This is a genomic window from Pseudomonas sp. NFPP02 (genome assembly GCF_900119355.1).
GTDB classification, from domain to species: Bacteria; Pseudomonadota; Gammaproteobacteria; order Pseudomonadales; family Pseudomonadaceae; genus Aquipseudomonas; species Aquipseudomonas paracarnis.
The window spans coordinates 1-57225 of the sequence record NZ_FPJI01000012.1; the positions used below are offsets into that span (position 1 = coordinate 1).

53 protein-coding genes and 4 tRNA genes (1 of these 57 only partly in view) are annotated in these 57225 nt (G+C 59.5%); 33 read left to right on the plus strand and 24 right to left on the minus strand.

The window, feature by feature from the left end:
• Window positions 1-593: 593 nt before the first annotated feature.
• The 4 genes from rhtA to BT204_RS20160 all read left to right on the plus strand — a co-directional run bounded on the left by rhtA (window position 594) and on the right by BT204_RS20160 (window position 3381).
• Window positions 594-1481, plus strand: a complete 888-nt coding sequence (rhtA, locus tag BT204_RS20145) for a threonine/homoserine exporter RhtA (RefSeq protein ID WP_038449645.1) — start codon at window positions 594-596, stop codon at window positions 1479-1481.
• A 163-nt stretch (window positions 1482-1644) separates the two neighbouring features.
• Entirely contained in the window at window positions 1645-1926 is a 282-nt protein-coding gene (locus tag BT204_RS20150; RefSeq protein ID WP_003190182.1) for a hypothetical protein, read from the plus strand.
• Window positions 1927-2024: 98 nt separating this feature from the next.
• Complete coding sequence (locus BT204_RS20155) at window positions 2025-2756, plus strand: SDR family oxidoreductase (protein WP_014717823.1); 732 nt, start codon at window positions 2025-2027, stop codon at window positions 2754-2756.
• A gap of 34 nt (window positions 2757-2790) precedes the next feature.
• Complete coding sequence (locus BT204_RS20160) at window positions 2791-3381, plus strand: 2-hydroxychromene-2-carboxylate isomerase (RefSeq protein ID WP_072448074.1); 591 nt, start codon at window positions 2791-2793, stop codon at window positions 3379-3381.
• 38 nt (window positions 3382-3419) lie between these two features.
• On the opposite strand, the gene BT204_RS20165 is transcribed toward BT204_RS20160, so the two are convergent.
• The 5 genes from BT204_RS20165 to BT204_RS20185 form a co-directional block, all read right to left on the minus strand.
• Entirely contained in the window at window positions 3420-5228 is a 1809-nt protein-coding gene (locus BT204_RS20165; RefSeq protein ID WP_072448076.1) for an aminopeptidase P family protein, read from the minus strand.
• Between the two features lie 49 nt (window positions 5229-5277).
• Window positions 5278-6438, minus strand: coding sequence for a cysteine desulfurase family protein (locus tag BT204_RS20170; RefSeq protein ID WP_072448078.1), 1161 nt, complete (start codon window positions 6436-6438; stop codon window positions 5278-5280).
• Window positions 6439-6674: 236 nt separating this feature from the next.
• Window positions 6675-8045, minus strand: a complete 1371-nt coding sequence (locus BT204_RS20175; protein WP_072448080.1) for a DUF1552 domain-containing protein — start codon at window positions 8043-8045, stop codon at window positions 6675-6677.
• Between the two features lie 2 nt (window positions 8046-8047).
• Entirely contained in the window at window positions 8048-12124 is a 4077-nt protein-coding gene (locus BT204_RS20180; protein WP_239695923.1) for a DUF1592 domain-containing protein, read from the minus strand.
• A 385-nt stretch (window positions 12125-12509) separates the two neighbouring features.
• Window positions 12510-12779, minus strand: coding sequence for a hypothetical protein (locus BT204_RS20185; RefSeq protein WP_072448082.1), 270 nt, complete (start codon window positions 12777-12779; stop codon window positions 12510-12512).
• Window positions 12780-13042: 263 nt separating this feature from the next.
• Here BT204_RS20185 and BT204_RS20190 point away from each other — a divergent pair, with 263 nt between their 5' ends.
• Entirely contained in the window at window positions 13043-14146 is a 1104-nt protein-coding gene (locus BT204_RS20190; RefSeq protein ID WP_072448084.1) for a sigma-54 interaction domain-containing protein, read from the plus strand.
• Here the strand turns inward: BT204_RS20190 and BT204_RS20195 are convergent.
• Entirely contained in the window at window positions 14135-14500 is a 366-nt protein-coding gene (locus BT204_RS20195; RefSeq protein WP_034127271.1) for an antibiotic biosynthesis monooxygenase, read from the minus strand. The genes BT204_RS20190 and BT204_RS20195 overlap by 12 nt on opposite strands.
• A 100-nt stretch (window positions 14501-14600) precedes the next feature.
• Between BT204_RS20195 and soxR the strand changes: the two genes are divergently transcribed.
• The 10 genes from soxR (at window position 14601) to BT204_RS20245 (ending at window position 22022) form a co-directional block, all read left to right on the plus strand.
• Complete coding sequence (soxR, locus tag BT204_RS20200; protein WP_034127251.1) at window positions 14601-15050, plus strand: redox-sensitive transcriptional activator SoxR; 450 nt, start codon at window positions 14601-14603, stop codon at window positions 15048-15050.
• A gap of 84 nt (window positions 15051-15134) precedes the next feature.
• Complete coding sequence (locus BT204_RS20205) at window positions 15135-15593, plus strand: VOC family protein (protein WP_054897881.1); 459 nt, start codon at window positions 15135-15137, stop codon at window positions 15591-15593.
• 284 nt (window positions 15594-15877) lie between these two features.
• Window positions 15878-17080, plus strand: coding sequence for a PepSY-associated TM helix domain-containing protein (locus tag BT204_RS20210; RefSeq protein WP_072448086.1), 1203 nt, complete (start codon window positions 15878-15880; stop codon window positions 17078-17080).
• Window positions 17077-17613: a hypothetical protein gene (locus tag BT204_RS20215; RefSeq protein WP_019817260.1), complete on the plus strand. Its 537-nt coding sequence runs from the start codon at window positions 17077-17079 to the stop codon at window positions 17611-17613. Before BT204_RS20210 ends, BT204_RS20215 begins: the two co-directional genes overlap by 4 nt.
• On the plus strand, window positions 17610-17933 hold the full coding sequence (locus tag BT204_RS20220) for a hypothetical protein (protein WP_014717808.1): 324 nt from the start codon (window positions 17610-17612) through the stop codon (window positions 17931-17933). The genes BT204_RS20215 and BT204_RS20220 overlap by 4 nt, the downstream gene beginning before the upstream one ends.
• On the plus strand, window positions 17930-18490 hold the full coding sequence (locus BT204_RS20225) for a DUF6162 family protein (RefSeq protein WP_014717807.1): 561 nt from the start codon (window positions 17930-17932) through the stop codon (window positions 18488-18490). Before BT204_RS20220 ends, BT204_RS20225 begins: the two co-directional genes overlap by 4 nt.
• A 19-nt stretch (window positions 18491-18509) precedes the next feature.
• Window positions 18510-19430 (plus strand): metal ABC transporter substrate-binding protein, encoded by a 921-nt coding sequence (locus tag BT204_RS20230; RefSeq protein ID WP_054897879.1) that lies wholly within the window; start codon window positions 18510-18512, stop codon window positions 19428-19430.
• Window positions 19427-20173, plus strand: coding sequence for a metal ABC transporter ATP-binding protein (locus BT204_RS20235; RefSeq protein WP_034127246.1), 747 nt, complete (start codon window positions 19427-19429; stop codon window positions 20171-20173). The genes BT204_RS20230 and BT204_RS20235 overlap by 4 nt, the downstream gene beginning before the upstream one ends.
• Window positions 20170-21069, plus strand: coding sequence for a metal ABC transporter permease (locus BT204_RS20240; protein WP_003190154.1), 900 nt, complete (start codon window positions 20170-20172; stop codon window positions 21067-21069). The genes BT204_RS20235 and BT204_RS20240 overlap by 4 nt, the downstream gene beginning before the upstream one ends.
• Window positions 21069-22022 carry a metal ABC transporter substrate-binding protein gene (locus BT204_RS20245; RefSeq protein WP_072448088.1) on the plus strand — a complete coding sequence of 318 codons (954 nt, stop codon included), beginning with the start codon at window positions 21069-21071 and terminating at the stop codon, window positions 22020-22022. The genes BT204_RS20240 and BT204_RS20245 overlap by 1 nt, the downstream gene beginning before the upstream one ends.
• Window positions 22023-22168: 146 nt before the next feature.
• On the opposite strand, the gene BT204_RS20250 is transcribed toward BT204_RS20245, so the two are convergent.
• A complete protein-coding gene (locus BT204_RS20250; RefSeq protein WP_054897875.1) occupies window positions 22169-22882 on the minus strand; it encodes a UTRA domain-containing protein in 714 nt (237 codons plus the stop codon).
• Between the two features lie 351 nt (window positions 22883-23233).
• Between BT204_RS20250 and BT204_RS20255 the strand changes: the two genes are divergently transcribed.
• The 9 genes from BT204_RS20255 (at window position 23234) to BT204_RS20300 (ending at window position 33953) form a co-directional block, all read left to right on the plus strand.
• Window positions 23234-24310 (plus strand): ABC transporter substrate-binding protein, encoded by a 1077-nt coding sequence (locus tag BT204_RS20255; protein WP_003190150.1) that lies wholly within the window; start codon window positions 23234-23236, stop codon window positions 24308-24310.
• A 216-nt stretch (window positions 24311-24526) separates the two neighbouring features.
• A complete protein-coding gene (locus BT204_RS20260; protein ID WP_072448090.1) occupies window positions 24527-25333 on the plus strand; it encodes an alkaline phosphatase family protein in 807 nt (268 codons plus the stop codon).
• Window positions 25330-26175 carry an ABC transporter permease gene (locus BT204_RS20265; protein ID WP_044267910.1) on the plus strand — a complete coding sequence of 282 codons (846 nt, stop codon included), beginning with the start codon at window positions 25330-25332 and terminating at the stop codon, window positions 26173-26175. The genes BT204_RS20260 and BT204_RS20265 overlap by 4 nt, the downstream gene beginning before the upstream one ends.
• Window positions 26162-26962 carry an ABC transporter permease gene (locus tag BT204_RS20270; RefSeq protein WP_032892564.1) on the plus strand — a complete coding sequence of 267 codons (801 nt, stop codon included), beginning with the start codon at window positions 26162-26164 and terminating at the stop codon, window positions 26960-26962. The genes BT204_RS20265 and BT204_RS20270 overlap by 14 nt, the downstream gene beginning before the upstream one ends.
• Entirely contained in the window at window positions 26959-27948 is a 990-nt protein-coding gene (locus BT204_RS20275; RefSeq protein WP_034127242.1) for an ABC transporter ATP-binding protein, read from the plus strand. The genes BT204_RS20270 and BT204_RS20275 overlap by 4 nt, the downstream gene beginning before the upstream one ends.
• A gap of 33 nt (window positions 27949-27981) precedes the next feature.
• Window positions 27982-28635 (plus strand): HAD family hydrolase, encoded by a 654-nt coding sequence (locus BT204_RS20280; protein WP_072448092.1) that lies wholly within the window; start codon window positions 27982-27984, stop codon window positions 28633-28635.
• 361 nt (window positions 28636-28996) lie between these two features.
• Entirely contained in the window at window positions 28997-31078 is a 2082-nt protein-coding gene (locus tag BT204_RS20285) for a carboxy terminal-processing peptidase (protein ID WP_239695924.1), read from the plus strand.
• 116 nt (window positions 31079-31194) lie between these two features.
• Window positions 31195-32964: a bifunctional diguanylate cyclase/phosphodiesterase gene (locus BT204_RS20290; RefSeq protein WP_034127240.1), complete on the plus strand. Its 1770-nt coding sequence runs from the start codon at window positions 31195-31197 to the stop codon at window positions 32962-32964.
• A 668-nt stretch (window positions 32965-33632) separates the two neighbouring features.
• The gene (locus tag BT204_RS20300; protein WP_034127239.1) at window positions 33633-33953 is read left to right on the plus strand and encodes a hypothetical protein; all 321 of its coding nucleotides are present in this window, start codon (window positions 33633-33635) and stop codon (window positions 33951-33953) included.
• 224 nt (window positions 33954-34177) lie between these two features.
• On the opposite strand, the gene BT204_RS20305 is transcribed toward BT204_RS20300, so the two are convergent.
• The 4 genes from BT204_RS20305 to BT204_RS20325 form a co-directional block, all read right to left on the minus strand.
• On the minus strand, window positions 34178-34549 hold the full coding sequence (locus BT204_RS20305; protein ID WP_005786715.1) for a hypothetical protein: 372 nt from the start codon (window positions 34547-34549) through the stop codon (window positions 34178-34180).
• The gene (locus BT204_RS20310) at window positions 34546-34884 is read right to left on the minus strand and encodes a helix-turn-helix domain-containing protein (protein WP_034127238.1); all 339 of its coding nucleotides are present in this window, start codon (window positions 34882-34884) and stop codon (window positions 34546-34548) included. Before BT204_RS20310 ends, BT204_RS20305 begins: the two co-directional genes overlap by 4 nt.
• Before the next feature lie 97 nt (window positions 34885-34981).
• The gene (locus BT204_RS20315) at window positions 34982-35437 is read right to left on the minus strand and encodes a YkvA family protein (RefSeq protein WP_054897871.1); all 456 of its coding nucleotides are present in this window, start codon (window positions 35435-35437) and stop codon (window positions 34982-34984) included.
• 898 nt (window positions 35438-36335) lie between these two features.
• Window positions 36336-37076, minus strand: a complete 741-nt coding sequence (locus BT204_RS20325) for a BamJ family beta-barrel-assembly machinery protein (protein WP_003190133.1) — start codon at window positions 37074-37076, stop codon at window positions 36336-36338.
• Window positions 37077-37323: 247 nt separating this feature from the next.
• Here BT204_RS20325 and BT204_RS20330 point away from each other — a divergent pair, with 247 nt between their 5' ends.
• Together BT204_RS20330 and BT204_RS20335 are read left to right on the plus strand one after the other, a co-directional pair.
• On the plus strand, window positions 37324-39132 hold the full coding sequence (locus tag BT204_RS20330; protein WP_072448100.1) for a di-heme-cytochrome C peroxidase: 1809 nt from the start codon (window positions 37324-37326) through the stop codon (window positions 39130-39132).
• A 29-nt stretch (window positions 39133-39161) separates the two neighbouring features.
• On the plus strand, window positions 39162-40295 hold the full coding sequence (locus BT204_RS20335) for a catalase family protein (RefSeq protein ID WP_072448194.1): 1134 nt from the start codon (window positions 39162-39164) through the stop codon (window positions 40293-40295).
• A gap of 89 nt (window positions 40296-40384) precedes the next feature.
• Here BT204_RS20335 and BT204_RS20340 read toward each other — a convergent pair.
• The 4 genes from BT204_RS20340 to BT204_RS20355 form a co-directional block, all read right to left on the minus strand.
• A tRNA-Asp gene (locus BT204_RS20340) sits at window positions 40385-40461 on the minus strand.
• Window positions 40462-40480: 19 nt separating this feature from the next.
• A tRNA-Val gene (locus BT204_RS20345) sits at window positions 40481-40556 on the minus strand.
• A gap of 177 nt (window positions 40557-40733) precedes the next feature.
• Window positions 40734-40810: transfer RNA gene (locus BT204_RS20350), tRNA-Asp, on the minus strand.
• 19 nt (window positions 40811-40829) lie between these two features.
• Window positions 40830-40905, minus strand: a tRNA-Val gene (locus BT204_RS20355).
• A 159-nt stretch (window positions 40906-41064) separates the two neighbouring features.
• Between BT204_RS20355 and rdgC the strand changes: the two genes are divergently transcribed.
• From rdgC to sugE, 3 genes are all read left to right on the plus strand, one after another.
• Complete coding sequence (gene rdgC, locus BT204_RS20360) at window positions 41065-41985, plus strand: recombination-associated protein RdgC (RefSeq protein WP_005786703.1); 921 nt, start codon at window positions 41065-41067, stop codon at window positions 41983-41985.
• Between the two features lie 166 nt (window positions 41986-42151).
• Window positions 42152-43111, plus strand: a complete 960-nt coding sequence (locus BT204_RS20365) for a bile acid:sodium symporter family protein (RefSeq protein ID WP_003190129.1) — start codon at window positions 42152-42154, stop codon at window positions 43109-43111.
• Between the two features lie 112 nt (window positions 43112-43223).
• On the plus strand, window positions 43224-43538 hold the full coding sequence (sugE, locus tag BT204_RS20370) for a quaternary ammonium compound efflux SMR transporter SugE (protein WP_054897869.1): 315 nt from the start codon (window positions 43224-43226) through the stop codon (window positions 43536-43538).
• Window positions 43539-43646: 108 nt separating this feature from the next.
• Here the strand turns inward: sugE and BT204_RS20375 are convergent, their stop codons facing one another.
• The 3 genes from BT204_RS20375 to BT204_RS20385 form a co-directional block, all read right to left on the minus strand.
• Complete coding sequence (locus BT204_RS20375; protein WP_057978120.1) at window positions 43647-45521, minus strand: MFS transporter; 1875 nt, start codon at window positions 45519-45521, stop codon at window positions 43647-43649.
• Window positions 45522-45580: 59 nt separating this feature from the next.
• Window positions 45581-46729, minus strand: a complete 1149-nt coding sequence (locus BT204_RS20380) for a TDT family transporter (RefSeq protein WP_034127234.1) — start codon at window positions 46727-46729, stop codon at window positions 45581-45583.
• Window positions 46730-46840: 111 nt separating this feature from the next.
• Entirely contained in the window at window positions 46841-48028 is a 1188-nt protein-coding gene (locus BT204_RS20385) for an MFS transporter (RefSeq protein WP_072448102.1), read from the minus strand.
• Window positions 48029-48119: 91 nt separating this feature from the next.
• On the opposite strand from BT204_RS20385, the gene BT204_RS20390 reads away from it, so the two are divergent.
• Window positions 48120-48659 carry a TetR/AcrR family transcriptional regulator gene (locus BT204_RS20390; protein WP_054921690.1) on the plus strand — a complete coding sequence of 180 codons (540 nt, stop codon included), beginning with the start codon at window positions 48120-48122 and terminating at the stop codon, window positions 48657-48659.
• 174 nt (window positions 48660-48833) lie between these two features.
• Here the strand turns inward: BT204_RS20390 and BT204_RS20400 are convergent, their stop codons facing one another.
• The 4 genes from BT204_RS20400 to BT204_RS20415 form a co-directional block, all read right to left on the minus strand.
• Window positions 48834-49613: an ABC transporter permease gene (locus BT204_RS20400; protein ID WP_005786689.1), complete on the minus strand. Its 780-nt coding sequence runs from the start codon at window positions 49611-49613 to the stop codon at window positions 48834-48836.
• The gene (locus tag BT204_RS20405) at window positions 49610-50542 is read right to left on the minus strand and encodes an ABC transporter ATP-binding protein (protein ID WP_014717781.1); all 933 of its coding nucleotides are present in this window, start codon (window positions 50540-50542) and stop codon (window positions 49610-49612) included. The genes BT204_RS20400 and BT204_RS20405 overlap by 4 nt, the downstream gene beginning before the upstream one ends.
• 135 nt (window positions 50543-50677) lie before the next feature.
• Complete coding sequence (locus BT204_RS20410; protein WP_032892575.1) at window positions 50678-51295, minus strand: glutathione S-transferase family protein; 618 nt, start codon at window positions 51293-51295, stop codon at window positions 50678-50680.
• 56 nt (window positions 51296-51351) lie between these two features.
• On the minus strand, window positions 51352-52011 hold the full coding sequence (locus BT204_RS20415; protein WP_054897863.1) for a transglutaminase-like domain-containing protein: 660 nt from the start codon (window positions 52009-52011) through the stop codon (window positions 51352-51354).
• A 190-nt stretch (window positions 52012-52201) separates the two neighbouring features.
• On the opposite strand from BT204_RS20415, the gene BT204_RS20420 reads away from it, so the two are divergent.
• Window positions 52202-54649 carry an acyl-CoA dehydrogenase gene (locus BT204_RS20420; RefSeq protein WP_054921694.1) on the plus strand — a complete coding sequence of 816 codons (2448 nt, stop codon included), beginning with the start codon at window positions 52202-52204 and terminating at the stop codon, window positions 54647-54649.
• A 75-nt stretch (window positions 54650-54724) separates the two neighbouring features.
• Entirely contained in the window at window positions 54725-55132 is a 408-nt protein-coding gene (locus BT204_RS20425) for a PA2817 family protein (protein WP_003190109.1), read from the plus strand.
• A gap of 138 nt (window positions 55133-55270) precedes the next feature.
• Here the strand turns inward: BT204_RS20425 and BT204_RS20430 are convergent, their stop codons facing one another.
• Window positions 55271-56203, minus strand: coding sequence for a LysR family transcriptional regulator (locus tag BT204_RS20430; RefSeq protein WP_034127229.1), 933 nt, complete (start codon window positions 56201-56203; stop codon window positions 55271-55273).
• Between the two features lie 89 nt (window positions 56204-56292).
• Between BT204_RS20430 and BT204_RS20435 the strand changes: the two genes are divergently transcribed.
• Window positions 56293-56934 carry a serine-tRNA(Ala) deacylase AlaX gene (locus tag BT204_RS20435; RefSeq protein WP_034127270.1) on the plus strand — a complete coding sequence of 214 codons (642 nt, stop codon included), beginning with the start codon at window positions 56293-56295 and terminating at the stop codon, window positions 56932-56934.
• An 89-nt stretch (window positions 56935-57023) separates the two neighbouring features.
• Here the strand turns inward: BT204_RS20435 and BT204_RS20440 are convergent, their stop codons facing one another.
• Window positions 57024-57225, minus strand: the final stretch of a protein-coding gene (locus BT204_RS20440; RefSeq protein WP_072448106.1) for an alkaline phosphatase D family protein. 1370 nt of this gene lie beyond the right edge of the window; only the last 202 of its 1572 coding nucleotides appear in the window; its start codon lies beyond the right edge, outside the window; its stop codon occupies window positions 57024-57026.

Here is a 57225-nt window from a genome sequence, read left to right on the forward strand (position 1 = left end):
GGTTACATCTTTGATTTCTCGCGGAGTAACTTGTGATGCTGATAATCTTGTTGACTATCAGTCTGACTCCACAAGCACCCACACGAATTGCTTGATTCAGTTGTTAAAGAGCGGTTGGTTAAGATCTTTCATCTCAACCGAGGCGCGCATTCTACAGCAGCCTCATTTGCTGTCAAGTGGTTATTTTCAGAAGTTTTCGAAGATTTCTTCAACAACTTCAACCACTTGCGCTTGCGATCTCTCGTAAGCGGGAGGCGAATTCTACAGCGTTACACACTGCTGTCAACACCTCTTTTTCAACTTCCTTTTGGCTTCGATGAACTGAAGCAACTTGCTGCCGAAAACTGCATAACTCATTGTTTACCAAGGAGTTTTCCGTTTCGACTGCGCCGGAAGTGGGGCGAATTATAGGCTTCCAGAATCTGCCGTCAACACAATTATTCGGTTTTTCTATCAAATACCTCAAAAACCCGATGCTCCCACTATATAGATAGCTACAAGGCAGCATTTGAGCAATATATTGCTCATTCGTCGACAGTTAAGCATCATAGCGCCTCGTATTTATCGATCATGACTTCGGAAGAACTACCGCAATGACCACCCCACCTCGCAGCCTGGCATCCGCATTGTTTCCGATCGGCCTGCTATTGATCGCCATGGCGTCCATCCAATCCGGTGCGTCATTGGCCAAAAGCATGTTTCCTATTGTTGGCGCACAAGGCACCACTGCTCTGCGTTTGATTTTCGCCAGTGTGATCATGCTGGTGCTATTACGCCCATGGCGCGCCACGCTGACGGCCAAGTCCTTGCGCACGGTGATCATTTACGGGATGGCGCTGGGCGGCATGAACTTCCTCTTCTATATGTCCCTTCGTACCGTACCGCTGGGGATTGCCGTAGCACTCGAATTCACAGGCCCGCTTGCCGTCGCTATCTATGCCTCGCGCAGAGCTGTCGACTTCCTGTGGATTGCCCTGGCGATCATCGGCCTGCTGCTGTTGATTCCGATGGGCGAGGCCAGTAGCGGTATCGACTGGGTCGGCGCGGCTTACGCACTGGGCGCAGGCGGATGCTGGGCCCTCTATATTTTATTCGGCCAAAAGGCTGGGAACGACAATGGTGTTCAGACCGCTGCACTCGGCGTGATGATTGCGGCCCTGTTCGTCGCACCGATCGGCATCGTGCATGCGGGCGCCGCGCTGCTGACGCCCGCCCTGATCCCTATCGCCATTGGCGTCGCAATTCTGTCCACCGCCTTGCCCTACACCTTGGAGATGGTCGCACTGACTCGCCTTCCCGCTCGCACATTCGGCACGTTGATGAGTATAGAACCGGCGTTCGGCGCCCTCTCCGGCCTGTTCTTTCTGCATGAGCATTTATCCCTGGCCCAATGGCTGGCCATCACCTGCATTATCCTGGCTAGCGTAGGCGCGACGTTGACGATGCGCAACGAATCCAAACCACTGGTGCCTGCCGACTGATCATCTTTAAAGCCAGCTCTGGTATTTGCCGCTCATTTAGGCCATGTTTAGGCCGTAACCGAATGTCATTCATGGAGAATTTCGACACGGACAGCATGAACGCTTCGCTCGAGAGCGAGTAAAGCGGCTCTGTTCTTTTGCAGGGCGGCTATTAAGGATGGGAATGAAACGAATTTTGATACTGTTGCTGGTTGTGGGCATCGCTGGCTGTGCTGCAACCACAAAAACAGAAGTGAAACGGGGTAAAAAAGGGCTGCATATCAACTGTTCAGGCCTGTCCTCCTCCTGGGACCAGTGCTACACCAGTGCAGCCAACTCATGCGGTGCCAAGGGCTACCGGGTGATAGCCAAATCCGGCGATAACTCCGAAGAGCCTGGGGACTATCCCTTCGGCCTCAACCCAGCCGGCTATACCAGCCGCAGTATGATCGTCATCTGCAAATAGCTGCCCGAGCAGTCTTTCCTGACTGCTCATCTTAAATTCAGGCCAGTTGCGGCACGAAGGCTAAACTCCTGCTCGACCATCGAACCAATGGAGTTCCCATGCCGCACAACAAGAAAATCGTATTAGTAGTGGGTGCCGGTGACGCGACCGGCGGCGCCATAGCCAAACGTTTTGCCCGCGAAGGCTACATCGCCTGCGTCACCCGTCGCAGCGCTGACAAACTGCAGCCCCTGGTGGACAGCATTCAATTGGCAGGCGGTGAAGCCCATGGTTTTGCCTGTGATGCCCGCAAAGAAGAAGACGTGATCGCGCTAGTCGAGCAAATCGAAACCGAGCTGGGGCCTATTGAAGCGTTCGTCTTCAACATCGGCGCCAATGTGCCGTGCAGCATTCTGGAAGAAACCGCACGCAAGTACTTCAAGATCTGGGAGATGGCGTGCTTCTCCGGTTTCCTGAACGCACGGGAAGTCGCCAAGCGCATGGTCACGCGTAACCGCGGCACTATCCTGTTCACCGGCGCCACCGCCGGCTTGCGCGGAAGCGCGGGGTTTGCCGCCTTCGCTGGCGCCAAGCATGGGATACGCGCCCTGGCACAAAGCATGGCGCGGGAGTTAGGCCCGATGAACATCCATGTCGCCCATGTGGTGGTCGACGGTGCAATCGATACCGACTTCATTCGCGAGAACTTCCCGCAAAAATACGCCCTCAAGGATCAGGACGCCCTCCTCAACCCGGACCATATTGCCGACAACTACTGGTTCCTCCATCGCCAGCCACGGGACGCCTGGACGTTCGAACTGGACCTGCGCCCCTGGAACGAAACCTGGTGACTCCCTCTATAACAATAAGTAGTGAGTACAGACCATGAGTAAAACCCTGGAGTTCTTCTTTGATCTCGGCAGCCCCGCCACTTACCTGGCCTATACCCAGTTGCCGGCGCTGTGCGCCAAAACGGGCGCACAGGTGGTGTATCAACCGATGCTGTTGGGTGGTGTATTCAAGGCCACGGGCAATGCCTCGCCGATCATGGTGCCCGCCAAGGGGCGCTACATGCTCGATGACCTGGCGCGTTACGCCAAACGCTACAACGTGCCGCTCAGGTTCAACCCGCACTTTCCCATCAATACCTTGGTGCTGATGCGCGCCGTCACCGGCATTCAAATCCACCAGCCTGAGCGTTTCCTCGACTTCATCGACTGCCTGTTCCGCGCACTCTGGGTGGAAGGCCGTCACCTGGGCGACCCAGAGGTCGTGGCCAATGTGCTCACCAAACAGGGGTTCGATCCCGAGCAGGTACTGGCCCTGTCCAATGACGCAGCCGTCAAGGACGCTCTCAAGGACAAAACCGAACAAGCCATTAAACGCGGCGTGTTCGGCGCTCCCAGTTTCTTTGTAGGAAACCAGCTGTTCTTCGGCCAGGACCGTCTGGACTTTGTGCGTGAAGCCCTCAGCTAGATGTTGATTGCGGCCGGCAATGCCTTGGCCGCAACCGATCAAATCGCCGCAGTGCGCACCTGCAACCATTCAAGCGCTGCACCCTTGAGCAGCGGGCTCAAACGCTCACGCACCTGGGCGTGATACGCGTTGAACCATTCGCGCTCATCCGCCGTCAGCAACGACGGCTCCAGGCAGCGGGTATCAATCGGGCACAGGGTCAGGGTTTCGAACTTGAGAAATTCGCCAAACTCGGTCTTGCCCGCTTCACGGTTCAACACCAGGTTCTCAATGCGCACGCCCCAACGGCCAGGGCGATAAGTACCCGGCTCAATTGAAGTGATCATCCCTGGCTGCATCGCCGTTTGTGGCGCCGCAGCAGCCTGATAGGCAATCACCTGCGGGCCTTCATGCACGTTGAGGAAATAACCTACGCCATGGCCTGTGCCGTGACCGTAGTCGACGCCTTCTGCCCAGATCGGCGCACGGGCAATGGCATCCAGCAACGGTGAAAGAATGCCCTTGGGGAACTGCGCACGGGACAGAGCAATCACGCCCTTGAGCACTCGCGTGCAATCGCGTTTCTGCTCCTCACTCGGTGTACCGACAGGCACCATCCGCGTGATGTCCGTGGTTCCGCCCAGGTACTGGCCGCCGGAGTCGATCAAAAGCAAGCCATCACCTTCGATCAGCGCATGCTCTTCTTCGGTGGCGTGGTAATGCGGCATCGCGCCGTTGGCATTGAAAGCGGCAATGGTGTTGAAACTCAGCGATACATAGCCGGGGCGGCGGGTACGCGCAGCGGTCAGGTGCTCGTCAATCGTCAGTTCGGTAATGCGTTCACGGCCCAGGGCGCTATCGAGCCAGGCAAAGAATTCACACAGCGCCGCCCCATCCTGCTCCATGGCTTGGCGGATATGTTCCGCGTCCGCCAGGCTCTTGCGGGATTTGGCTAGTGTGGTGGGGTTGAGGCTTTCAACCAGCTTGACGCCCGCGTCGAGGTTTTCCAGCAAGCCGGCGGTGACGCGGGCGGGGTCTACTTGCAAGCTTGCGCCCGCCGGTACCGCTCGCAGCGCTTGCGCCACCTCGCTGTAATCACGCAGGGTCACGCCATCCTGCTCAAGCACCACCCGCAGTTGCGCATCGACCTTGCCCAACGCCACAAACAAAGTGGCCTGTTGCTGATTGATCAAGGCAAAGGACACAAACACCGGATTGAACGAAACATCAGCGCCGCGCAGGTTGAATAGCCAGGCGATGTCATCCAGCGTCGCGATGAAATGCCAATCGGCGCCCTTGTCTTTCAAACTGGCGCGCAAGGCGGCCAGTTTCTCGCCACGACTGACGGTGGCTTGGGGCGGCAGATGCTGATAGATCGGCTGGTTCGGCAACGCCGGGCGGTCTTGCCAGACTTCATCGAGCACATCGATATCGGTACGCAGACGCGCGCCACGCTCGGCCAACTTGCCACCCAGGGTACGTGCCGAGGCCACGGCCATGACCGCACCGTCCACCGCCACCACGCCACCCTCAGGGGTTTGCTCGGCCAGCCACTCCAACGGTCCAGGCTGACCCGGTTGCAGCTTCACCAACTCGATACCGCTGCCCTTGAGCTCCTTGGTCGCCTGTTCCCAATACCGGCTATCCGCCCAGACCCCGGCAAACTCCGCCGTGACGATCAGGGTGCCCACCGAACCATGAAACCCGGACAACCACTGGCGCCCTTGCCAGTAACCCGGCAAATACTCGGACAAGTGCGGGTCCGCCGACGGCACCAGCAGGCCGTGAATGCCTTCGCGGCGCATCAGTTCACGGGTATGCGCCAAGCGCTGGGGAACCGTTCCATGGGTCAAAGGCTGCGTACTCATTGTGTCTCCTGCTAACCACTAATAATTGTTATGTATTGCAAATGAAGTATCAGACAGCCCAGAACGCTGGTGCGCTGGCCTGTACCGTCTTGATCAATTGCACAGCGTCGTCGATATCCCGCTCGGTGGTGAACCGGCCCAGGCTCAAGCGAATAGTGCGACCAGCGCTGCGGGCATCATGCCCCAGGGCCACCAGGACGTGGGACGGTGCATTGCTAGCCGAATTGCACGCTGAAGTCGCCGAAAAGGCAATGCCCGCACTCAAGGCGGCCGCATTGAATTCGCCTTCGCTGAACGTCAGGCTGAGGGTGTGGGGAATACGCTGGGTTGGGCTGCCATTGAGGCGTACTCCGGGAATCGACGCCAACTGCTCCAACAAACGCTCACGCAAGGCCACGATCTGCGCCTTTTCCTCAGCAAAGTACGCCGCCGCCAGAGCGAACGCCGTGCCCATGCCCGCAATCTGATGCGTCGCCAGGGTGCCCGAACGCAAGCCACCTTCGTGGCCGCCGCCATGAATCTGCGCCAACACTTTCTGTTGCGCACGAGGCCCAACGTACAGCGCGCCAATGCCTTTTGGGCCGTAGAGCTTGTGGGCGGAAAAAGACATCAAATCCACCGACCACTGCGCCAGGTCAATGGCAACCTTGCCCGCCCCCTGTGCCGCGTCCACGTGAAACAGCGCGCCCTGCTCACGCACCCGCGCGCCGATAGCCGGAATGTCGTTAAGGGTGCCCAGTTCATTATTGACCAGCATCAAAGACACCAGAAAGGTGTCCTCACGCAATGCCTCACTGACAGCCTGAACGCTGATCAAGCCATCGGCATCGGGCACCAGATAGGTCACAGCCACGCCGGCTTCCTGCAACTGCCGCGCGGTGTCGAGTGTGGCTTTGTGCTCGATCTGGCTGGTGATGATATGCCCACCCGCCAGCCCTCGCGCCTGGGCCACCCCTTTGATCGCAAGGTTGTTGGACTCGGTGGCACCGGAAGTCCAGACAATTTGCTCAGGCTGGGCGCCGACCAATTCGGCTACCTGCCGTCGCGCCTGCTCAACCGTTTGCCGGGCCGCCTGGCCGAATGCATGGGAACTGGACGCAGGGTTGCCAAAATTGGCATTGAAACCCAGGCACTCGACCATCACCTGGATAACTCGCTCATCCACTGGCGTGGTGGCGGCATAGTCGAAATACAACGGACGTTTATTCATGGCGTAAAACTCGCAGAGCGTGTTCCCGAGAGCGGCGTCCCGGGGGCATCGAACAGAACAGAGGTCGTCAGGTTTAACTGATCGAGTGCCATTGAAGAAGAACCACGTGATGTAAATGTGCGTAGGAACGCTCCTGATTTTCAGCTTAACAGGCTCAAAGGCGATTGGGTGCAAATGCAAAAAGCCGAAAAATCCGCCATACGGACTTTTCGGCTTTTAGTGCAGCGCGAGGCGACTCAAACGTTAGTAAACAACCCGCTCACCGGATCGATGTTTCCGTTGTAGGGCACAACGGTTCCGGCTGCCCGGGCGATGGTGGCCCAGATTCGCTGCATATCGACCATTTTATTGCCAATGACCGGGTTGCCTTCTTGTTGACGATCACCCTGGGCCGTGATGTTGAAATAGCGTCCTACGCCATTGCCGCTCTTCAACAACCCGCTGGCCCCGCCCATCAGTACCAGCGGCATATCCTTCGTATGCTCCGGGGCACCATCGGCCATCTCGCTGGTGAATACCACAAGCGTGTGTTCAAGCAGGCTGTCACCCGGCACATCGGGATCGGCATGCTTCGCCAACTCGTCCATGAACAACTTGGCTCGCTGGGTATACCACTGCCGGGATCGTTTCCATACGTCCAGCCCAGCATAACGATGGGCGCAGTCATGGGGGTTGGTCACATTACTGACGTCCAGGATATTGAGCGACTCCGCCGAGCGCCCGACTTGAATCGTCGCTACACGCGTGATGCCACACCCCAGCGCTGTGGCAACCACCTGATGGTGGTGATGCTGTACCTGGTTACGAAATTCCGCAGATTTGAACGGCAACGTTTCCATCTGCAAAGGCGAACATTCGCCAATGGGTGGCAGAGTTTCTTCCATGTCTTTCATGACCTGCTCAACCGAATCAAGCTGCATATCGAGCTTCTGCTTTTGCGCCCCCGCAAGCCTGCCTCGCAGCTCGTTGATATCCGCCAGCACCGGATCAAATACATGCATGTTTCGCACCTGCTGCTCGCGCACCTCACGACTGACCGCGCCAAAGATTTTCTCGTACATCAACACCGGGTCCTGCTCAGGCCTGCGCATTGCGCCGCCATTTTCCGGCCCTTCCCAGGATACCTGCCAGGCGGTCCCGTCAATGCCTGAATGCGGTCCGGCAAAAAGACTCCGCTGGGACGGATCGGTCCCCGGCATATGGCGGCCAAGCAACACATCAATCGACGCCATCTTCTTCTCACGGTCGCGCAACGCCCACGTCCAGCCGTTATGGCCTTCATTGCCAGGGCCCAGAATCGTGCCACGCAGGTACAAGGACTGGTCTTTATAGGCCGCAAGCTCCTGGCTGACCTCGTTGAGCTGGAAGTCGGAAGTGTCCAAAGCTTCGGCAGCGGGATGCCAGAGGCCTCGACCATCACTGGAATAGGCGGTTGCAGAGTCGACTGCCAGGCCATCAGGTACCACAAAGAAAACCACTTTTAACTTGGCCTGCTGGTTTTGCCCGGCCAAGGCCATACGCGCCAGGCCACACTGGGTGAGCGGGCCGAACACACCTACCGCAGCCAGGCCGGCCAGAAAGCGACGACGACTTTTCAAGATATCCATGATCAATCCCTCTGCGTCTTGAATTGGAACGCGTTGGAGGTACCCAGCGTGCGCAGCATCCCTGGTAATGAGCCATTGCCCTTCAGCCCGTCGACCAATGCCTTGACCGTTGCGGAAGTGGACTCGTCGGATTTGTTGCCCGAAGCGAAACGGAAATAGCTATCCGCCATGCAGAACAGAGACGCCGAGTTGTGCGCGATCAGCTTGGAAATACCTCGCACATCGTCGATAGGCACCGCGCCATCAACCCCAATGAACGGACCGGACGCTTTGATCGGCAACTGCACAGGGAACTGCGCGTAGTTATAGGCAGGCTCCTGCTGGCGATAGCGCCCGGCAGCGTCGTAATGCTCCATCGATGCGCCGGTGTCGTTCATGTACTGATGACACTGCCAGCAACGCCCTCCCGAAGCCTGCTCACCATTAATCAGGTCCCAGCGTTCACGGGTACTGATCGCACGCGCAGGGTAGGCCGGCTCTGTGGGCTCGGCTTCGACCGGCGCCCCAAACTCCCGGCAGAAAAGCTGCTCGCGAATGGCAATGCCGCGCTTGACCAGTGAGGTGACCTGATAGTCAGAGGTAGAGGCCTGAAAAAGCCCCAAGTGCAACAAGCCACCCCGTTTCTCATCCACGGCGACTTTGTGCAGCGTGTCACCGGTTACGCCGCCGATACCGTAGTGTTCGGCCAGAGCCTTGTTGAGGAACGTCACACCGGGGTTGAACAGCTCGTCCAACGTCCCCTTGCCGTCGAGCATCACGTGACGGGTCAACAGGGCCTGCTCCTGGGTCATCAACTGGATCATCTGTGCGCTCAGGCCGGGCTTCTCCTGCACCCCGCGCTGAGTCTTGATGTAGTAACTGATGAACCGATTGAACTGCTCAAGCCCGCGCTCACTGCGCATCATCCGGTCTATTTCTGCGCTGATTTGCTGCACTGTCTGCAACTCGTTGCGCTCTGCCTTGGCCAGCAGTTGCGCGTCCGGAGTGGTGCCTTGATAGGTGTAGGACAATGCGGTTGCGGTCTCATAAGGGGTCAGTTTGTAGACCTCGGCCTGCCGTGCGACAGCCTGGCCCAACTCCGAGCGATACAGGAAGTTGGGCGACAACAGCAGCGCAGCGATCAGCGCCCGCTCTCCGTGCTCATCCAACACCGCCTGATAACGCGACAACTCAGACGGGCTCAAAGGACGACGGAACACTTGATAACCCAGGGCACTGACCTCAAGGGTACCGGCAGTGGATTTGAAGCGTTTTACACGTTGAGGTGCCACCTGCTCGGCGATCGACACCGCCATGCCATACAGCTGCTTGACGTCTTCAGCCTGCAGCAGCCCTTTGCTGGCTTCACCTGGGAACTTGAAGTCTTTCTCGGATTTATCTGCCGGCAGCTTCTGGGTATTGACCTCCACGCCGAGTATGTCCTTGACACTGGCCGCGTATTCATCGCGCGTCAGCAAGCGCAACTGGCGCTGACCGTGAGCCTCGTTCGGGCTCAGGTAAGGCGCCCACACCACCTCAAACAAATGCTTGCTGATTTCGGTCGCACAGGTGGTGTCGCAATGCCCGGCCACCGGCATGCTCTGGATTTGCCGCACCAACGCATCCTGGCCAGCACTGCTCCACGCCACCGCCATGCGCAGGTTGTTGAAAAACTCCACCGCGTGGCATTTGGTGCAGGATTCGGCAAGCACTGTTTCGCCCAACTTCGCTTCATGACGGTAACTGATAGGTGTCAGTTGCTCGTCCTGGCTGTCCTCGTTGATACGCAGCGCTACCTGTTCCGGCTGTGGCAGTTCCTGTGGATAAAAGGGATAGATGACCTCGTAATCCCCATAGTCCAGAAGCTCGGTGACACTTTCGCCCCAAGGCACCTGCACCACTTTGGGCTCGGTGCTCGTAGAGCCCTTGAGCTTGAGGGTGAAATGCCAAGTGGAATCCGTTACTGACGCAGGCTTGGGCGGCGCCAACACCGTGATGTTGATATCCAGCTTGATCGGCCGCTCACGGTACTGCATGTTCAACACGTGCTTGTTGTCGTCGGCAGACAAGGTAAGTGAAGTATTGCGCGTCTGTGGAATCCAGTTTTTCACATCATTGAGCCGAACCTGGTAAGTCCCGTAGGGCAAACCCTTGAGCACCAATGCGGCATAACTGTCAGCAGGGTTGAAGGATGCATGGAACTGGCGGGTATTACCGCCCGGCGCAATCAGCGTGCCACTGATCATCTCATTCTCCAGCTCAGGTGCCGGTGCGAGCGCCGGCCGCAGGGTCAACTCTGTGTTCGGCAACCCTGCTGGGTCATAACTGACGCGATAAATCACCCCGGCGACGTCATCGGAGATCAGCAGGCTGTTGTCCGGTAGCGCCAGGAAGTCAGCCGGCCGACCAATGCAGGAGTCGTCCAGGCAATACACATCGAAACGCAGGGGGTCTTGGATAAACCCATTGATCAACGGGATCTGATTGACCACTCGCGTTCCGTCCTGGATCGAGACGAGTCGCACATCCATACCCGGCCGCTCGGCCGTGCCCGCTCCATGCACGGCAACCAGCATATTCTGCGAACGTGTGCGAGCCGGGTAACCACTCCAGAACTTCAGCCCCAGAGGTGCGGTGTTGGTACCCAGCTCGAAAGCGGCAGGCACGTAGTCTTTCGGGTCGATCTGCTGCCGGGACTTATCGGAAACAATCGCTCCCTGAACCAAGGGCGGCTGGATCACCGCCGGGTTGCCAAACTCCTCATCGGTGAAACCCGGCGTGCCTTTGCCAAACAGATAGGGCACACCGAAGTGCTGGTTTGGGCCGCTGATGCGGTTGATTTCGTCGGGGTTGGGGTAGCCCTGGCGGTTGTTGTCGGTGAACCAGATTTCACCGGTCTGCGGGTTCCAGTCGAACCCCACAGAGTTGCGCACCCCTTTTGCAAGAATCTGCGCTTTACCGGTCACGGTGTCATAACGCAGTAACGTGCCGTAACGCGGGTCAGGCGGGATCATGCACAAGTTGCAAGGAATGCCGACGGCGGTGTACAGGCCAGTGTCGGCGGGGTCCAGCGGGTTGAAATGCAAAGGGTGCTTCATATGCCAGAAGCGAGTGCTGGAGCCAGACGCCACGGAAGGCAGAGGAAATGGCGCATCGTCGGCGGGGAATTTGAACACCCGCTCAGGCGAAGGATCCTTGTAATGCGCATCGGCATCGCGCAAACGATAGAGGCCGCCAGTGGTCGAGTAGTACAAATCACCGTCGCGATACACCACACCGTGCGGCTCCTCCAACCCGCTGGCAATCACGTAGATGCCGGTGGGTTTGCCGGCATTGTCCAGGGGCAAGGCATAGATCATATCGGCGATTTTCCCGTCATAGACGTAGGATGGAATCGCACTGGAGCCCACATAGAGCACGTCCTTGCCCATCGCCATCTGCCGAGGCTGTATCAGCCCCTGGGCAAACAATTCAATCTTGACCCCTGGCAGGCCGCTGAGCCTGCCCACCTGCACCGGTGGCCGATACTTCAGGGTGACCGCCTGTTCCTCACCCTCCTCTCGCTGGAAGGAAACGATACGCGGTGTGTTCAAGGGCACAAACCCACCAGCGGGGTTCATCACCAGTTGGTAGTCGCAGGCCTTCAGGTTATCGAGGTGAATGGTTTCGCCGGACTTGGCACTGATCGGGATCTCCTCGGCTTTGCAGCGCAATACGCCAGTGACTACCTGATCGGCCCGCGCCACGCCCGGGGTTGGCTGGCTGATCGGCCCCCGGCCGCTTAACGTGCTGAAGTTCAGGGTCAGACGGTTACCCTGGAAGCCACCGCATTCCCCCAGATCCTTCCAGGCATCGCCCCAAATCTCGACACCATGAGAGGATGGCTGCCCGGGGTTGTAATCGGGCTGGTTGCACCATTGCCAACTGCCCGGCCCGTGCGGCGATTTGTCAGTGTCTTTCCAACATTCAAACTCGTGGGTTTTGTCCTGCTGGTTTTTGTTCTGCACCTGGTCGCCTTGTCCGTAGACGGTCCCAGCTTGGTAGGCAGGTGCCGTACAGGCCGCCGCCGAAACCTCCACACTCAGCAACGCGAAGAACACGCCAGGCAAACTCCAACCACAGCGCGAAACAAGCAAACCCCACCCGATCGACATCCTCATGATCACCAGCCTCAATGGCAGGCCAGGCGTATTTCTATCGAAGAAAGACTGCGCAGTTTCACGATCCCGTCAGAAAGCACCCGGCACGGAGTCACGCGCCGCGAACGGCTGACGCAACCCGAAGTACATTCAATTTGGAATGTCTTGCAATGCTATTCCACAGCGAAACTACGACATGGCACGAAGCCAAAGAGACAGGAAAAATCAGACACTCGACTCAACCATCCGCCTGCATCATGCAGCCGTGATGCGTTGCTAAGGCTAAGTTCTAGCCGACAGATATCAGCTCGTCAAACTGGAAGACGTACCTATCGTCACCCGGCTCTCAACTCGCACGGCCGCTGCGCTGTGCGGCGCGCTGTGCGTTCATTTCAGCCTGCTGATCAAAGCCAAAGGTTTTCTGTGGCTGGCCAGTCAGGGCAGCACGCTGCTGTTGGTATTCATCAAATGACAACCCGCGACGACTCAACGCTTCCAACGCCAACTGTTTGGTTTCTTCTGCCGTGTAAGGGCGCATCTCAGGCGATGGGTGAGTCGCGCACCCGGCGAGAACAGAGATGAAAAACAGTAACGAAATAGCGAATAGACGGTTCATGGCGGCGGTCCTGCTGAGGAGGTTTCGAGTCAATGAACACAGGCTACTCCCGCCCCCCTGCCATGAAAAATCAACGCACGTGATAGTCGCTATCAACCGTTACAGCAGGTTCGATAGCGCAACCTATATATTCGTTTTCGATCTATAAATATTTAAATGCATTCGTTTACGGAATAAATTCAACCCTCTATAAATGGCGTCACGTAGCCCGACTGTTCGCCACGCAACGGTCACCCTGGCGACAGCCCTTCAACGAGGTGCCCATGCAGTTGTTGACTCTACCGCCCTCCCCCACACTCGCGACCTCGATCCGCGCCACCGCTCAGGTCTTTGAAGACCCTAAATCCCAGGCCTTGCTCAACCACATCCAGCAAGTGGCGCCCAGCGACGCAAGCGTGTTGATCATCGGCGAAACCGGTACCGGCAAAGAGCTGGTGGCGCGCCATATCCACAACCTCAGCGCGCGGCGCAACCGGCGGTTCGTGGCGGTGAACTGCGGGGCATTCTCCGAATCCCTGGTGGAAGCCGAGCTGTTCGGCCATGACAAAGGTGCCTTTACCGGTGCCCTGAGTGCCAAGGCCGGCTGGTTCGAAGAGGCTGACGGCGGTACCTTGTTCCTCGATGAGATCGGCGATCTGCCAATAGCGATCCAGGTCAAACTGTTGCGGGTGTTGCAGGAGCGTGAAGTCGTACGCCTGGGCTCGCGCAAAAGCATTGCGATTAATGTGCGCGTGCTCGCCGCGACCAACGTACAACTGGAAAAGGCCATCAACGCCGGGCATTTCCGCGAAGACCTCTACTACCGTCTCGGCGTGGTCGGCCTGGAACTCAGCCCACTGCGCGAGCGCCCTGGCGATATCCTGCCGCTGACCTGGCACTTTATCGAAGTCTACAGTCGGCGCCTGGGCTACGGCCCGATCACCATCAGCCGTGAGGCCGAGCACAAGCTCAAGAGCTACAGCTGGCCAGGCAACATCCGCGAATTGGAAAACGTCATCCATCACACCCTACTGATCTGCCGCAAAGGCGTGATAGGGCGCGACGATTTGCGCCTGTCGAACATGCGTATCGAGCGCCAGGACGACAACCCGCACCACATTGGTAACAGCGCCGAAGCCTTGCTGGCGCGGGCGTTTCAAACGCTGTTCGAGGAACAGACCGGCGCCCTGCATGAAAAGGTCGAAGACGCACTCTTACGTGCGGCCTACCGCTTCAGCCATTACAACCAGGTGCATACCGCCAACCTGCTGGGCCTGAGCCGCAACGTCACGCGCTCGCGCTTGATCAAGCTCGGCGAGCTGGCGGTGAACAAACGTCGACCTGGCGAAAACGTGCAGGGCGGGCGGATGCTGCATTTATCCATTTAGGCGACAGTGCAGCGCGTTGTCATGGCTGCGCTCAAAGCTTTGCAGCACCTGGAACGAACCGAAGGTCACCGCCGTTGCCTGGTGGGCGCGAATCAGCGTCCAGAAATCTTCGCCGCGCTGCTCGAAGAACTTGAACGCCGCCTCGCCATCTGCGCGCGATTGCCATTGCAAGTAATTGAGCACCCGCCGGCCGTCCTCGCTGACCTGCACGCTGGCACTCAGAAAACCATCGTGGCCCTCGGCCAGTCGTTCGCTTTGAGTGGACAAGGCCGCCACCAGGGCATCTTGCTGCTGGGGGTTGATCTGAAACTCGATCAATTGAGTGAAGCCGCGACACTTCTCCGATACCTGCATGAACACTCCCCTCTCTTTGTAGGCAGAATCTTGCGATTCGATGCCACGCAGGGTAAAACCTCTACTTAAGTCGAGGTCAAGCACTGTTTGGGAGATGTTCATGCTCAATAAGGAACTCAGCGTCGGGCAGCTCGCTGCTCGCAGCGGCGTAGCGGTTACTGCCCTGCACTTCTACGAGGCAAAAGGGCTGATCAAGAGCAATCGCAATGCAGGTAACCAGCGGCGTTATCCACGGGATGTATTGCGGCGCGTAGTGGTGATCAAGATCGCCCAGCGCCTGGGCATTCCGCTGGCTACCATTGGCGAGGCATTACGCACCTTGCCCGATGAGCGCGCACCCAATGTTCACGACTGGGAGCGCCTATCGGCGTTGTGGCGTGAAGACCTGGATGAGCGCATCAACAAACTGGTGCTGCTGCGCGACAAGCTCAATGGCTGCATCGGTTGCGGGTGCTTATCGATGGAGGCGTGCCCGTTGCGCAATCAGGACGATAAGCTCGCTGAGTATGGGCCGGGCGCCCAACTGCTGGAGCCCACCACACCGCCTTGATAAAAGCACCTCGTCGGTTGCCCGCAGGCCACGCATTACGTGGCCTATAGTGAAATGTTCATACCTCGACTCAGGGAGAATGTCATGAACGTTAAAGCTATTCCCGACGGTTATCACAGCCTCACACCTTATATGGGCATCGACAAAGCGGGCGAGGCCATCGAGTTCTACAAAAAAGCCTTTGGCGCCACGCAAGTCATGCGCCTGGACATGCCCGACGGCAGGGTGGGTCATGCCGAACTGCGGATTGGTGATTCATCGCTGATGCTCGGTACGCCCTGCGATCAAATGGCCCTGCGCAATCCGGATGAGCACACCAGCATTGGTCTGCATCTGTATGTGGAAGATGTGGATGCACAATTTCAACGAGCGGTTGATGCCGGCGCCACCGTGGTGTCCGAGCCGAAGGATCAGTTTTATGGCGACCGCTCTGCGAGCGTGAAAGATCCGTTCGGTCATCTCTGGTTCCTGGCCACGCACAAGGAAGACCTCACCGAGGAGCAGATACGCCAGCGCGCCATGGAGTTGTTCAAGCAAGGCTGATAGTTGCAACGCAATACACATCCCATGTGGGATTTGGCTTGCCTGCGGTGCAGACGACTCGGTGCATCCGTTGGATCGAGTCGATGTCATCGCAGGCAAGCCAGCTCCCACAGGGTTACGCCATACACCCTGAATGCAATCCTGAAACATTTTCTTTCATATCCGCCTTAGGGATTTCTCATTCTCATCCGTCTTAACTTAGATACAGCCTGTCGCGTCAGCAAAAGCTACGACTGGCCTTTTCCGGGCCTCTATCGCCCCCTCCGTTCAAGACCCTCATTCATATGTCGAAGAAGTCACGCTCCAAACTCTGGTTTCTCGTTCATAGCTGGCTGGCGTTGCCCATCTGGTTCTTTGTGCTGATCGTCTGCGTTACCGGCACGCTGGCCGTGGTGAGCCAGGAAATCGTGTGGCTGGCCAACCCGGATATCCGCGCCAGCAAGCCGTCGGATGAAGCCCAGCCGTTGAGCTTTGACCAGGTGATCGCGGCCATCAAGCGCGATGAACCCAAGGCTATCGTCCAGTCCATTATCCGCCCGGATGAGTCGCACTTCGCGCTAAGCGTCGGCCTCAGCTACCCGGATGGGCGCTCCGTGGAGGTGTATGCCAACCCCTACACCGGCGCGATCCAGGGCATCAGCCCCTCGTTCAATTTCCAGCAATTCACCCGCGCCCTGCATGGCTGGTGGCTGGTGCCGTTCACCAATGGGTACAGTTGGGGCTGGTACCTGGTGTCCGCGCTGGGCTTGCCGCTGCTCGCCTCGCTGATCACCGGGCTGGTGGTGTACAAGCGCTTCTGGAAAGGCTTCCTTCGTCCTACCCTGCGCATCCGCCATGGCGCGCGAATCTTCTGGGGCGACTTTCACCGCCTGAGCGGCATCTGGTCGATCTGGTTTATCGCGGTCATTTCAATCACTGGCACCTGGTTCCTGATCGAGGCTGTCCTGGGCGACAACCAGATATCCATTTCCAGTGAACCCATCGTGCCAGTTATCGCACGGGACAAGGTGCCGCTGTCGGCGCCGGGCGTGCCGGCACCGATGATCCCTATCGACAAGGCGATCGACATCGCCGCCGAGCGAATCCCCGGCCTGGACGCCAGCTTTGTGTTCATGCCAAGCAACGCCTACAGCCACCTGCAGATCGGCGGGCGTGGCTGGTACCCGTTGATGTTCCAGACCGCACAGCTGAACCCCTATGACGGTGAAATCGCGGTCTCCAACCTGTTGTCCGACCGTACCCCGCTGGAATTCGTCACCGAGTCGATGCGCCCACTGCACACCGGGGACTTTGGCGGTTTGTGGATCAAGCTGATCTGGGCATTCTTCGGCCTGGTGCTGAGCATGATGGTATTGAGCGGCTTGCTGATCTGGACCAAGCGCACCGCCCTGGCCACCCTCAACGCCCTCAAGCGCGAGGCCAAGACGCAACGTCAGCACGTGCCCATCCCGGCCATGCACGCCGACACCTCGGAGGCTCAGCGATGAGCAAGGTCGCAACCGTACCCCCGTCCCCGCTGCGCGCCTTTTGGCTGAAATGGCGTTTCCATATCAACATCCTGCTGTTGCTGGTGCCGCTGGGGTTCATGCCCAAATACTTTGCCGACGCCGCGTTGTTTCGCGGGGATACCGGCATCGGCGAGCGCGTGGCCGGGCAAGTGCAAGTCGGCCCCTGGAGCCTGACGCTGGCTGAGTTTCGCAACGAAGGCCCGAGCCCGAACCCGGCTGGCCCGATGAAGTTCTTCAACGCTGCCCTGTGCGATACCTGTGCCGAGCAGGTCAAGGCCACTTACCTGCGTATCGGCAAACCCCGCAGCCTGCGCGCCGCCGGAGTGATCTTCTTCGGCACGCCGTACCGTATGGGCGCCGCCCTGCCGATCCCCGAACGCACCCCGGCGGACGCCGAAATATGGGTGACCATGGAAGGGTGGGACGGCAGCATGCACCAGGGTTCCATCCCGCTGAGCCAGGCCTCGCCTGCCACCATTGCCTGGCTGAACAAGCAAGGAGTCAAACCATGACGTTCAAGCGCCTCACCCGCGCCGCGCTATTGCTGTGCGCCGGCCTGAGCACCACCGCCTTCGCCCACAACCCGATGTGCGAATGCAAGGAAATCCCCGGTGAGCAGATCCAGTGCAAAGGCGGCTTCTCCGACGGCAGTGGCGCCCCCGGCGTAACCCTGGATGTGATCGGCTACGACGAAACCATCCTGGTGCCGGGCAAGCTCGGCGAGGATTCGACCCTGACCTTCAAGAAGCCCGCCGCCGAGTTCTACGTGCTCTTCGATGCCGGCCCCGGCCACGTGGTGGAAATCGACCAAGCGGATATCCCGTCGCAATGAGTACCACACAGGTTGTACGCCCCGCCGGCGCGGGCCACGAAACCCTTTATGTGTTGCTGTTGTGTCTGATCATCCTCGCGGTGGCGGGCACGGTCGTGGCGCTGCATGGGGAAACCCAGGAAGTCGCGGCGGTGCCAAGCCATCAGCTGGACGCCCGCCGCGACCTGAGCGCCGCCGAGCAAGGCATCTACGCCGACCTGCGGGTGACCCTGGATGAAATCCACCTGTTGCAGCAGGAACACAGCGCCCTGCCGACGCCTGAGCAACTGGCCGAAGAAGGCTTCGCCCCCTTTGCCCAGGACGCTAGCTCAGTAAGCCGAGGCGGCCACCGCTGGCAGTTGCTGGCACCGGCTGCCTACCTGGGCTTGAGCCAGGCGCCGGCCACCAGCGGTTCGCTGCTGATGCGCGTGCAAGGCAGTGAGCCGGATATCTGGCTCAACCGCAGCGCCAACCTTGCCGCTCCATCCGACCTCACTGACCAGGCGCTGATCGCGGCCGGCTGGCAGCAGGTGGTCGCGCAATTCGATGCCGGCGTTACCCGCCAGCACCGTCACTGAACGAGAAGACCGATTGCCCATGTCTATGTCATCGCCCCTGTTGCGCCTGTTGCTGGTTGGCCTGTTCAGCCTGATGCTCGCCCCCCTTGCCAATGCCGAGGCGGCCAAGCGCCTGCGTATCGGCATTACCTTGCACCCCTATTACAGCTACGTGGCCAATATCGTGGGCGACAAGGCCGAAGTGGTGCCACTGATTCCCGCCGGTTTCAACCCCCATGCCTACGAGCCGCGCGCCGAAGACATCAAGCGCATCGGCACCCTGGATGTGATCGTGCTCAACGGCGTCGGCCATGACGACTTCGCCGACCGCATGATCGCCACCAGCGAGCGCCCGGACATCCCGGTGATCGAAGCCAACGCCAACGTGCCGCTGCTCGCCGCTACAGGTAACGCGGCACGCGGTGCGGGCAAGGTGGTCAACCCGCACACCTTCCTGTCGATCAGCGCGTCGATTGCCCAGGTCAATAACATTGCCCGTGAGTTGGGCAAGCTCGACCCGGACAACGCCAAAACCTACACCCAGAACGCCCGCGCCTACGGCAAGCGCCTGCGTCAGATGCGCGCCGACGCCCTGGCCAAGCTGACCAGCGCGCCCAACCCCGACCTGCGCGTCGCCACCGTACACGCGGCCTACGACTACCTGTTGCGCGAGTTTGGCCTGGAGGTCACCGCCGTGGTCGAGCCGGCCCACGGTATCGAGCCAAGCCCCAGCCAGCTGAAAAAGACTATCGATGAACTGCGTGCCCTGGATGTGAAAGTGATCTTCTCGGAGATGGATTTCCCGTCCACCTACGTCGATACCATCCAGCGTGAATCCGGGGTCAAGCTGTACCCGCTGTCGCATATTTCCTACGGCGAATACAGCGCCGAGAAGTACGAAGTGGAGATGACCGGCAACCTCAACACCGTGGTACGGGCGATTCAGGAGTCGGGAGCATGACCGCCGCACAGCAACTGAACCCCGTCAGCGTCGGCCCCACCCTGAACTTCGACCAGGTCTCGCTGACCCTGGGGCGCACCGTGATCCTTGATGGCGTGAGTTTCCAGGTACAACCGGGCAGCATCCATGCGCTGGTCGGCCCCAACGGCGGCGGCAAAAGCTCGCTGATCAAGACCCTGTTGGGGCAGACGCCGCACCAGGGGCGTTTGAGCCTGGAATGGCCAACCACACCCGGCACCATCGGTTACGTGCCCCAGGCGCTGGAATTTGACCGGGGCTTGCCGATGACTGTGGACGATTTCATGGCTGCCATGTGCCAGCGTCGCCCGGCGTTTCTGGGCCTGTCCAGGCATTACGCAGCAGCGATTGGCGATGCCCTTGAGCGCGTCGGCATGCAAGACAAGCGCAAGCGCCGCATGGGCGCGTTGTCCGGCGGTGAGCGCCAGCGCGTACTGCTGGCCCAGGGGCTGATTCCGGCGCCGCAGTTGCTGGTGCTGGATGAGCCGATGTCGGCCCTCGACGAGGCGGGTATCCAGGTGTTCGAACGGCTATTGAACGACTGGCGCCTGGCAGGGATTACGGTGCTGTGGATCGAGCACGACCTGGAGGCCGTTGGCCGCCTGGCCGACCGTGTCACCGGTCTGAACCGCCGCGTGCTGTTCGACGCCACACCGAAAGAGGCGCTGACCCCGGACCGCCTGCTCACTCTGTTCTCCACCCACCCTCGGAGCCCGGCGCCATGAGTTATGAAGCCTTTCGCTTGATGGTCCAGGGCTGGGCCTCTTCCGGTTACCTGCCCGAAGCCCTGGCCTACGGGTTTGTGGTCAACGCCCTGCTCGCCGGCTTGTTGATCGGCCCGGTGCTGGGCGGCCTGGGCACGCTGGTGGTGGTCAAGCGCTTTGCGTTTTTCTCCGAAGCGGTCGGCCATGCCGCGCTGACCGGCGTGGCCGTGGGCATCCTGCTGGGAGAACCCTATACCGGGCCTTATGGCAGCCTGTTTGGCTACTGCCTGCTGTTCGGCATCCTGCTCAATTACCTGCGTAACCGCACCGGCCTGGCGCCCGATACCTTGATCGGCGTATTCCTGTCCGTGTCCCTGGCACTGGGGGCAAGCCTGCTGCTGATCCTGGCCGGCAAGATCAACGTGCACATTCTCGAGAACGTGCTGTTTGGCTCGGTGCTGACGGTCAACGGCAACGATCTGCTGGTACTGGCCATTGTCGGCTCGCTGGTGATGGCCCTGGCATTGCCGTTGTACAACCGCATCATGCTGGCCAGTTTCAACCCGCAATTGGCGGCAGTGCGCGGGGTGGCGGTGAAAAGCCTGGACTACCTGTTCGTGATCCTGGTGACCCTGATCACCGTTGCCGCGGTCAAGGTCATAGGCGCAATCCTGGTCGGCGCCTTGCTGGTGATTCCTGCCGCTGCGGCGCGCCTGTTGAGCCAGTCACTCAAAGGGTTTTTCTGGATCTCGGTGTTGATCGCTACCGTCAGCACCCTGTGCGGCATCCTGCTGCCGATCATCTTCGACCTGCCCATCCCATCCGGCGCCGCCATCATTCTGGTTGCCGGTATCGCCTTCGCCTTCGCCGCCATCGCCCGTGGCGTTGTGCCCAGCCTCAAAGGGAATCTTGGATAATGCGCCCTGTCTTTCGCCCATTGGTCCTGGCCATCGCTTGCTTGATGAGTACGTCGGCGCTGGCCGTCGACGGTTTCGACGCCAAGGACTTCAAAGTCAACCAGGGCCTCGGTCACGCAGCCCTGACCAAGACCAAGCAGCCGGTCAAGGTGCTGGCCTCGCTGCCGATTACCTACGGCTTGGCCGAGGCGCTGCTCAAAGGCACCAACGTAGCGCTTGAACGCGCCGCGCCGGCCAATCTGCCGGGTTCGCGGCAGGTGTCCTACTTCACCGGCCGCGGTGCTGCGGCACTGAATAAGCTGGCGCTGGACGCCGACGCGGCTATCGGCCTGCGCTCGCTGTGGGCCGATGACCCGCTGTACCCCGTGGCGCGGCGCAGCAATATCCGCATCGTCGAAGTCGATGCCGCACGCCCGGTGGACGGCGGCTTGCCGGGTATCGCAGTACAACCGGGTGTCACCGATGGCTTGAACAGCCAACCCTGGCAATCGAGCAACAATATGGGGCGCATGGCCGACGTGATGGCCGCCGACCTGAGCCGCCTGGCGCCGGCTGCCAAACCCAGGATCGACGCTAACCTGGCCGCGCTCAAACAGCGTTTACTCAAGCTCACCGCCGACAGCGAGGCGCGCTTGGCCAAGGCCGACAACCTGAGTGTGCTCAGCTTGAGCGATCACTTCGCGTACCTGGTCAGCAGCCTGAACCTGGAAGTGCTCGGCACCGATGCACGGCCCGATGCCGAGTGGACGCCCGAGGCGCTGCAAAAACTCAGCAGCACGTTGAAGGACAACGATGTGGCCGTGGTGCTGCATCACCGTCAACCCAGCGATGCAGTCAAAACCGCCATCACTGCCGGCGGCTCCAGACTGTTGGTATTAAATGTGGACGGCGCCGACCCGGTGACGGAGTTGGAAACCAATGTGGACCAAGTGATCAAGGCACTCACACCCTAGGCAAGCCACCGATCCGTCAGAGATAAACTCGGTTCATTGTGGGAGCTGGCTTGCCTGCGATGCGGACGCCTCGGTTTATCAGGCGCACCGAGTCGATACCATCGCAGGCAAGCCAGCTCCCACATGGGTTCGCGGTGCACAAGCCGCTACACCACATCCACACCCACATGAATCGCATCATGCCGCCAGAACTCCAGGTCACAGTCGATCAGGCGTTGATGCTGGTCGTAATTGACCCGGGCGATGCGCAAGCCCGGGCTGCCTACCGAGACCCGCAGCGCAGCGGCCGCTTCCACCGGCAGTGAGGTCGGCACAATCTCGAAGCGCACCCGCCCGTAGCGCAAGTCATATTTGCTGGCATACAGCTCAGTCATCGACTGATTCAAATCACACGCCAGGATTCCCGGAAAATACTGCGGGTTCAGATAGTGCTCCACATACAACACCAGGCGCCCGTCAATCCTGCGCCCCCGGCAAATCTGGATCACGCTCGACAACGCCGGCAACTGCAACCACGCGCACACCGCCGCCGACGCCGGTTGCAAGCGTGCTGAGATGACCTGCGTGGAAGCCTCACGCCCCTGGTCGCTGACCATCGCGTGAAAATGGCTGCGCTGCATCAGGTTATAGGCCAGCCGTGGCGGCGAGACGAACCAGCCCCGACGCTCTTCGCGGTAAATCTGCCCTTGGGCCTCAAGCTGTAACAAGGCTTCCCGCACGGTAATCCGAGTGGTACCAAACAACTCGCTGAGCTTGCGTTCGGCGGGCAGTTTGCTGGCAGGCGGCAACAGGCCATGGTCGATCTGCTCTTGCAGCGCCAGGCCGATGGAGGTTACCGCCTTGATTGCCTCATCACGCATCAACGTTACCTATCTGGACTAGACCAGCACCGTTCAGGTGCACAAAACGCGCTCTATCTGGGCTTCTGCTGCTGTGTGCCAGCCTAGGCACTCCACATGACCGACAGATGACAAAGGCTGTCGACTGCCTCTACCACCCCCTGCAATACATCGGCCAAGTCCAGAGCCTGCGGGCACTTGGACATGGTCTACGCTAAGTCGGAGCTGAGCGACATCAGCGCTTCAAAAACGACATCGACATGAAACTGTCATCCAGGGGGCCTAGATTGGCTCAGGTATTGCTGACCTAGACCAAACCACCGCTAACGTTCAGATAAAACGCCGCGTTGAAAACGCCCAAAGGAGCTTCGGATGAAACAGCTTTTCCTGGCATCACTGTTAGGCTCGACCATTGCCATGTGCACCGCCGCCATGGCTGCTGATACCGATCTAAAAACCTTGGAAGCCGCCGCCAAAGCGGAAGGCGCCGTCAACAGCGTCGGCATGCCCGATGACTGGGCCAACTGGAAAGGCACCTGGGAAGACCTGGCCAAGACCTACGGCCTCAAGCACATCGACACCGACATGAGCTCGGCCCAGGAAATCGCCAAGTTCAAAGCCGAAAAAGACAACGCCAGCGCCGATATCGGTGACGTGGGCGCAGCCTTCGGCCCGATCGCGGTGAAACAGGAAGTCACCCAGCCATACAAACCGTCCACCTGGGCGCAGGTGCCGGATTGGGCGAAAGACAAGGACGGTCACTGGGCCCTGGCCTACACCGGCACCATCGCCTTTATCGTCAACAAGAAGCTGCTGCACGGCTCCGAAGTGCCCACCACCTGGGCTGACCTGCAAACCGGTAAATACAAGGTCTCGGTGGGTGACGTGAGCACCGCCGCCCAGGCTTCGAACGCAGTACTCGCCGCAGCCATCGCCAACAAAGGCGACGAGAAAAACATCGCGCCGGGCCTGCAATTTTTCACCAAGATCGCCCAGCAAGGTCGGCTCTCGCTGTCCAACCCGACCATCGCCACCATGGAAAAAGGCGAAGTCGAAGTGGGCCTCGTCTGGGACTTCAACGGCCTGAGCTACAAGGCCAAGATGGCCAACCCGGATGACTACGTGGTGCTGATCCCCTCGGATGGCTCGGTGAAATCCGGCTACACCACCATCATCAACAAATACGCCAAGCACCCGAACGCCGCCAAGCTCACCCGCGAATACATCTTCAGCGATGCCGGCCAGCTCAACCTGGCACGCGGCAATGCGCGTCCGATCCGGGCTGAAACCGATTTGAAACTGCCGGCGGACGTTGCCAAAAACCTGATCCCGGGCGAGCAGTACACCAAGGCCAACCCGCAGCCGATCAAGGATGCCGATGCCTGGGAAGCGACGTCCAAGAAGCTGCCACAGATGTGGAACGAGCAAGTCATCGTAGAAATGAAGTAATCGGTCTCTCTGATCCAAAGGCGGTCAGTGTGGGAGCTGGCTTGCTGTGGCGAGGGAGCTTGCTCCCGCTCGACAGCGTAGCTGGTGCCGGCTTTTTGGGGGTGCTCGGCACCCCAGCGCAAGCAAGCTTGCTCGCCACAACAAGCCAGCTCCCACATTTGATCCCATCCCAAGTTGATACTGAGCCATACCCTTTGTTGCGGAGCCCCAGCCCCCATGAAGCACAATGTCATCCTTGTGGTGCTCGACGGCCTCAACTTCGAGGTTGCGCGGCACGCCATGGGGCACTTGCAGGCCTACGTCGGCGCAGGACGCGCAGCCCTCTACACACTGGAATGTGAACTGCCTGCCCTGTCCCGCCCGTTGTATGAATGCATCCTCACCGGCGTGCCGCCGATCCAAAGCGGTGTCGTGCACAACAACGTCTCGCGCCTGTCCACCCAGCGCAGCATTTTCCATTACGCCACCGACGCCGGCTTGAGCACCGCGGCGGCGGCTTACCACTGGGTCAGCGAGTTGTATAACCGCACGCCCTTTCTCGCCGCCCGCGATCGTCATACCAACGACAAGGCGCTGGCGATCCAGCACGGGCATTTCTACTGGAATGACCACTACCCCGATTCCCACCTGTTCGCCGACGCCGAAAGCCTGCGGCTCAAGCACGCGCCAAACTTTTTGCTGGTGCACCCGATGAACATCGACGACGCCGGCCACAAGCATGGCCTCGACACCGCGCAATACCGCAACAGCGCACGCTCTGCCGACATTATCCTGGCCGACTACCTGCAAGGCTGGCTCGACGCCGGCTACCAGATACTGGTCACCGCCGACCATGGCATGAACAACGACCGCTCCCACAACGGCCTGTTGCGCGAAGAACGGGAAGTGCCACTGTTTGTCATCGGTGACGCCTTCAGCCTGGACACCGACGCTGCGCCGAAACAGACCGACCTGTGCGGTACCGTCTGCGAGCTGCTCGGCGTGCCCCACGACAAACCTGTGTGCCGGGAGCTGCTCAAGTGAATGCATTGACCCGCGGCAAATGGCTGGCCCTGCTGTGCCTGCTGCCCTTCGCACTGTTCTTTATCGTGTTCGAGATCGCGCCACTGGTGTGGGTGCTGATCAGCAGCCTTCAAACCGAAGAGGCCGGCTGGGGCCTGGAAAACTTCACCCGCATCTTCACCTCGAAGTTCTACCGGCAGGCCATCCAGTTCAGCCTGGAGATCAGCTTTTACTCCAGCATCTTCGGCATCATCATCGCCACCTTGGGCAGCTACTCACTGCGCCGAGTGGATTCGCCGCTGCGCAACTTCGTCACCGCGTTCGCCAACATGACCAGCAATTTCGCCGGCGTGCCCCTGGCCTTCGCGTTCATCATCCTGCTGGGGTTCAACGGCAGCATCACCCTCATGCTCAAGCAGGCCGGGATCATTGAGGACTTCAACCTGTACTCGAAAACCGGCTTGATCATCCTTTATACCTATTTCCAGATCCCCCTCGGCGTACTGTTGCTCTACCCGGCCTTTGACGCATTGCGCGAAGACTGGCGCGAATCTGCCGCGCTGCTCGGTGCGAATGGCTGGCAGTTCTGGCGCCATATCGGCCTGCCGGTGCTCACCCCGGCCCTGCTCGGCACCTTTGTGATCCTGCTGGCCAATGCCCTGGGCGCCTACGCCACGGTCTATGCGCTTACTACCGGCAACTTCAACGTGCTGCCAATTCGCATTGCCGGCCTGGTCTCTGGCGATGTGTCGCTGGACCCGAACATGGCCAGCGCCCTGGCCGTGGTGCTGGTGGCGCTGATGACCGTGGTCACGGTGGTGCATCAACTGCTGCTCAAGAGGAGCTACCATGTCTCGCGCTGAAGCCGGTACGGCCTCCCTCTACCATCGGGTGGTGGTGTACCTGTTGTTCCTGATCCTGGTGCTGCCGCTGGTGGGCACTTTTGTCTACTCGATTTCCAGCAGTTGGTCGGCAACCATCCTGCCTGCCGGCTTCAGCGTGAAATGGTATGTACAGCTGTGGAGCGACCCGCGCTTTCTGATGGCCTTCGGGCAATCGTTGCTGGTGTGCGTGGGCGCACTTATCCTCTCGGTGGTGTTGATCTTGCCGCTGCTGTTCGTGGTGCATTACCACTTTCCCAAGCTCGACGCGCTGATGAACATCCTGATCCTGCTGCCCTTTGCGGTGCCGCCGGTGGTGTCCTCGGTGGGTCTGCTGCAACTGTACGGTTCCGGGCCGCTGGCGATGGTGGGCACGCCGTGGATTTTGATCGGCTGCTACTTCACCGTCGCGCTGCCGTTCATGTACCGAGCGATCACCAACAACCTGCAAGCCATCAACCTGCGCGACCTGATGGACGCTTCGCAACTGCTCGGCGCCAGCACCTGGCAGGCCGCGATCCTGGTGGTGCTGCCCAACCTGCGCAAGGGCCTGATGGTGGCGCTGCTGCTGTCGTTCTCGTTCCTGTTCGGCGAGTTCGTGTTCGCCAACATCCTCGTCGGCACCCGCTACGAAACCCTGCAGGTGTACCTCAACAACATGCGCAACAGCAGTGGCCATTTCACCAGCGCCGTGGTGATCTCTTATTTCTTCTTCGTGCTGGTACTGACCTGGGCCGCCACTCTCTTGAACAAGGACAAAAGCCAATGAGCTTCGTCAGCGTCCAACACCTGCAAAAAGGCTACGCCGGCACCCCGGTGTTCAGCGATATCAATTGCGAGGTCGCCAAAGGCGAGTTCGTCACCCTGCTCGGCCCGTCCGGTTGCGGCAAATCCACTTTGCTGCGCTGCATCGCCGGGCTTACGCCGGTGGACAGTGGCCAAATCCTCCTGGATGGCCAGGACATCGTGCCCCTGAGCCCACAGAAGCGCCAGATCGGCATGGTGTTCCAGAGCTACGCGTTGTTCCCCAACATGACTGTGGAACAGAACGTTGCCTTCGGCCTGCGCATGCAAAAGGTCAACGCCGACGACAGCCACAAGCGCGTGCAAGAAGTACTGCAACTGGTGGAGCTCAAGGACCTGGCCGGCCGCTATCCGCACCAGATGTCCGGTGGTCAGTGCCAGCGCGTCGCCCTCGCCCGCTCCCTGGTGACCCGCCCGCGCCTGCTGCTGCTGGATGAACCGCTGTCGGCATTGGATGCACGGATTCGCAAGCATTTGCGCGAACAGATCCGCCAGATCCAGCGCGAACTGGGGTTGACCACGATCTTCGTGACCCATGACCAGGAAGAAGCCCTGACCATGTCCGACCGCATCTTCTTGATGAACCAGGGCAAGATCGTGCAGAGCGGCGATGCCGAAACCCTCTATACCGCGCCGGTGGATGTGTTCGCTGCTGGGTTTATCGGCAACTACAACCTGCTCGATGCCGACAAGGCTAGCCAACTGCTGCAGCGACCGATCAGCGGGCGTATCGCGATTCGCCCCGAGGCCATCGAGTTGAGCCGCAGTGGCGAGCTCGATGCGTTGGTGCGTAGCCACAGCCTGCTGGGTAACGTGATTCGCTACCGCATCGAAGCCCGTGGTGTCGAGCTGGTGGTGGACGTGCTCAATCGTTCGGCCGACGACCTGCATCCGGACGGCCAACGCCTGGCACTTTCCATCGACCCCAGCGCACTGTGTGAAGTAGCCTGACAGGCAGCGACCTATTGAGAGAGAGCATCACCGATGGCATTGGTAATTTTTGATCTGGACGACACCTTGATCCACGGCGACTGCGCCACGCTGTGGAGCGAACAGATGGGCCGCCTCGGCTGGGTAGACCCTGAGTCATTCATGCGCAGGAACAACGAGCTGATGGATGCCTACAGCCAGGGCAAGCTGTTGATGGAAGATTTCATGGATTTCAGCCTGGAGCCGATGATCGGCCGAACCCCGGAAGAAATCGAGCACCTGGTGGAGCCGTGGGTCGAGGACGTGATCGAGCCGCTGATCTACAGCGACGCCACCAAGACCATCGCCCGCCACCGCGCGAACGGTGACCGGATCCTGGTGATTTCCGCTTCGGGCACTCACCTGGTCACGCCGATTGCTGCGCGTATCGGTATCGAGGAAGTGCTGGGGATTAACCTGAGCGTCAGCCATGGGGTATACGACGGCAAGACAGAGGGTGTACTGACTTACCGTGAAGGCAAGATCACGCGGTTGCTGGAATGGCTGGAGCAGGAAGGCGAAACCCTTGAAGGTGCCTATTTCTATTCGGACTCGCGCAATGATTTACCGCTGCTGCTCAAGGTGGATCACCCGCACGTGGTGAACCCGGACCCGGTGTTGCGCGCCAATGCCGAACAGGCCGGCTGGCCGATCCACCACTGGACCTGAATTAATAGACATCAACCTGTGGGAGCTGGCTTGCCTGCGACAGCGGTGCGCCAGATGAAGAATTCTTCACTGTTGCACCGCTGTCGCAGGCAAGCCAGCTCCCACACTGACTGCATTTCAATCTAGGATTCGGTCAGGCTATTGGCAATATGGACTACACCGGACGTAGGACGAGGTTGTTCTAGCCCCCCACATCACCGTCAACGCCTTGCAATGCTTTCACAGTGCCTCCATAGTGAGTCTGGACTGAGCCCGGTGCTGTAGCGCCGGGCTTTTTGCATTATGCGACCGGACCATATGGAACCGGCTCCCTCAAAGACGGCCTAATATGCGTTATCAATTGCCCCCGCGTCGAATCAGCATGAAGCATCTGTTCCCCAGCACCGCCCTCGCTTTTTTCATTGGTCTCGGCTTCGCGTCGATGTCGACCAATACGTTCGCAGCCAATAGCTGGGACAACCTTCAGCCTGATCGCGATGAGGTGATTGCCAGCCTTAACGTCGTCGAGTTGCTCAAGCGCCATCACTACAGCAAGCCGCCGCTGGACGACGCTCGCTCGGTGATCATCTACGACAGCTACCTCAAGCTGCTGGACCCCTCGCGCAGCTACTTCCTGGCCAGCGATATCGCTGAGTTCGACAAGTGGAAGACCCAATTCGACGACTTCCTCAAGAGCGGCGACCTGCAACCCGGCTTCACCATCTACAAGCGTTACCTGGACCGCGTCAAAGCGCGTCTGGACTCCGCGTTGGGTGAGCTGAACAAGGGCGTCGACAAACTCGATTTCACCCAGAAAGAAACCCTTCTGGTAGACCGCAAGGACGCCCCTTGGCTGACCAGCACCGCAGCCCTGGACGACCTGTGGCGCAAACGCGTCAAGGACGAAGTGCTGCGCTTGAAGATCGCTGGCAAAGAGCCCAAGGCCATTCAAGAACTGCTGACCAAGCGCTACAAGAACCAGCTGGCACGCCTGGACCAGACCCGTGCCGAGGATATCTTCCAGGCCTACATCAACACCTTTGCGATGTCCTACGACCCGCACACCAATTATCTGTCGCCAGATAACGCGGAAAATTTCGATATCAATATGAGTCTGTCCCTGGAAGGCATCGGTGCCGTCCTGCAAAGCGACAATGACCAGGTGAAGATCGTACGTCTGGTGCCGGCAGGCCCTGCTGACAAAACCAAGCAAGTGGCACCGGCCGACAAGATCATCGGCGTGGCCCAAGCCGACAAAGAGATGGTCGATGTGGTCGGCTGGCGCCTGGACGAAGTGGTCAAGCTGATCCGTGGGCCTAAAGGCAGCGTGGTGCGCCTGGAAGTGATTCCGCACACCAATGCACCGAACGACCAGACCAGCAAGATCGTGTCCATCACCCGTGAAGCGGTGAAGCTCGAAGACCAGGCCGTGCAGAAGAAAGTCCTCAACCTCAAGCAGGATGGCAAGGACTACAAGCTGGGCGTGATCGAAATCCCGGCCTTCTATCTGGACTTCAAGGCGTTCCGTGCCGGTGATCCGGACTACAAGTCCACCACCCGCGACGTGAAGAAAATCCTGACAGAACTGCAGAAAGAGAAAGTCGACGGCGTGGTCATCGACCTGCGCAACAACGGCGGCGGCTCCCTGCAGGAAGCTACCGAGCTGACCAGCCTGTTTATCGACAAGGGCCCGACCGTATTGGTACGCAACGCTGACGGCCGTGTCGACGTGCTCGAAGACGAGAACCCGGGTGCCTTCTACAAAGGGCCGATGGCGCTGCTGGTCAACCGTCTCTCGGCCTCGGCCTCGGAGATTTTCGCCGGCGCCATGCAGGACTACCACCGCGCACTGATCATCGGCGGCCAGACCTTCGGCAAAGGCACCGTGCAGACCATCCAACCGCTGAACCATGGCGAGCTCAAGCTGACACTGGCCAAGTTCTACCGGGTATCCGGGCAGAGCACCCAGCATCAAGGCGTACTGCCGGATATCGATTTCCCTTCGATCATCGACACCAAGGAAATCGGCGAAAGCGCCCTGCCTGAAGCCATGCCGTGGGACACCATCCGCCCTGCGATCAAGCCGGCGTCGGATCCGTTCAAGCCCTTCCTGGCTCAGTTGAAGGCTGACCATGACACCCGCTCCGCCAAGGATGCCGAGTTCGTGTTTATCCGCGACAAGCTGGCCCTGGCCAAGAAGCTGATGGAAGAAAAGACCGTCAGCCTCAACGAAGCGGATCGCCGTGCACAGCACTCCAGCATCGAGAATCAGCAACTGGTGCTGGAAAACACCCGCCGCAAGGCCAAGGGTGAAGACCCGCTCAAAGAGCTGAAGAAAGAAGATGAAGACGCGCTGCCGACCGAGGCGGATAAAACCAAGCCGGAAGACGACGCTTACTTGGCCGAGACTGGCCGGATCCTGCTGGATTACCTGAAAATCACCAAGCAGGTGGCCAAGCAGTAAATGATGGCGATTTAATGTGATCGCTCCTCGGAGTGTCATCATATAGACATCATTCTGTCGTGAAATAAAAGGACCGCAGGTTTACGCCTACGGTCCTTTTTTTGATCGAGACCGCCATGACCATGACCGAACAGCTGAATGCATTGGGCTCAATCCTGGCTCAAGGCAGTTTGCACAGCCTGTTCCAACCGATCATCTGCCTGTCGGAGCGGCGCATCCTCGGTTATGAAGCTCTCAGTCGTGGCCCGTCCAACAGCCCGCTGCACTCCCCCGTCGCACTGTTCTCGGTGGCCAGCCACGCCGGGCGCCTGAGCGAATTGGACATGGCGTGTCGAGAGAGTGCATGCCGGCGCTTCAGCGAGCAGAAACTGCCCGGCAAGCTGTTCCTCAATATCTCTCCCGAATCCTTGATGGAGAACGCACATCAGCCAGGGCGCACGCTGCAACTGTTGCGCGACTTCGGCATTTCTCCCAGCCAAGTGGTGATCGAGCTAACCGAGCAGGCACCCACCGACGATTTCGCGCTGCTGCAAACTGCCTTGCACCACTACCGCGACATGGGTTTTGCCATCGCACTGGATGACTTGGGCGCCGGTTATTCCAGCTTGCGGTTGTGGTCCGAACTGCGCCCGGACTACGTGAAGATCGACCGGCACTTTATCGACGGCATTCACCAGGACGCCCTCAAGCGTGAGTTTGTCGGCTCGATCCTGCAGATCGCCAGGGCGTCCCGCGCCCAAGTGATTGCCGAGGGCATCGAGTTGCCGGAAGAACTGGCGGTGTTGACGGAGATGGGCGTCGACCTGGTCCAGGGCTACCTGCTCTGCCGCCCTCAGGAAAAGCCGCCGCAGGAAGCGCGCCTGATGCTGCCCAAGCCGGATAACGCCACGCTGGCCCTCAATGACGAAGGCAGTGACTTGAGCGCCCTGCTCAATGAGCAGCCCGCCGTGGATCAAGACACCGCCACCGCTCAAGTGCTGGAATCGTTCCGCCGCCAGGCCAACCTCAACTCGCTGGCGGTATTGGACGGCCGCGGTTGCCCGGTCGGCATTGTGCACCGGCACTCGTTGTCGGACGCGTTGCTCAAGCCGTTCGCGACCGATCTGTTTGCACGTAAACCCATCAGCCGCTTGATGAGCGATGACTTTTTGGCGGTGGAACTGAGCCAGTCCTTGCAGCAGGTCAGCCGCTTATTGACCAGCCGCGCGCGGCAACGCATCGAAGAGGATTTCATCATAACCCTGAACGGTGATTACCTGGGGCTGGGTCGGGTCATCGACGTGCTCAAGTTGATCACGGAGCTGAAAATCCAGCAGGCCCGCTACGCCAACCCGTTGACCTTGTTGCCTGGCAATGTGCCGATCCAGCAGTGCCTCACCCGGCTGCTGCAGCAACAGCGCGAGTCGGTGATCTGCTATGTGGATATCGACAGTTTCAAACCGTTCAACGATATCTACGGCTACGGGCGCGGGGATGAAGTGCTGCTGTGCCTGGCGCAGTGCCTCAACGACCGGGTAGACCCCAGCCGCGACTTTGTCGGGCATATTGGTGGGGATGATTTTTTGCTGGTGCTGGGCCCGCAGGATTGGCGCAAGCGGCTCAACCAGTTGCTGGATGACTTCCATACCCAATGCCGACGCTTCTACCGCGCTGAACATCTGGAGGCTGGGTGCTTCGTGGCCCTCAATCGCCAGGGCGTGCGCCAGGAGTTTGCGTTGCTGTCGCTGTCCATCGGTGTAGTGCACTTGTATCCTCAGGCCTGCGCACAACTCGATGCCAGCCAGTTGGCAGAACTGGCGTCACAAGCCAAGCACCAAGCCAAGGATGTGGCGGGCTACAGCATCCACGTGATCGACAGCATGGACATGTATACCCCAGCGCTTTAGACCTCGGCAGATTTCGATCAACCTCGCAAATACTGGGCGTAATCAACGAGACCTCAGAAAGATCAATACTGGAATGACCATTGGATTGAGTACTAATGCGGACGGAGTTGGACTCCACTGCCCGACCCTTGCCTTCGCAGACTGAGCAAAAATCGGTCAACATTCAACAGTTATGGCAATTCCCTTTACAAAAACTCAGGGTGGCGCAGTGGCGCGCTGAGACTATTGCCGAATGCCCTCGAAAGAGGTAATGTCGAACGGAGTGATAGCCTTGCGCCATCACCCCATATACTTACGTCAGTAAAATTTAAGGATAAATATGACTGTCCCATCAATGATTTGTAATCACGTATCTGTTCTAAGGTCTTACCTATCAACTATTGAGCACCATCTGGAATCCAAACCTAATGGGCAGCTTAAATATACGTTCCCCGATCAATTGATTTTAAATGTCTATGAAACGACAGGATCGGTAGTATTCCAAGGGCCCGGGGCTGGTGGAGATCTTGCGTATAAAATTGCCGCCATGGTAAAGCAAATAAACACTCCTGTATTGAGCTAACGCGCCCACCCAATAATACTACATCTGCGCAGACTGCACCTTACTCAAGGAAGTGATTGCGCGCTCAAATCACGCATAAAAATCAATTCAACTTTAAGGAAACATCATGGAAAAGTTTATTTACCATGTCTATCTAGATCGAGGAAAGAGCAATAAGAACTTTACTAAATTCCATGAGAATGTCGACAATCTTAATGGAAAAACCCCCGATTATGCTGGAATAAACAACTCTTGTATAATTGCTCACCATGCAGATATCGACACGATATTTGACAAATGCACGGAAGGCTTTCGTGACGATAGAGATGATGTTGTAGTTACGGAGGTAACTCGAAAAAGCATGGAGGACATCTATGGATCCCACCGTGCATATACCACCCTAATAGAAAAATACTTTTTGCCGCACGGCACCTTCCCTAAATTCTGACCTTTAATACTCATTACAGTTGGCTTCATTATAGAAGCCAACTTTAAACCACTCCTCGGCAGCAAATACAACAATACAAGATATGAACGGGCGGGCCGCCCGACAAACTTCATCTGCCTAGAACGACTTCCTAACATCAAAATGTCGGCCCGTTACGAATTCGGATCACAGGCCAGACACTGAACCAAGCGGTAGGACGATAACAACATCCTTGCCGTCGCATTCTAAGCCTCGGCGGACTCCGGGTACTCGTACTCGAACACCCGCACCACTTCGGAAGCATGCCAGGACGCGGCGGCCACGCCGTCAGAAGGCCCGCTGAACCGCCCCAGGCGCTCCACACATTCGAAAAAACCGGTGCGCGGCAGGCGGCTGGCGCCCTGGCTGATCACCAGGGAACTGCGCAGCGGCTGCTCGGCCTTGGCATCCAGTGCCGCCAGGTGCTCCAGGGCCGCCGCCAGGGTCTGCATGGCCGGCGTGGGGAATTGCAGGCGCTCAAGCAGTGCACGGTAGGTGAGCAAATGGCGCTGGCGCCGCGCCTGATCCAGTTCGTTGAGCAACCCATCCCAGTGTTGACGGCTAATACGTAGGCTCAAGACTCATCCCTCCAACCTGCTACGCCCAATTCCCAAGCCAGGCTGCGGCGAATGGCGGCATCCGGCTGGCGTTCACCACTTTCAATCAATCCAAGGTATGAGGGGCTGATCCCCACTGTGCGTGCCAGGGTCTCGATAGCCAGCCCCTTGGCTTCACGCAGGCCGCGCAGGGCTGCGAGCGGGCGCAGGTCCTGATCAATGGCGGTAGAGGCGGCAGGGGAAGAAGCGGGTGTAGGTTGCTGCTGACCGGCAGCTTTTAGCAGCGCCTGGTACTGGTCCCATGGCAACACCGCGTATTCGGGTGCGCCATCGCGTGAAATGATCTGAATATCCATGACTGCCCCGTAGGATAAAAACACTTACTAAGTAAGTTCTTTCCTTAGAAGTGTAATCCTAACAGCCACGAAGGTCGCCGGGGGATACCCGGCATCATTAGTTTTTTTGTGGGTTTTCCCGGGCCAGCAGCTCAGGCGTCGCGGGGAGGCGCTCAACCACCGCGAGTTTTTCCGGGCGTTGCGCATCGCGCCACGCACGAAAGGCGCTCAGTTCGCCGCTCAGGGTCTTCATGACCCACGCCAGCACGGCGATATCGTCGAACATGCCGAACATCGGGATAAAGTCCGGGATTGCATCAATGGGGCTGAGAAAGTACATCAGCCCCGCTACCACCGAGAGCAGCGCCTTGGGGCTGATCGCTCGGTATTCGCCGCGCCAGTAAGCCAGGCACAGGGCCTGGAGCAATTTCAGATCGTCCTTTAACTGGCCCAGCCGATTGCCCTGGCTTGAGCCTTTGGCAGCGACGGCAAACAACAGGGTGGGCAGGCGGCCACGGCCGAGCAGACGTGCGGCCATGGGCAGGAAACGGGTGAAATTGAACGGTGGTTTCATTGGGCACTCCAGTTCCAGGCGACATAAAAGGTTATCCACACAAATTGTGGATAACCTTGTGAACAGAGCCTGTTTTATCGGCTGAAAGCCACGGACTACAAGGCCTACAGTCAGATCGGGCGTTTTTTGCGCACATAAAAAAAACCCAAGAATTCATTGACTTGGCATGTATGTGCGGCTACCCGTGCTCGAGTCTTATATCAGACTGTGTCCGATTGCGGACGTTCGTTTGGATTTGCAGAGGCTTCAACGCAGGGGCTCGCTGGCGTGCGATAGCGATAGACATCTACACGACCCGGTACGACGTGGCAGCCTGCCAGCCGATGCCTATCTCCCAGACACCCCGGGCTCCAAATGTGGGAGCTGGCTTGCCTGCGATTGCCTTACGCATCAACACAACTTTACAGGCTGTAGCAGGGATGCCGGTTTAGCCGCCCCGCGCCATGGATGGCGCGTGGCGGCGCCCCCCCCTCCCCCCAAATCACTGGCGGATTACGGGCACACCGAGCCTGAGCGAGGTGCCGAGTGGTGGGGCAAGAGCGTTTTGCTTACTTTGCCGCTCTTGCAAAGTGAGCCGCCGTCAGGGCGGAACCCTATGTGGCCGTTACCGCAGCAATGGATATGTACACAATCCAACTGTGTTGACTGCCAGGCCGCCTTCGCGAGCAAGCCCGCTCCCACAGGTTGATCGTGGTGTGTCAGTTAGTAGGTGTAGGCTGGCAGGCCGTCATCGCAGGCAAGCCAGCTCCCACATTTGGAGTGCTGAGCGTCTGGCGGTCATCACAGCGATGCGGCGACCCGACAAGCCAGCTCCCACAGAAGATTTTTGCATCCTTTGATACAGCCCCGAAAACAACAACGCCCCGTCGAGACGGGGCGTTGTGTGTTCAGGCGCCGATTACTTCTTGGCGGCTGGTGCAGCAGGTGCGTCTGCTGCTTCTGCCTTGGCTGGGTCCTTGATGGCCAGCAGCTCCAGGTCGAATACCAACACGGAGTTGGCCGGGATCGCCGGGCTCGGGCTCTGGGCGCCGTAGGCCAGGTCGGACGGGATGTACAACTCGACCTTCTCGCCAACATGCATCAGTTGCAAGCCTTCGACCCAACCCGGGATCACGCCGCTGACCGGCAGGTCGATCGGGCTACCACGATCTACAGAGCTGTCAAAGGTAGTGCCGTTGGTGAGCTTGCCGGTGTAGTGAACAGTCACCACGTCGGTTGGCTTAGGCTGGGCGCCGTCGGCCTTCTTCACGATCTTGTACTGCAGGCCGGAAGCGGTGGTGACAACACCGTCTTTCTTGGCGTTGTCTTCGAGGAATTTCTTGCCGGCAGCTGCCGACTCTTCGCTCATTTTGGTCATGCGCTCTTCGGCACGCTTTTGCAGCGCGGCGAAGGCTTCAACCAGTTCGTCATCTTTGAGCTTCTGCTCTTTCTTGCCGACAGCATCTTCAATGCCTTGGGCTACCGCTTTGGAGTCCAGGTCATCCATGCCTTCTTGGGCAAGGCTCTTGCCCATGTTCAGGCCGATGCCGTAGGAAGCTTTTTGCGCCGGGGTTTTCAGCTCTACGCTGGTTTGCGAATCACAACCCGCAAGTACCAGGCTAACCAGGGCCACCGCCGCCGCCAACCGATGCTGTTTCATGCTATTTCCTTGTTCATGCGCCAAAAGGGCATTCGAATAAAGTCGCGAGCTTATCAGGCGGCCCCGACCAATGGCTACCGGCATGTGAGCAGGAAACTTCTGATAAGTTCACGTGTTTAAAAGCATTTCCATTTATCATGGGGGCCCGCGACGGATCGCGGAACCGGCTGATAGCAGGCTAATCGTCACTTGCCGCACCTGTGGCGCAGTGGCATAACAACGCGACAATTCGACAAGGATAGTTATCTTGCGCATTTTTTCCCGAGTTTTACTCCTGATACTGATCGCACTGGGCCTGATCCTGGACGTGGTGCTCTATTACACCCTCAACCCCAAGCTGCCGGATTACGTGCCCGTGAAACAGGTGCACTATCAGGAGCAATGGAGTGCCGCCGACCGCCAGACCTACTACTTCACGCCCCAGGGCACTCAAGTAAAAGGCCTGCACTACGACTGGTTCACCGCCCTGGAGCTGCCGTTCTCCGAGCAACACTTTGCCGCGCCGCAGTACCTGGCGCGCTTTGGCTTCCTGGTCGATCCCAAACAGGTGCCCACCGCGCAAAACCCTGGCAACCTGCCGGTAGGGTTCGCCCGGCACCAGAACGCCGACAGCAAGGCTCAGTACCTGGATATCACCTGTGCGGCCTGCCACACCGGCGAATTGCACTTCAAGGGTCAGGCCCTGCGTATCGACGGCGGCTCGGCGCAACACGTACTGCCCTCCAGCGTTCCCACGTTGCGTGGCGGCAGTTTCGGCCAGGCCCTGGTCGCCAGCCTGGCCGCTACCTATTACAACCCATGGAAGTTCGAGCGCTTTGCCCACAAGGTCCTGGGGGATCAGTACGACGCCCAGCGCGATCAACTGCGCAAGGACTTCAAGCAATCGCTGAACCAGTTCCTCAAGGTTGCCTGGAATGACACCCACCGCGGCCTTTACCCCACCGAAGAAGGCCCGGGCCGCACTGACGCCTTTGGGCGAATCGCCAACGCCAGTTTTGGCGACGCTATTTCCCCAGACAATTATCGCGTCGCCAATGCGCCGGTGGACTACCCGCAGTTGTGGGACATCTGGACCTTCGACTGGGTGCAGTGGAATGGCTCGGCCCAACAGCCCATGGCGCGCAACATCGGCGAAGCCCTTGGCGTAGGCGCGACCCTGACGTTCTTCGACACTGCCGGGCAACCGCTCAAAGGCGATGCCCGCTACCCGTCCAGCGTACGGGTGCGCGACCTGCACCTGATCGAAGAAACCCTGCAACGGCTCAAACCGCCGACCTGGCCGCAAGACTTGTTCGGTGCCATCGACAAGCCCCTCGCCGCCCAGGGTCGCGCACTCTTTGCCGAGAACTGCGCCGGCTGCCACCTACCCACCGTCACCCAAGAAAACGGCCGTCCGGTGCAGCAGTTGAAAATGCTGCCGGTGAACTACATCGGCACCGACCCCGGCACGGCCAACAACATTGCCGACCAACGCTATGACCTCAGCGCGTTGCAATGGGACCCGGCCGAACTGGCCCGGCTCAATGTCGAACTGCACCCCACCCCCACCGCGCCGCTGGACCTGAAAAAAATGTCGGTGGCCCAGGGTTTGGCCTATGTCACCGCCTTCGTCGAAGAGCATGCCTACCGTGCGGCCGGCGTTACCGCGGCCGAGCGCCCAGGCCTGGACGGGTTCGGCCTGCCCATCGGCGTGCGCGAATTGCGTGCCTACAAGGCGCGGCCACTGGCCGGCGTATGGGCCACCCCACCGTTCCTGCACAACGGTTCGGTGCCGACGATCTACCAACTGCTCTCGCCCCAGGACGAACGCAGCACTACCTTCTATAAGGGCACCTTCAACTACGACCCGCGTCACCTGGGGTTTGAGACCATCGCCTTCAAGAATGCCTTCCTGTTCGATACCAGAATCACCGGCAACCACAACAGCGGCCACGAATTCCGTGCCGGCAAGCGTGGCAATGGCGTGATCGGCCGCGGCTTGCTGCCGCAGGAACGCTGGGCGCTGCTCGAATACCTCAAAGTGCTGGGCGGCCCGCTGGAGCAACAACTGCCATGATTATCCGCTCGCAAAACAAGGACCGCTCCATGCTTGCTCGTCTCTGGCTACGCCTTGGCGCCTTTGTTGGCAAAACCCTGCTGTGGCTGCTGGGCCTGGGCCTGCTGGGGTGGGTGTTGGCCACGGCCTGGTTCGCCTGGCAGCACAGGGGCCCGGTGTCGGTGAAGGAACAGATCCCGCCGGGTGAAGCGGCGATGACCCAAGGCATCATCCAGACCGCCGTGCGCATCGTTGATCAGCATCGCGAAGGCACTCGCTACCTGCGTGATGCCCATGCCAAGGCCCATGGGTGCGTGAAAGCCGAGGTCAGCGTTCTGGCAGATCTCGACCCGGCCTTGCGCCAGGGCGTGTTCGCCGAGCCGGGCAAGACCTGGCAGGCGACGATGCGCCTGTCCAACGGCAACGCTTATCCACAATTCGACAGCATCCGCGATGCACGCGGCATGGCCATCAAGCTGTTGGATGTGCCGGGCAAGCAACTGATGGCAGATCAGCAAGCGCGCACCGAACAGGATTTCGTAATGTTCAGCCACCCGAACTTTTTTGTCAGCGATGTCGCGGAATACGCGCAAAACATCGGCGCGCAAGCGGATGGCAAGAAGGTCCTGGCTTTCTTTCCCAAGCTCGACCCGCGCAGTTGGCAAGTGCGTCACCTGTTTATCGCCCTGGCAACCCTGGCGCCCGCACCGGCCAGCCCGACGCAGACCACTTACTTTTCAGTGTCGCCCTACAAGTTTGGCGCGGCCAACGCCAAGTTCCGCGTCGCGCCCGCCCCACAAAGCTGCCCGGGTTATGTGCTGCCCAAACAGAACCAGGCCCTGCCGAACTTCCTGCGCAGCGCGCTCAACCAGCAACTGTCCACCGACCGTGTAGATGCGTGTTTTGTGCTGCAGATCCAGCGGCAAAACCCGCAGGCGTTCATGCCGATCGAAGACACCAGCATCGAATGGAAGGAAAGCGACGCGCCGTATGAAACCGTGGCCAAGGTCAGGATTCCCGCCCAGGACTTCGACACGCCGGCGCAGAACCTGGCGTGCGATAACCAGTCGTTCAACCCCTGGTTCGGGCTGGAAGCGCACCGCCCCATCGGCGGCATCAACCGGCTGCGCAAAGCGGTGTACGAGGCCGTCAGCGATTACCGCCACAGCCGCAACGCACCGTAAGGCGCGTTAAATCGCAGGCGAAAAAAAACCCGCTCAATGAGCGGGTTTCTTGTGGCTGCCTGGCGTTCAGTGTTCCAGGTGACCGAATATGGCGCAGCGGACGGGACTCGAACCCGCGACCCCCGGCGTGACAGGCCGGTATTCTAACCGACTGAACTACCGCTGCGCGTAACACTTGAAGCGAATGGTGGGTGATGACGGGATCGAACCGCCGACCCTCTGCTTGTAAGGCAGATGCTCTCCCAGCTGAGCTAATCACCCTTCGTTTCGGTGTGGGCGCATCATACACCAAAAAATCGTAATGTCTTGATTTAAATGCAATTTATTTAAAAAAAGTTTAGCGCACGATTTTTTGCCATATTTCGGACAGAAAAAAACCCGCTCAATGAGCGGGCTTTCTTTGGTCACCTGGCGTTCAGCATTCCAGGTGACTGAATATGGCGCAGCGGACGGGACTCGAACCCGCGACCCCCGGCGTGACAGGCCGGTATTCTAACCGACTGAACTACCGCTGCGCGTAACACATGAAGCGAATGGTGGGTGATGACGGGATCGAACCGCCGACCCTCTGCTTGTAAGGCAGATGCTCTCCCAGCTGAGCTAATCACCCTTCGTTTCGGTGTGGCGCGCATTCTACGGAGCGACCCTAAGTCTGGCAAGCACTTTCTTAAATCTTTTTTTTCAGCCCTTCCAATGGCTTAGGCAGGGTTGGCCTGCGGCGTGATCAAGAGAATAATGCCCCCCTTTGTATAGAGGAGAGACTCACCCCATGTGGTTCAAGAACCTGCTTATCTATCGCCTGACCCAAGATCTGCCTGTTGATGCCGAGGCGTTGGAAGCGGCCATGGCCACCAAGCTGGCGCGCCCTTGTGCAAGCCAGGAGTTGACCACTTACGGTTTTGTCGCGCCTTTTGGTAAAGGTGAAGACGCCCCCCTGGTTCACGTCAGCGGCGATTTCCTGCTGATCGCCGCTCGCAAGGAAGAACGCATCCTGCCGGGTAGCGTGGTGCGTGATGCACTTAAAGAGAAAGTCGAAGAGATCGAAGCCGAGCAAATGCGCAAGGTCTACAAGAAGGAGCGCGACCAGATCAAGGATGAAATCATCCAGGCCTTCCTGCCGCGTGCCTTTATCCGTCGCTCGTCGACCTTCGCTGCAATCGCGCCGAAACAGGGCCTGATCCTGGTCAACTCGGCCAGCCCCAAGCGTGCCGAAGACCTGCTGTCGACCCTGCGTGAAGTGATCGGCACCCTGCCCGTCCGCCCTCTGACGGTAAAAACCGCACCAACTGCAATCATGACTGACTGGGTCACCACCCAGAAACCGGCTGATGACTTCTTCGTCCTCGACGAATGCGAACTGCGCGACACCCACGAAGACGGCGGCATCGTGCGCTGCAAACGCCAGGACCTGACCGGCGAAGAGATCCAGCTGCACCTGACCACCGGCAAGGTCGTAACCCAACTGTCCCTGGCGTGGCAGGACAAGCTGTCCTTCATGCTCGACGACAAGATGACCGTCAAGCGCCTGAAGTTCGAAGACCTGCTGCAAGACCAGGCGGAACAGGACGGCGGCGACGAAGCCCTGGGCCAACTGGATGCCAGCTTTACCTTGATGATGCTGACCTTCGGCGATTTCCTGCCGGCGCTGGTCGAGGCACTGGGCGGCGAAGAGACACCACAGGGCATCTAAGCAACACCGATCCAATGCGGGCACGGTCAGTGTGGGAGCTGGCTTGCCTGCGATAACGGAGTGTCAGCCAGAGGAGTGCCGACTGATACACCGCTATCGCAGGCAAGCCAGCTCCCACATTTGATTGCATCGACAACTCAGAAATCGAATAAAAAAGGACATCCCCATGCGCGCACTCGCCGCCTTGAGCCGCTTTGTCGGCAACACCTTTGCCTACTGGGTGCTGATCTTTGCCGTTGTCGCCTTTCTCCAACCCAGCTGGTTCATCGGCCTGAAAAGCGCCATCGTCCCACTGCTGGGCCTGGTGATGTTCGGCATGGGGTTGACCTTGAAACTGGAAGACTTCGCCGAAGTCGCTCGCCACCCGTGGCGCGTGGCCTTGGGCGTGGTCGCGCATTTCGTGATCATGCCGGGCGTGGCATGGTTGCTGTGCCAGGCGTTCCATTTGCCGGCGGAAATTGCCGTTGGCGTGATCCTGGTCGGCTGTTGCCCAAGTGGCACGTCGTCCAACGTCATGACCTGGCTGGCCCGGGGTGACCTGGCGTTATCGGTGGCGATTGCCGCGGTCACCACCCTCCTCGCCCCGCTGCTCACACCGGCGTTGATCTGGCTGCTGGCCTCGGCCTGGCTGCCAGTGTCGTTCATGGAACTGTTCTGGTCGATCCTGCAAGTGGTGCTGCTGCCCATCGTACTGGGCGTGGTCGCGCAGCGCCTGCTCGGTGATCGGGTAAGGCATGCGGTGGATGTGCTGCCACTGGTGTCGGTGGTCAGCATTGTGATCATCGTCGCGGCCGTAGTTGCCGCAAGCCAAGGCAAGATTGCCGAGTCGGGCCTGCTGATCATGGCCGTGGTGATGCTGCACAACAGCTTCGGTTACCTGCTGGGCTACTTCACCGGGCGCCTGTTCAAGTTGCCCTTGGCGCAACGCAAGTCGCTGGCCCTGGAAGTGGGCATGCAGAACTCCGGGCTGGGTGCCGCGCTGGCCAGTGCGCACTTTTCGCCACTGGCGGCGGTGCCCAGTGCGTTGTTCAGCGTCTGGCACAATATTTCCGGCGCATTGCTGTCGACCTATTTCCGCCGCATGAGCGAAAAGGAAGACCGCCGCGCCCTGGAAACCACGCCGTAACTTGATCGCCCGGTCCAATTTCGGCACTCTACCGAACTTCGCGGGGACGACCTCGCGACGCTATCAAGCGCTCACCCGGGGACGACCCCACTTTGATAGAAGCGAGGTCATCATGTCCTGGATCATTCTGTTTTTTGCCGGGTTGTTTGAAGTGGGCTGGGCCGTCGGCCTGAAGTACACCGACGGGTTCAGCAAGCCGCTGCCCACCGTCCTGACGATTGCCGCGATGGCCGTCAGCCTTGGGTTGTTGGGGCTGGCCATGAAGGAATTGCCGCTGGGCACCGCCTATGCCATCTGGACCGGCGTGGGGGCCGTGGGCACCGTGATTGCCGGGATTATCCTGTTTGGAGAATCCATGGCGTTGTTTCGGTTGGCGAGTGTGGCGTTGATTATTTGTGGGCTGATTGGGCTAAAGATTTCCACTTAAGCCACTACCGCTATCGCAGGCAAGCCAGCTCCCACCTTTTGAATTGTGAATACAGTCAAATGTGGGAGCTGGCTTGCCTGCGATGATGCCCTGACAAACAACGACAAACTACCTGGCACTCCCCCGCAAACCGCCCACCACAGAGTGCAACTGCTCAGGCGTTGCCGCTTCCACAGCCACCGGCTCGCCCGCCACCAACACCACCCGCGACCAGATCCGATGAAACAAACCCTTGTTCGGATCACGGCTGAAGAAACTCCCCCACAACCCCTGCAATGCCATCGGGATCACCGGCACCGGCGTCTCCTCCAGGATGCGCGTCACCCCACCGCGAAACTCATTCATCTCGCCATCGGCTGTCAGCTTGCCTTCCGGGAAGATGCACACCAGCTCGCCATCCTTGAGGTACTGGGCAATGCGCGCGAACGCCTGCTCGTAGATCTGAATGTCTTCATGGCGCCCGGCAATCGGAATCGTCCCGGCGGTGCGGAAGATAAAATTGAGCACCGGCAAGCGGTAGATCTTGTAGTACATGACAAAGCGAATCGGCCTACGTACTGCGCCGCCAATCAACAGCGCATCGACAAACGACACATGGTTGCACACCAGCAACGCCGCGCCTTCATCCGGGATGGCTTGCAGGTTGCGATGCTCCACGCGGTACATGGAATGGCTGAGCAGCCAGATCATGAAGCGCATGGTGAACTCGGGGACGATTTTAAAGATGTAAGTGTTAACCGCGATGTTGAGCAGCGACACCACCAGGAACAACTCGGGGATCGACAGCTTGGCCACGCTCAACAGCAGAATGGACACGATGGCCGAGACCACCATGAACAGTGCATTGAGAATGTTGTTCGCCGCGATCACCCGTGCCCGTTCGTTCTCGGCGGTACGCGACTGGATCAGCGCATACAGCGGCACGATGTAAAAGCCACCGAACACCCCCAGGCCGAGGATATCGAACAGCACCCACCACGCTTGGCCGTAGCTGAGCACCGCGAGCCAATCGTTGGCTTGCACGTTCTGCGGGAAGCCGCCGGAGTGCCACCACAGCAGCAGGCCGAACACGGTCAGGCCAAACGAACCAAACGGCACCAGGCCGATTTCCACCTTACGCCCGGAGAGTTTTTCGCACAGCATCGAGCCCAAGGCGATGCCCACCGAGAACACCGTGAGGATCAAGGTCACCACGGTTTCGTCGCCGTACAACCATTCCTTGGCATAGGCTGGTATTTGCGTGAGGTAAATCGCGCCGACAAACCAGAACCATGAGTTGCCGACAATCGAGCGCGATACGGCCGGCGTCTGCCCCAGGCCCATGCGTAAAGTCGCCCAGGACTGAGTGAAGATATTCCAGTCCAGGCGCAGCTGCGGTGTCGAAGCCGCTGCGCGCGGGATGCTGCGGCTGGCCAGGTAGCCCAGCACCGCCACGGCCACAATCGCCACCGCCACCACCGGCGCGTAATGGGTGGAAGACATCATGATCCCGGCACCGATGGTGCCGGCCAAAATTGCCAGGAACGTGCCCATCTCCACCAGGCCGTTGCCGCCCACCAACTCATCGTCGTGCAAGGCCTGGGGCATGATCGAGTACTTCACCGGGCCGAACAGCGCCGAGTGAGTGCCCATGGCAAACAGCGCCAGCAGCATCAGTTCAAGATGATTGGTCAGAAAACCCGTCGCGCCCACCGCCATGATCACGATCTCGCCGATCTTGATCGCGCGGATCAACGCGTCCTTGTTGAATTTCTCGCCAAACTGCCCGGCCAACGCCGAGAACAGGAAGAACGGCAGGATAAACAACAAAGCACACAGGTTGACCCAGATGGAGCGGTCACCCTCGATGGTGAGCTTGTAAAGGATGGCCAGGATCAGCGACTGCTTGAAGATGTTGTCGTTGAACGCGCCCAGCAACTGGGTAATGAAAAACGGCAAGAAGCGCCGCGTGCGCAGCAAGGTGAATTGGGAAGGATGGCTCATCGTCGTCCGTGTTCCTGCGTGGCCTTTATTTATCAGGCCACGACTTTACCTAATCCTGCTTACTTATTCGCTAGCCCGGCAATACAAGGCGAAACAAAAAGCTCGCCTTTATAAGCGCCCTGCACGGTGCGCTTGGCCACGATCAGCCACATCAGCGCCAGCGCAACCACCAGCACACTGCCAAACACACTGAAAAACGCCAGCTGTAACAGACTCGCCAATTTAAGCGTGGCCAAGGCGTAAACCCCCAATGGGAAGGTGAAGCCCCACCAGCCCAGGTTGAACGGGATACCGGCGCGCAGGTAACGCAGGGTGATCAACACCGCAATCAACATCCACCACAAGCCGAAGCCCCACAGGGTGATGCCCGCAATCAGGCCCAGGCCGTGGGCCATTTCACCGACACTGGCCAGGCCATTGGTGGCAAAGATCGCGGGGGCATCCGTACCGAGCAGCAACATGCCCAGGGCACCGGTACCGATCGGGCCCAGGGCCAACCAGCTCGACGCGGCCATATTGGCGTGAGGCAACTTATGCAAGGCCATGCGCAGCATCAGGATGGTCAGGATGCTGAACGCTACCGGCAGGGAAAACGCCCACAGCACGTAGCTGGTCACCAACATCACCAGTTGCGAATGGGCATCGGCCAAGTGCGGCGCGAGCAAGCCGCCGCTGGCCGCCGCCACTTCGGCCGCCACCACGGGCAACAGCCAGACGGCGGTCATCTGGTCGATGCTGTGCTCCTGGCGCGTGAACATCATGAACGGGATCAGTACGCCGCAGGCCAGGGACATGGCGACGTCCAGCCACCACAAGGCCTCGGCCAACGGGATCACATCACCGCCCCAGCGCGGCAGGCCGAACAGCAGCAAGCCGTTGAGAATGGTCGCCAGCCCCATGGGGATGGTGCCGAAGAACATCGAGACCGTTGAGTGCCCGAAGATGCGTCGCGCCTCGTGGAAAAACATCACCCAGCGGGCGGCATACAGCACGCTGAACAGCACAAACAAGCCGATAGTGAACAGCCACAGGCCCTCGGCGACGGCATGCAAGCCGGGCAGGTTGACTGGCAGCTGGGCCAAGGCCAGGGCCAGCACACCGGTGCCCATGGTCGCGGCAAACCAGTTCGGGGTGAACTGGCGAATCACTTCCCTGGGACGGGCCAGGTGACTGAAGGGTTTGTAGCGGTGAGTAGTCGAGCAGGTCATGGGTTAATCCTCTTCCTCATTTGAGGTTGAAGCCATGATAGAACCTGATCGAATATCTATATAACGGGTAATATCTCTAACTGTTATCTGTTTTATCTATATTAACCACATTTATGCCCTCGCCCTTGCTGGCGCCGAGTCCCGCCACCACAACCCACCAAGGGCCCCGAGAGACAGCAAGATAAGCACCGCACCGTAGCCGTCCGTGGTCGCGACCAGGCCAAACACGCGGCTCAGGTTACCCGCCAACAACGCCGGCACGCAGAACGCCAGGTAACTCAATACATAGAACGCCGACATCAGGCCCGCCCGCTCATGGGGCAACGCCAGGCCCACGATGCTGCGCACACTGCCCATGAAGCCGCCGCCGAACCCCAGGCCTGCGATCACACTGGCGACAAAGAACAGCCACAGGCTGGCGGTGTTTACGGCAACCAGCAGCAACCCCACGCCCACGGCCAGCAGTGCAGCCGACACGCGCATGACCCTGTCAGCCGCGTGGTTGCGCAGGCTGTAGATCATCACCGCGCCGCTCAAGGTCACCACCGCCACCAGCCCGCCGCCGATCAAGTGCGAGGTCGACCCGGTGGCGACACGCACCAACGACGGTGCCAACGAGGAAAAGAACCCACCCAGCGCCCACACGGCCACATTCAATGGCATCGCCAGCCCCAACGCGCGGCGCGCCTGCGGCGGCACATGCAGGGTTGGCGCCAGTGACTTCAAGGCGCCGGGTATGCGGCTGACCGTTTCAGGCAGGCGCCAGATATACAGAGCCTGTAACACCATCAAGGCCAGCAGGGTGTAGTAGATCAATTGGGTTGGCCACGGCGCGAACTCCACCAGCAGCCCGCTGCCCAGGCCACCACTGGCCATGCCGAGCATCGGTGCAAGGCTGTTGAGCATCGGGCCGCGGACGCGGTCGGTATCGAGCAGCGTCGCACTCAATACCGCTGTGGCAGTGCCAGTCGCGAAGCCCTGCAGCGCGCGGGCGGCCAGCAGGCAGGCGGTGCTGTCCGCGTTGATAAACAGCAGCATCGCCACACTATTGAGCAGCAGCGCGACGAAGATCACCGGCTTGCGCCCCAGGTAATCCGAGAGCGACCCCACCGTCAGCAGGGCCGCCAGCAGGCTCACGGCATAGACACCAAAGATGGCCGTGAGCATGGCCGCCGAAAAATGCAGGTGGTCTTGATACACCTGGTACAACGGCGTCGGCGCGCTGGAGGCGGCGAGAAAGGTCAGCACCATGATCACTAGAAACGCCAGGCTGGACCGCTGAGAGATGACACTGGGCATGGGCACGCTCCGCTAAAGCTAATATTTTGCTTTTGTGCAGTGTGCTATTCGCTGGCGCTTAAAGCAAATTCTTTGTGTTAAGGTCTTGCCCATGGCGATCAAAGAAGGCCTCCGCCCGGGGGGCCGCAGTGCCCGGGTACAAGAATCCGTCCACAGGGCGGTGCGCGAATTGCTGGAGGCCCATGAGCGTTCCAGCGTCACCGTGCCGATGATTGCGGCATGTGCAGGCGTCACGCCGTCGACCATTTACCGGCGCTGGGGCGATCTGTCAGTACTGCTCGCCGACGTCGCCCTGGCCCGTATGCGCCCCGATACCGAACCGGCCAACACCGGCAGCCTGCGTGGCGACCTGCAAGCCTGGGCCGAGCAATACCTGGATGAGATGAGTTCGGACGTAGGCCGCAACATGATGCGCGACGTGCAAAGCAGCCCGACGCCAGGGTATTGCGTGAGCATCCTGAGTGGGCAGTTGCAGGTGATTGTTGACCGCTACCCGCAGGAACAGCCACCGAGCGTTGACCATCTGATCAACCTGCTCGCCGCACCGACGGTGTTTCGTATTCTATTTTCGGCCCAGCCTTTGGCGGTAGAAGAACTGCATACCCTGATCGAACTGGCACTGAAAATCTAAGGCACGTGCGCCGACCAGAATGTGGGAGCTGGCTTGCCTGCGATGCAGACACCTCCGTACACCCGTCAAGCGAAGTCGATACCATCGCAGGCAAGCCAGCTCCCACATTTGTTCTGTGTGCATCCAATAAAAAACGGCCTCTGATGAGGCCGTTTTGTTATTTCCAATCCCACATCATGTACGCATCCCACGCCCACTCACCAGCAACCGCGCACAACCGATATACAGCACCACGGTCGCAACGATCATAAAGGTGATCGCCACACTGATCTTGATATCCGACACGCCCAAAATGCCGTAGCGGAAGGCGTTGACCATGTGCAGTACCGGGTTGGCCAGGGACACCGTCTGCCAGAACGGCGGCAGCAAGGTGATGGAATAAAACACCCCGCCCAGGTAGGTCAACGGCGTGAGCACGAAGGTCGGGATGATGGAAATATCATCGAAGTTGCGTGCGAACACGGCGTTGATAAAGCCCAGCAGCGAGAAGATTGTCGCCGTCAGCACGACCACCAGAATGGTGACCCCCAGGTGATGCACCTGCAGGTGGGTAAAGAACAGCGACAGCAGCGTCACGATCACTCCCACCATCAGGCCACGCAACACGCCGCCCAAGGTGTAGCCGATGAGGATGGTGTGCGGTGACACCGGCGAGACCATCAGCTCTTCAATGGAGCGCTGGAACTTGCTGCCAAAGAAACTCGACACCACGTTGCCATAGGAGTTGGTGATCACCGACATCATGATCAGGCCCGGCACGATGTATTCCATGTAGGTGAAGCCACCCATGTCGCCGATCTGCCGGCCGATCAGGTTACCGAAGATCACAAAGTACAGGACCATGGTGATCGCCGGTGGCAGCAGGGTCTGCGGCCAGATCCGGGTAAAGCGCTTCACTTCGCGATAAACAATGGTTTGCAGCGCTACGAGGTTGGGTTGCAGTTCGGAACTCATACCGCCACCTTCGCCAGATTTTTCTCCACCAGGGACACAAACAACTCCTCAAGGCGATTGGTTTTGTTACGCAGGCTCAACACTTCGATGTTCTGAGTGGCCAACTGGGTGAACAGCGCGGTGATGCCCATGGCTTTGTCCACCTGCACCTCCAGGGTGTGGCTGTCCACCAGCCGGCTTGGGTAGCCGAGCAACTGCGGCGCCACCGACAGGTTGTTCTTCAGGTCGAGCAGGAAGGTTTCCACATGCAACTGGCCCAGCAGGTTGCGCATGCTGGTGTTCTCGACAATGGTGCCGTGGTCGATGATGCCGATGTTGCGGCACAACTGCTCAGCCTCTTCCAGGTAGTGGGTGGTGAGGATGATGGTGATGCCCTTCTCGTTCAGTTCGGTGAGGAAGGTCCACATCGAGCGGCGCAGCTCGATATCCACGCCGGCGGTAGGTTCGTCGAGGATCAACAGGCGCGGCTCATGCACCAGGGCGCGGGCGATCATCAGGCGTCGCTTCATGCCACCGGACAACGAGCGCGAAGGTACGTCACGCTTGTCCCACAGGCCCAGTTGAGTCAGGTACTGCTCGGCGCGTTCCTTGGCGACTTTCGCCGGAATGCCGTAGTAGCCGGCCTGGGTCACGACAATGTCGAAGGTCTTTTCGAACTGGTTGAAATTGAATTCCTGGGGCACCACGCCAATGGAGCGCTTGAGCGCCGCCGGGGATTTGTCCAGGTCGTGGCCGAAGATGTTCACCGTGCCGCTGGTCTTGTTGACCAGGGTGGAGAGAATGCCGATGGTGGTGGATTTGCCGGCACCGTTGGGGCCGAGCAAGGCGAAGAAGTCACCTTCGGCAACGTCCAGATCGATACCACTCAGGGCCTGGAAACCGTTGCCGTAGGTTTTGGTTAGCTGCCGGATGGACAGAGCGGAACTCATATGGAAGTACGCACCAAAGAAGGGAATAGAAAGAATAGATAAAGGCACACCGCAGGTAGTTCAACCTGCGATGCAGTGCGAGCATGGTGCGTGCCCATGCCGCACAAGTACAGTCACCCGTATTAATAGTGTGTATTAAGTCAACGCGGTCATCACCGCCTTGCGGTAGGCCGGGCGCTGTTGCAAGCGCTGGTACCAGGCCTCCAGATGGGGCATGGCAGGGCGTTCGATGGGCATCTCGAACCAGGCGTAGATGAAGCAGCCCAAGGGAATATCGCCCATGCCGAACGCCTGGCCGGACAGGTAGGGTTGCTCGGCGAGGGCTTGTTCGACGGTTTTGAGCGCGTCGATACAGGCTTGGCGCCCGGCATTGATGCTGTCCCAGTTTTGCTGGTCAGCCGGGGTGCGCACGATGCCCCAGAACACCGCTTTGAACGGATCGGCGAGCGTGGAAGTGGTCCAGTCCATCCACTTTTCGGCGTTGGCCCGGGCTTGCAGGTCGCTGGGGTAAAAGTCCGATGCCTGCTTGGCACACAGGTAACGCACGATGGTGTTGGATTCCCACAGCACAAAGTCGCCATCTTCGATCACCGGCACCCGGCCATTGGGGTTCATGGCCCGGTATTGCGGGGTATCGACCACACCAAAAGCCCCGCCCGCATCAATTGCTTCATAGTCCAGGCCGAGTTCCTCGGCGCACCACAGTGCTTTCCTGACGTTTGATGAATTTTTACGACCCCAGATCTTCAGCATGACCGCGCCTTATCGTTGATGAACATGGCTTGATGAACGCAGCAGCATACGCCGGTTCAGCCGCGGCTTAAATCGCCCTGCATATCGCCGAGCAAGGTGGGCGCATCGTCGCCAAACAGGTGCGGGTAGCACTGGCGGATATGCCCGAAGAAAAATGCTTCGGGCACGTCAGCAAATTGCCCGTGGTCCACCACGTACTCCATAGAACGCTGGCCCTGGCGATTGAACGCGTGGAACACGCTGTCGTGCAGCCCATCGAACTCCAACGGCGGCACGTCGAACACTTCGCACAGTTGCTGGTTGAACGCCGGAGTGGCCTTGACCCAGCGGCCGTTCAGGTAAAGCTCGGTATAACCGTGCATGGCGAACACGTCACTTTTGAGCAGAGCGAGCAGTCGCGGTGTGGACAGGTGGTTGCGCACGTCCGCTAGGCCAATGCGTGCGGGAATGCCGCAGTGGCGCGCGCAAGCGGCGAGCAACGTAGCTTTGGGCACACAGTAGCTTTCGCCGGCCGCCAGGGCGAAGCTGGCGCTCAAGGTGTTGGGGTCACGGCTGAAGGTATAGGGGTTGTAGCGAATGGCCTCGCGCACGGCGTAGTAAAGACTGACTGCCTGGTCACTTAAATCCGGGCGGGTTCCGCGATGTTTCTCGGCGAACTCCACCACCACAGGGTGGTCACTATCGATGAAGCGGCTGGGACTCAAGTACGTATTCATGAGCTTGATCTCCGAGGGGAGCCTGGAGTTTAACCACCAGGCCTGCCAGAGAGATAACGACGATTCGGCCAAATGCCGGCGCCGGCTGATGGGTTGCCCAGTACACCTTGTTACACCCTGATCACCCGGCTTGTTCGGATGCCGACTAAGCTCCCTGGTGGTTTCGCCCCTGGTTCACGGAGGATTGAATATGCTGTTGTTGTGGATACTGGTGCTGGTGGTCGGCATTGCCTACCTGGCACACCGCCGTACTGCCCCCCTGCCCGCCCTGGGTGTGGTCGCCGTCTACCTGCTGGCGATGGGCGCCTGGAGCCACGCACCGGGTTGGCTGCTGCTGATCTTCTGGGTACTCCTGGCCGTGGTGGCCGCGCCTTTGTTGCTGCCTGACCTGCGCCGCCAATACTTCACCAAGCCGCTGTTCAGCTGGTTCCAGAAAGTGCTGCCGCCGATGTCCGAGACCGAGCGCGATGCGATTGATGCCGGTACCGTGTGGTGGGACGGCGAGCTGTTCAGTGGCCGCCCGGACTGGGACAAATTGCTGGCCTACCCCAAGGCGCAATTGACCGAGGAAGAGCAGGCGTTCATCGACGGCCCCACCGAAGAACTCTGCGCCATGGTCAGCGACTGGGAAATCGGCCAGGCCATGGACCTGCCGCCGCAAGCCTGGGAACACATCAAGACCCATGGCTTCTTCGCCCTGATCATTCCCAAGGAGTACGGTGGCAAGGGCTTCTCCGCCTATGCCCACTCCCAGGTCGCCATGAAGCTCGCGACCCGCAGTGGTGACCTGGCCTCCACCGTGATGGTCCCCAACTCACTCGGCCCCGCCGAACTGCTGCTGCACTACGGCACCGAGGAACAGCGCAATCATTACCTGCCGCGCCTGGCCCGTGGCGACGACATCCCGTGCTTCGCCCTCACCGGCCCGCTGGCCGGCTCCGATGCGGGCGCCATGCCCGACACCGGCGTGATCTGCAAAGGCGAATGGGAAGGCAAGGAAACCCTCGGCCTGCGCCTGAACTGGGAAAAGCGCTACATCACCCTCGGCCCGGTCGCGACCTTGCTCGGCCTGGCCTTCAAGGCTCATGACCCGGACCACCTGTTGGGTGAAGAAGAAGACCTGGGCATCAGCCTCGCGTTGATTCCTACCGACACCCCTGGCGTGGAAATCGGCCGTCGTCACCTGCCGCTTGGCGCCGCTTTCATGAACGGCCCCAACTCCGGCAAGGATGTGTTCATCCCCCTGGAATACCTGATTGGTGGCCAGGAAATGCTCGGCAAGGGCTGGATGATGCTGATGAACTGCCTGTCGGTCGGCCGTTCGATCTCGCTGCCCGCCGTCGGCACCGGCGCCGCCAAGTTCACCAGCCTGGTGACCGGCCAATACGCCCAGGTGCGCGAACAGTTCAACGTACCGCTGTCGGCCTTCGAAGGCATCCAGGAAGCCCTGGCACGCATCGGTGGCAACGCCTGGCTGATGGACAGCGCACGCATGCTCACCGCCAACGCCGTGGACCTGGGCGAGAAGCCGTCGGTGTTGTCGGCGATCCTCAAGTATCACCTGACCGAACGCGGCCGTGAGTGCATCAGCCACGCCATGGACGTGCACGGCGGCAAGGGCATCATCATGGGCCCCAACAACTACCTGGGCCGCAACTGGCAGGGCGCACCGATCTTCATCACCGTGGAAGGCGCGAATATCCTTTCGCGTAACCTGATGATCTTCGGCCAGGGCGCGATTCGCTGCCACCCCTTCGTGCTCAAGGAAATGGCCCTGGCCGGCCGCGAAGACCATGACCAGGCGTTGAAGGAATTTGACGGCCTGCTGATGCAGCACATCGGCTTCGCCGTCAGCAACGCCGCCAGCACCCTGGTGCTGAACCTGGGCTTCGGGCACTTCGAAAAAGCCCCGGGCAACCGTTTGAGCCAGGGCTACTTCCGTGCCCTGAACCGCCAGGCGGCTGCGTTTGCCCTGCTGGCCGACCTGAGCATGATGTTGCTGGGTGGCGAGCTCAAGCGCCGCGAACGCTTGTCCGCTCGCCTGGGTGATGTGCTCAGCCACATGTACCTGGCGTCGGCGGCGCTCAAGCGTTATCACGACCTGGACTCGCCGGACCATCTGGAGCCGCTGTTTGCCTGGGCCATGGAAGAAAGCCTGGGCGAATCGGAACGCGCATTGGATGAGCTGCTGAGCAACTTCCCGAACAAGGTGCTGGGCTGCCTGTTGCGGGTGATCGTGTTCCCGTTCGGGCGTCGTCATACCGGGCCGTCCGACGCTCTGGATGCCGAAGTGGCAGCCGTGATCGGCCGCGCCAAAGGCGACCCGACCCTGGAAGAATTGCTGGCCGGCTGTTATCGCCCGCAATCAGCAGAAGATCCCGTGGGCGCCCTGCAACATGCCTACGACCTGCTCGGTGCCAGCCACCCCTTGCAGAAAAAACTCCACAGCGCGCTCAAAAGCGGCCAGGTCAAGCCGGCTGCCGGCGAGCATGCCATCGACGCGGCCCTGCAGGCCGGCGTGCTGCAACCGGCCGAGGCGCAAACCTTGCGCGATGCCGAGGCTGCGCGACGCAAGGTGATCGACGTGGATGATTTCAGCAAGGAAGAGCTGATGCAGGCAGAAGATAAAGTCCGCTGAGTCGAGCGGTCATATAAAAACGGGCGCGAGAGGCTTATACTCTCGCGCCCGTTTTTGCTTTAGAGGCCTTATCTCGTGTCCAACGTCGTTGCCGATCATCTTGTCTTGCTCGACCACTTGCGCAGCATCCTGGTTGCCGTCGGCGAAGCCGAACAGGTACCCGAGGAAAGCCACTCGCTGTTCCTGGAGCGTTTCGACGAACTGCGCGCCCTGTTGCCAATCGACCCGATCGAAAGCCAGTACCTGGGCCAGGACCTGATGAGCCAGGTCATCCTGCGCTACCCGCAAATCGCCCACCTGGTGCCCCGTGACCTGCTGTGGTTCTTTGGCGGCGACTGCCTGCACTTCATGCCCGACGAAGAACTGGACCTGTACCAGGCCCTGGAAGAACGTCGCTATGAAGCCGAACAGAACGACGAACCGTTCGACTGGAACCAGGAAAAACAGCTGCTGGCGATGCCTCAGGACCAGAGCAAGCACTGACAACTATGCTCGTTCCTACGCTCTGCGTGGGAACCTATCCTGTGACGCTCTGCGTCACCCGTGCACAGGCATAAAGGCAGGACGCGGAGCGTCCAGGTGGCATTCCCACGCAGAGCGTGGGAACGAGCAACCGCGCTCCTACCGTCGGCGCAGCGTGGGCTCCCTGGCCATGCACTCCACCAGATAATCGATAAACACCCGCAACTTCGGCGGCAGGTAACGTGTGGGCGAATGCAGCAACCACGCCTCGCCATGGTACGACGCAATAAAATCCCACCCCGGCAACACCTGCACCAAATCTCCTGCTTCCAATGCGTGCCGCGCGGTGAAATACGGCAAGCTGGCAATCCCGACATGCTGCAACGCAGCCTCCAGTCGCACCCCGGTGTGGTTCGCCGCATACCGGCCGCGTACGCCGACCGTTACCGCCTTGCCAGCCTGGCGGAACTTCCAGCGTGAATCTCCCGGTGTCTCACCCAGATAAATGCAACTGTGCCCGAGCAGATCATGGGGATGGCTCGGTGTACCGTGCTCGGCCAAGTACTGTGGCGTCGCGCACAGCAAATGTTCGATGGGCAACAGTTGGCGCCCGACCAAACCTGGCGGTGGGCTGTCGGTGATGCGGATGCTCAAGTCGACGTTGTCGTCGATCAAATCCACATGCCTGTCTTCCAGGATCAATTGCACATCCACCTTGGGATAGCGCCGCAAAAATTCCGGCATATGCGGGTGCACCACAAATCGCCCCACCGCCTTGGGCACACTGACCCGCACCAGCCCCTCGGCTTCATGGGTAAATTGCCCACTGATTTCCATCACCGAGCGCGCCGCATTGACCATCTCCTGGCAACGCTTGAACACCTCCTCGCCGCCCTCGCTCAGGCGCAGCTTGCGCGTGGTACGTTGCAGCAGGCGCGTGGCCAGGGCTTGTTCCAGGCGCGAGATGCTGCGGCTCACCGCCGAAGGTGAAACGCTGAGTTGCCGCGCCGCTTCGGAGAAGCTGCCGGTTTCCACGACCTTGACGAAAATCGCCATTTCACCCAATAGCGGCAAAGGAAGATTGATGCTCATGACGCACAGGTCCATTGATAATTGAGCGGATTATCACCCATCTGCGCACTATTTATACTGCCCACAGAACCCTGATGCGGATGTAGATGATGACCGAGCGCCTGTTTTTTACCCACGACCACCTGACGGCCGAGCTGGAAGTGCTCAGTTGCACCCCGTACGAAGAGCAATTCGCCGTGATTGTGCAGTCGACCATTTTCCATCCCCAAGGCGGAGGCCAGCCGTCCGACACCGGCTGGCTCGGCGACAGCCAGGTGCTGCGAGTCATGCAGGAAGCCGAACAGGTGGTGCACTACGTCGACCGACCTCTGGAGCCCGGCCTCGTCGTTGCACGAGTCGACGCACAGCGGCGCGCCTTGCATACGCGTCTGCATTCGGCGGGGCACTTGATTGGCAATGCCGGCGAACGCCTGGGCTGGATGCCGATCAAGGCCCACCATTGGCCCGGCGAAGGCAAGATCACTTTTATCCGTGGCGAGACCGCGCAAGACATGGATGCGCAGGCGCTCCAGCAGTGGGTCAACACATGGATCGCCGCCGACTATTCCCGCCATATGACGCTGGAAGACGGCACCCGCGAAGTCGGCTTCGGCGAATTACCGGCGTACGCCTGTGGCGGTACGCATGTTCAAGCGTTGAGCGAACTGGGCCAGGTAACGATCCTGGCGTTGTCGGAGAAAAAAGGCGCGCTCTCGGTGCGCTACAGCCTCGCTGATACCCTGACACTGTAGGAGCGAGCTTGCTCGCGAAGACCGTTAACGATAAGGCGGGATACCTGATTCCCATCGGCGCCCTTTCGTTTTCGCGAGCAAGCGCGCTCCTACAGGGCCACGCTCGGCTGGCCCGATTCATTGATGAACGACTTCAACGTCGACACCGTCGCCGCCGGGTCACGCGGATCACTGATCGCCCGAAAATTCGTCAACATGGTGTTGGCCGCCAACTCCACCGACACATACCCACGCTGGCGACTGTCGAAAAACTTCACATGGGGGTTGAGCGGCATGATCTTCATGAACGCG

What these genes read in the sequence shown, in the direction of transcription:
- rhtA (WP_038449645.1), top strand. Translation starts at nt 594, where the DNA reads ATGACCACCCCACCTCGCAGCCTGGCATCCGCATTGTTTCCGATCGGC.
- BT204_RS20150 (WP_003190182.1), top strand. Translation starts at nt 1,645, where the DNA reads ATGAAACGAATTTTGATACTGTTGCTGGTTGTGGGCATCGCTGGCTGT.
- BT204_RS20155 (WP_014717823.1), top strand. Translation starts at nt 2,025, where the DNA reads ATGCCGCACAACAAGAAAATCGTATTAGTAGTGGGTGCCGGTGACGCG.
- BT204_RS20160 (WP_072448074.1), top strand. Translation starts at nt 2,791, where the DNA reads ATGAGTAAAACCCTGGAGTTCTTCTTTGATCTCGGCAGCCCCGCCACT.
- BT204_RS20165 (WP_072448076.1), bottom strand. Translation starts at nt 5,228, where the DNA reads ATGAGTACGCAGCCTTTGACCCATGGAACGGTTCCCCAGCGCTTGGCG.
- BT204_RS20170 (WP_072448078.1), bottom strand. Translation starts at nt 6,438, where the DNA reads ATGAATAAACGTCCGTTGTATTTCGACTATGCCGCCACCACGCCAGTG.
- BT204_RS20175 (WP_072448080.1), bottom strand. Translation starts at nt 8,045, where the DNA reads ATGGATATCTTGAAAAGTCGTCGTCGCTTTCTGGCCGGCCTGGCTGCG.
- BT204_RS20185 (WP_072448082.1), bottom strand. Translation starts at nt 12,779, where the DNA reads ATGAACCGTCTATTCGCTATTTCGTTACTGTTTTTCATCTCTGTTCTC.
- BT204_RS20190 (WP_072448084.1), top strand. Translation starts at nt 13,043, where the DNA reads ATGCAGTTGTTGACTCTACCGCCCTCCCCCACACTCGCGACCTCGATC.
- BT204_RS20195 (WP_034127271.1), bottom strand. Translation starts at nt 14,500, where the DNA reads ATGCAGGTATCGGAGAAGTGTCGCGGCTTCACTCAATTGATCGAGTTT.
- soxR (WP_034127251.1), top strand. Translation starts at nt 14,601, where the DNA reads ATGCTCAATAAGGAACTCAGCGTCGGGCAGCTCGCTGCTCGCAGCGGC.
- BT204_RS20205 (WP_054897881.1), top strand. Translation starts at nt 15,135, where the DNA reads ATGAACGTTAAAGCTATTCCCGACGGTTATCACAGCCTCACACCTTAT.
- BT204_RS20210 (WP_072448086.1), top strand. Translation starts at nt 15,878, where the DNA reads ATGTCGAAGAAGTCACGCTCCAAACTCTGGTTTCTCGTTCATAGCTGG.
- BT204_RS20215 (WP_019817260.1), top strand. Translation starts at nt 17,077, where the DNA reads ATGAGCAAGGTCGCAACCGTACCCCCGTCCCCGCTGCGCGCCTTTTGG.
- BT204_RS20220 (WP_014717808.1), top strand. Translation starts at nt 17,610, where the DNA reads ATGACGTTCAAGCGCCTCACCCGCGCCGCGCTATTGCTGTGCGCCGGC.
- BT204_RS20225 (WP_014717807.1), top strand. Translation starts at nt 17,930, where the DNA reads ATGAGTACCACACAGGTTGTACGCCCCGCCGGCGCGGGCCACGAAACC.
- BT204_RS20230 (WP_054897879.1), top strand. Translation starts at nt 18,510, where the DNA reads ATGTCTATGTCATCGCCCCTGTTGCGCCTGTTGCTGGTTGGCCTGTTC.
- BT204_RS20235 (WP_034127246.1), top strand. Translation starts at nt 19,427, where the DNA reads ATGACCGCCGCACAGCAACTGAACCCCGTCAGCGTCGGCCCCACCCTG.
- BT204_RS20240 (WP_003190154.1), top strand. Translation starts at nt 20,170, where the DNA reads ATGAGTTATGAAGCCTTTCGCTTGATGGTCCAGGGCTGGGCCTCTTCC.
- BT204_RS20245 (WP_072448088.1), top strand. Translation starts at nt 21,069, where the DNA reads ATGCGCCCTGTCTTTCGCCCATTGGTCCTGGCCATCGCTTGCTTGATG.
- BT204_RS20250 (WP_054897875.1), bottom strand. Translation starts at nt 22,882, where the DNA reads ATGCGTGATGAGGCAATCAAGGCGGTAACCTCCATCGGCCTGGCGCTG.
- BT204_RS20255 (WP_003190150.1), top strand. Translation starts at nt 23,234, where the DNA reads ATGAAACAGCTTTTCCTGGCATCACTGTTAGGCTCGACCATTGCCATG.
- BT204_RS20260 (WP_072448090.1), top strand. Translation starts at nt 24,527, where the DNA reads ATGAAGCACAATGTCATCCTTGTGGTGCTCGACGGCCTCAACTTCGAG.
- BT204_RS20270 (WP_032892564.1), top strand. Translation starts at nt 26,162, where the DNA reads ATGTCTCGCGCTGAAGCCGGTACGGCCTCCCTCTACCATCGGGTGGTG.
- BT204_RS20275 (WP_034127242.1), top strand. Translation starts at nt 26,959, where the DNA reads ATGAGCTTCGTCAGCGTCCAACACCTGCAAAAAGGCTACGCCGGCACC.
- BT204_RS20280 (WP_072448092.1), top strand. Translation starts at nt 27,982, where the DNA reads ATGGCATTGGTAATTTTTGATCTGGACGACACCTTGATCCACGGCGAC.
- BT204_RS20285 (WP_239695924.1), top strand. Translation starts at nt 28,997, where the DNA reads ATGAAGCATCTGTTCCCCAGCACCGCCCTCGCTTTTTTCATTGGTCTC.
- BT204_RS20290 (WP_034127240.1), top strand. Translation starts at nt 31,195, where the DNA reads ATGACCATGACCGAACAGCTGAATGCATTGGGCTCAATCCTGGCTCAA.
- BT204_RS20300 (WP_034127239.1), top strand. Translation starts at nt 33,633, where the DNA reads ATGGAAAAGTTTATTTACCATGTCTATCTAGATCGAGGAAAGAGCAAT.
- BT204_RS20310 (WP_034127238.1), bottom strand. Translation starts at nt 34,884, where the DNA reads ATGGATATTCAGATCATTTCACGCGATGGCGCACCCGAATACGCGGTG.
- BT204_RS20315 (WP_054897871.1), bottom strand. Translation starts at nt 35,437, where the DNA reads ATGAAACCACCGTTCAATTTCACCCGTTTCCTGCCCATGGCCGCACGT.
- BT204_RS20325 (WP_003190133.1), bottom strand. Translation starts at nt 37,076, where the DNA reads ATGAAACAGCATCGGTTGGCGGCGGCGGTGGCCCTGGTTAGCCTGGTA.
- BT204_RS20335 (WP_072448194.1), top strand. Translation starts at nt 39,162, where the DNA reads ATGCTTGCTCGTCTCTGGCTACGCCTTGGCGCCTTTGTTGGCAAAACC.
- rdgC (WP_005786703.1), top strand. Translation starts at nt 41,065, where the DNA reads ATGTGGTTCAAGAACCTGCTTATCTATCGCCTGACCCAAGATCTGCCT.
- BT204_RS20365 (WP_003190129.1), top strand. Translation starts at nt 42,152, where the DNA reads ATGCGCGCACTCGCCGCCTTGAGCCGCTTTGTCGGCAACACCTTTGCC.
- sugE (WP_054897869.1), top strand. Translation starts at nt 43,224, where the DNA reads ATGTCCTGGATCATTCTGTTTTTTGCCGGGTTGTTTGAAGTGGGCTGG.
- BT204_RS20375 (WP_057978120.1), bottom strand. Translation starts at nt 45,521, where the DNA reads ATGAGCCATCCTTCCCAATTCACCTTGCTGCGCACGCGGCGCTTCTTG.
- BT204_RS20380 (WP_034127234.1), bottom strand. Translation starts at nt 46,729, where the DNA reads ATGACCTGCTCGACTACTCACCGCTACAAACCCTTCAGTCACCTGGCC.
- BT204_RS20385 (WP_072448102.1), bottom strand. Translation starts at nt 48,028, where the DNA reads ATGCCCAGTGTCATCTCTCAGCGGTCCAGCCTGGCGTTTCTAGTGATC.
- BT204_RS20390 (WP_054921690.1), top strand. Translation starts at nt 48,120, where the DNA reads ATGGCGATCAAAGAAGGCCTCCGCCCGGGGGGCCGCAGTGCCCGGGTA.
- BT204_RS20400 (WP_005786689.1), bottom strand. Translation starts at nt 49,613, where the DNA reads ATGAGTTCCGAACTGCAACCCAACCTCGTAGCGCTGCAAACCATTGTT.
- BT204_RS20405 (WP_014717781.1), bottom strand. Translation starts at nt 50,542, where the DNA reads ATGAGTTCCGCTCTGTCCATCCGGCAGCTAACCAAAACCTACGGCAAC.
- BT204_RS20410 (WP_032892575.1), bottom strand. Translation starts at nt 51,295, where the DNA reads ATGCTGAAGATCTGGGGTCGTAAAAATTCATCAAACGTCAGGAAAGCA.
- BT204_RS20415 (WP_054897863.1), bottom strand. Translation starts at nt 52,011, where the DNA reads ATGAATACGTACTTGAGTCCCAGCCGCTTCATCGATAGTGACCACCCT.
- BT204_RS20420 (WP_054921694.1), top strand. Translation starts at nt 52,202, where the DNA reads ATGCTGTTGTTGTGGATACTGGTGCTGGTGGTCGGCATTGCCTACCTG.
- BT204_RS20430 (WP_034127229.1), bottom strand. Translation starts at nt 56,203, where the DNA reads ATGAGCATCAATCTTCCTTTGCCGCTATTGGGTGAAATGGCGATTTTC.
- BT204_RS20435 (WP_034127270.1), top strand. Translation starts at nt 56,293, where the DNA reads ATGACCGAGCGCCTGTTTTTTACCCACGACCACCTGACGGCCGAGCTG.